The 55,094-nt window shown below is 70.3% G+C and carries 50 protein-coding genes and 7 tRNA genes (2 of these 57 cut by a window edge); 31 read left to right on the top strand and 26 right to left on the bottom strand.

Annotated features, from left to right (window positions below; translation table 11 throughout):
• From ACQYVW_RS04090 to ACQYVW_RS04065, 6 genes are all read right to left on the bottom strand, one after another.
• Positions 1-538, bottom strand: partial view of a M15 family metallopeptidase gene (locus ACQYVW_RS04090; RefSeq protein ID WP_434934329.1) — the 5' portion only. It extends 260 nt beyond the left edge of the window; 538 of the gene's 798 nt are visible here — the first part of the coding sequence; the start codon lies at positions 536-538; the stop codon falls past the left edge of the window.
• Between the two features lie 9 nt (positions 539-547).
• Positions 548-1,057, bottom strand: coding sequence for a hypothetical protein (locus ACQYVW_RS04085; RefSeq protein WP_434946119.1), 510 nt, complete (start codon positions 1,055-1,057; stop codon positions 548-550).
• A gap of 140 nt (positions 1,058-1,197) precedes the next feature.
• Positions 1,198-1,377 carry a DUF4177 domain-containing protein gene (locus ACQYVW_RS04080; RefSeq protein ID WP_434934327.1) on the bottom strand — a complete coding sequence of 60 codons (180 nt, stop codon included), beginning with the start codon at positions 1,375-1,377 and terminating at the stop codon, positions 1,198-1,200.
• Entirely contained in the window at positions 1,374-1,559 is a 186-nt protein-coding gene (locus ACQYVW_RS04075) for a type II toxin-antitoxin system antitoxin (protein WP_434934326.1), read from the bottom strand. Before ACQYVW_RS04075 ends, ACQYVW_RS04080 begins: the two co-directional genes overlap by 4 nt.
• Positions 1,559-1,837 (bottom strand): hypothetical protein, encoded by a 279-nt coding sequence (locus ACQYVW_RS04070; RefSeq protein ID WP_434934325.1) that lies wholly within the window; start codon positions 1,835-1,837, stop codon positions 1,559-1,561. The genes ACQYVW_RS04075 and ACQYVW_RS04070 overlap by 1 nt, the downstream gene beginning before the upstream one ends.
• Positions 1,838-1,842: 5 nt before the next feature.
• Positions 1,843-2,697, bottom strand: coding sequence for an SPFH domain-containing protein (locus ACQYVW_RS04065; protein ID WP_434934324.1), 855 nt, complete (start codon positions 2,695-2,697; stop codon positions 1,843-1,845).
• 118 nt (positions 2,698-2,815) lie between these two features.
• Between ACQYVW_RS04065 and purT the strand changes: the two genes are divergently transcribed.
• Positions 2,816-4,015, top strand: coding sequence for a formate-dependent phosphoribosylglycinamide formyltransferase (purT, locus tag ACQYVW_RS04060; RefSeq protein WP_434946118.1), 1,200 nt, complete (start codon positions 2,816-2,818; stop codon positions 4,013-4,015).
• A gap of 35 nt (positions 4,016-4,050) precedes the next feature.
• Positions 4,051-4,398, top strand: coding sequence for a hypothetical protein (locus tag ACQYVW_RS04055; RefSeq protein ID WP_434946117.1), 348 nt, complete (start codon positions 4,051-4,053; stop codon positions 4,396-4,398).
• A 90-nt stretch (positions 4,399-4,488) separates the two neighbouring features.
• Here the strand turns inward: ACQYVW_RS04055 and ACQYVW_RS04050 are convergent, their stop codons facing one another.
• A complete protein-coding gene (locus tag ACQYVW_RS04050; protein WP_434946116.1) occupies positions 4,489-5,727 on the bottom strand; it encodes an endonuclease/exonuclease/phosphatase family protein in 1,239 nt (412 codons plus the stop codon).
• Positions 5,724-6,446: an arginyltransferase gene (locus ACQYVW_RS04045; protein ID WP_434934320.1), complete on the bottom strand. Its 723-nt coding sequence runs from the start codon at positions 6,444-6,446 to the stop codon at positions 5,724-5,726. The genes ACQYVW_RS04050 and ACQYVW_RS04045 overlap by 4 nt, the downstream gene beginning before the upstream one ends.
• Positions 6,447-6,598: 152 nt before the next feature.
• Between ACQYVW_RS04045 and ACQYVW_RS04040 the strand changes: the two genes are divergently transcribed.
• Positions 6,599-7,252 carry an EF-hand domain-containing protein gene (locus tag ACQYVW_RS04040; RefSeq protein WP_434946115.1) on the top strand — a complete coding sequence of 218 codons (654 nt, stop codon included), beginning with the start codon at positions 6,599-6,601 and terminating at the stop codon, positions 7,250-7,252.
• A 90-nt stretch (positions 7,253-7,342) separates the two neighbouring features.
• On the opposite strand, the gene ACQYVW_RS04035 is transcribed toward ACQYVW_RS04040, so the two are convergent.
• The 4 genes from ACQYVW_RS04035 to ACQYVW_RS04020 are packed head-to-tail and all read right to left on the bottom strand — an operon-like array spanning position 7,343 to position 10,919.
• On the bottom strand, positions 7,343-8,488 hold the full coding sequence (locus tag ACQYVW_RS04035) for an RNA polymerase sigma factor (protein ID WP_434934318.1): 1,146 nt from the start codon (positions 8,486-8,488) through the stop codon (positions 7,343-7,345).
• Between the two features lie 56 nt (positions 8,489-8,544).
• A complete protein-coding gene (locus ACQYVW_RS04030; RefSeq protein WP_434934316.1) occupies positions 8,545-9,363 on the bottom strand; it encodes a putative signal transducing protein in 819 nt (272 codons plus the stop codon).
• Positions 9,364-9,411: 48 nt separating this feature from the next.
• Entirely contained in the window at positions 9,412-10,311 is a 900-nt protein-coding gene (gene tesB / locus ACQYVW_RS04025) for an acyl-CoA thioesterase II (protein ID WP_434934315.1), read from the bottom strand.
• Positions 10,312-10,349: 38 nt separating this feature from the next.
• On the bottom strand, positions 10,350-10,919 hold the full coding sequence (locus ACQYVW_RS04020) for an N-acetylmuramoyl-L-alanine amidase (protein WP_434934314.1): 570 nt from the start codon (positions 10,917-10,919) through the stop codon (positions 10,350-10,352).
• Positions 10,920-10,980: 61 nt separating this feature from the next.
• On the opposite strand from ACQYVW_RS04020, the gene ACQYVW_RS04015 reads away from it, so the two are divergent.
• The 6 genes from ACQYVW_RS04015 to ACQYVW_RS03990 all read left to right on the top strand — a co-directional run bounded on the left by ACQYVW_RS04015 (position 10,981) and on the right by ACQYVW_RS03990 (position 17,657).
• Complete coding sequence (locus ACQYVW_RS04015; protein ID WP_434934342.1) at positions 10,981-11,442, top strand: MOSC domain-containing protein; 462 nt, start codon at positions 10,981-10,983, stop codon at positions 11,440-11,442.
• Positions 11,439-11,969 (top strand): hypothetical protein, encoded by a 531-nt coding sequence (locus ACQYVW_RS04010; RefSeq protein WP_434934313.1) that lies wholly within the window; start codon positions 11,439-11,441, stop codon positions 11,967-11,969. The genes ACQYVW_RS04015 and ACQYVW_RS04010 overlap by 4 nt, the downstream gene beginning before the upstream one ends.
• A gap of 176 nt (positions 11,970-12,145) precedes the next feature.
• The gene (locus tag ACQYVW_RS04005; RefSeq protein ID WP_434946114.1) at positions 12,146-13,756 is read left to right on the top strand and encodes an ATP-binding cassette domain-containing protein; all 1,611 of its coding nucleotides are present in this window, start codon (positions 12,146-12,148) and stop codon (positions 13,754-13,756) included.
• An 85-nt stretch (positions 13,757-13,841) separates the two neighbouring features.
• Positions 13,842-15,980 (top strand): bifunctional 23S rRNA (guanine(2069)-N(7))-methyltransferase RlmK/23S rRNA (guanine(2445)-N(2))-methyltransferase RlmL, encoded by a 2,139-nt coding sequence (rlmKL, locus tag ACQYVW_RS04000; RefSeq protein WP_434946113.1) that lies wholly within the window; start codon positions 13,842-13,844, stop codon positions 15,978-15,980.
• 111 nt (positions 15,981-16,091) lie between these two features.
• A complete protein-coding gene (locus tag ACQYVW_RS03995; protein ID WP_434936221.1) occupies positions 16,092-16,952 on the top strand; it encodes a pirin family protein in 861 nt (286 codons plus the stop codon).
• Positions 16,953-17,210: 258 nt separating this feature from the next.
• Positions 17,211-17,657, top strand: a complete 447-nt coding sequence (locus ACQYVW_RS03990; RefSeq protein ID WP_434936219.1) for a hypothetical protein — start codon at positions 17,211-17,213, stop codon at positions 17,655-17,657.
• A 61-nt stretch (positions 17,658-17,718) separates the two neighbouring features.
• Here ACQYVW_RS03990 and ACQYVW_RS03985 read toward each other — a convergent pair whose 3' ends face one another.
• The 4 genes from ACQYVW_RS03985 to ACQYVW_RS03970 form a co-directional block, all read right to left on the bottom strand.
• Positions 17,719-18,153 (bottom strand): hypothetical protein, encoded by a 435-nt coding sequence (locus ACQYVW_RS03985; RefSeq protein WP_434946112.1) that lies wholly within the window; start codon positions 18,151-18,153, stop codon positions 17,719-17,721.
• Positions 18,154-18,298: 145 nt separating this feature from the next.
• Positions 18,299-18,862 carry a phosphoglycerate mutase family protein gene (locus tag ACQYVW_RS03980; RefSeq protein WP_434936215.1) on the bottom strand — a complete coding sequence of 188 codons (564 nt, stop codon included), beginning with the start codon at positions 18,860-18,862 and terminating at the stop codon, positions 18,299-18,301.
• 5 nt (positions 18,863-18,867) lie between these two features.
• Entirely contained in the window at positions 18,868-22,401 is a 3,534-nt protein-coding gene (mfd, locus tag ACQYVW_RS03975) for a transcription-repair coupling factor (RefSeq protein WP_434946111.1), read from the bottom strand.
• 371 nt (positions 22,402-22,772) lie between these two features.
• Positions 22,773-23,630: a 23S rRNA (adenine(2030)-N(6))-methyltransferase RlmJ gene (locus ACQYVW_RS03970; RefSeq protein WP_434946110.1), complete on the bottom strand. Its 858-nt coding sequence runs from the start codon at positions 23,628-23,630 to the stop codon at positions 22,773-22,775.
• 155 nt (positions 23,631-23,785) lie between these two features.
• On the opposite strand from ACQYVW_RS03970, the gene creB reads away from it, so the two are divergent.
• From creB to ACQYVW_RS03945, 5 genes are all read left to right on the top strand, one after another.
• Entirely contained in the window at positions 23,786-24,469 is a 684-nt protein-coding gene (gene creB / locus ACQYVW_RS03965) for a two-component system response regulator CreB (protein WP_434934284.1), read from the top strand.
• Positions 24,470-24,478: 9 nt separating this feature from the next.
• Positions 24,479-25,903 (top strand): two-component system sensor histidine kinase CreC, encoded by a 1,425-nt coding sequence (gene creC / locus ACQYVW_RS03960; protein ID WP_434934283.1) that lies wholly within the window; start codon positions 24,479-24,481, stop codon positions 25,901-25,903.
• A 155-nt stretch (positions 25,904-26,058) separates the two neighbouring features.
• Positions 26,059-27,420 carry a cell envelope integrity protein CreD gene (creD, locus tag ACQYVW_RS03955; protein ID WP_434946109.1) on the top strand — a complete coding sequence of 454 codons (1,362 nt, stop codon included), beginning with the start codon at positions 26,059-26,061 and terminating at the stop codon, positions 27,418-27,420.
• A gap of 22 nt (positions 27,421-27,442) precedes the next feature.
• The gene (locus ACQYVW_RS03950; protein ID WP_434946108.1) at positions 27,443-28,054 is read left to right on the top strand and encodes a GNAT family N-acetyltransferase; all 612 of its coding nucleotides are present in this window, start codon (positions 27,443-27,445) and stop codon (positions 28,052-28,054) included.
• A complete protein-coding gene (locus ACQYVW_RS03945) occupies positions 28,051-28,935 on the top strand; it encodes a carbon-nitrogen hydrolase family protein (RefSeq protein WP_434946107.1) in 885 nt (294 codons plus the stop codon). Before ACQYVW_RS03950 ends, ACQYVW_RS03945 begins: the two co-directional genes overlap by 4 nt.
• Positions 28,936-28,950: 15 nt before the next feature.
• Here ACQYVW_RS03945 and ACQYVW_RS03940 read toward each other — a convergent pair whose 3' ends face one another.
• The 7 genes from ACQYVW_RS03940 to ACQYVW_RS03910 all read right to left on the bottom strand — a co-directional run bounded on the left by ACQYVW_RS03940 (position 28,951) and on the right by ACQYVW_RS03910 (position 38,271).
• Positions 28,951-29,487 carry a phosphatase PAP2 family protein gene (locus tag ACQYVW_RS03940; protein WP_434946106.1) on the bottom strand — a complete coding sequence of 179 codons (537 nt, stop codon included), beginning with the start codon at positions 29,485-29,487 and terminating at the stop codon, positions 28,951-28,953.
• Positions 29,468-30,613, bottom strand: coding sequence for a glycosyltransferase family 4 protein (locus ACQYVW_RS03935; protein WP_434946105.1), 1,146 nt, complete (start codon positions 30,611-30,613; stop codon positions 29,468-29,470). Before ACQYVW_RS03935 ends, ACQYVW_RS03940 begins: the two co-directional genes overlap by 20 nt.
• A 101-nt stretch (positions 30,614-30,714) precedes the next feature.
• Positions 30,715-32,250 carry an exopolyphosphatase gene (gene ppx, locus ACQYVW_RS03930; RefSeq protein ID WP_434946104.1) on the bottom strand — a complete coding sequence of 512 codons (1,536 nt, stop codon included), beginning with the start codon at positions 32,248-32,250 and terminating at the stop codon, positions 30,715-30,717.
• Positions 32,250-34,265 (bottom strand): polyphosphate kinase 1, encoded by a 2,016-nt coding sequence (ppk1, locus tag ACQYVW_RS03925; RefSeq protein WP_434946259.1) that lies wholly within the window; start codon positions 34,263-34,265, stop codon positions 32,250-32,252. The genes ppx and ppk1 overlap by 1 nt, the downstream gene beginning before the upstream one ends.
• Before the next feature lie 122 nt (positions 34,266-34,387).
• On the bottom strand, positions 34,388-35,713 hold the full coding sequence (phoR, locus tag ACQYVW_RS03920; protein WP_434946103.1) for a phosphate regulon sensor histidine kinase PhoR: 1,326 nt from the start codon (positions 35,711-35,713) through the stop codon (positions 34,388-34,390).
• 112 nt (positions 35,714-35,825) lie between these two features.
• Positions 35,826-36,515, bottom strand: coding sequence for a phosphate regulon transcriptional regulator PhoB (gene phoB / locus ACQYVW_RS03915; RefSeq protein ID WP_434934276.1), 690 nt, complete (start codon positions 36,513-36,515; stop codon positions 35,826-35,828).
• A gap of 100 nt (positions 36,516-36,615) precedes the next feature.
• On the bottom strand, positions 36,616-38,271 hold the full coding sequence (locus ACQYVW_RS03910) for a M48 family metalloprotease (protein WP_434946102.1): 1,656 nt from the start codon (positions 38,269-38,271) through the stop codon (positions 36,616-36,618).
• 173 nt (positions 38,272-38,444) lie between these two features.
• Between ACQYVW_RS03910 and grxC the strand changes: the two genes are divergently transcribed.
• The 4 genes from grxC to ACQYVW_RS03890 all read left to right on the top strand — a co-directional run bounded on the left by grxC (position 38,445) and on the right by ACQYVW_RS03890 (position 41,902).
• Positions 38,445-38,729, top strand: a complete 285-nt coding sequence (grxC, locus tag ACQYVW_RS03905) for a glutaredoxin 3 (RefSeq protein ID WP_434934274.1) — start codon at positions 38,445-38,447, stop codon at positions 38,727-38,729.
• Positions 38,730-38,831: 102 nt separating this feature from the next.
• Positions 38,832-39,221, top strand: a complete 390-nt coding sequence (locus ACQYVW_RS03900) for a carboxymuconolactone decarboxylase family protein (RefSeq protein ID WP_434934273.1) — start codon at positions 38,832-38,834, stop codon at positions 39,219-39,221.
• Positions 39,222-39,342: 121 nt separating this feature from the next.
• Positions 39,343-40,350, top strand: coding sequence for an isocitrate dehydrogenase (locus ACQYVW_RS03895; protein ID WP_434934272.1), 1,008 nt, complete (start codon positions 39,343-39,345; stop codon positions 40,348-40,350).
• A 211-nt stretch (positions 40,351-40,561) separates the two neighbouring features.
• The gene (locus ACQYVW_RS03890) at positions 40,562-41,902 is read left to right on the top strand and encodes a Na+/H+ antiporter NhaC family protein (protein ID WP_434946101.1); all 1,341 of its coding nucleotides are present in this window, start codon (positions 40,562-40,564) and stop codon (positions 41,900-41,902) included.
• Between the two features lie 55 nt (positions 41,903-41,957).
• Here ACQYVW_RS03890 and ACQYVW_RS03885 read toward each other — a convergent pair whose 3' ends face one another.
• Positions 41,958-42,719 carry a Bax inhibitor-1/YccA family protein gene (locus tag ACQYVW_RS03885; RefSeq protein ID WP_434934270.1) on the bottom strand — a complete coding sequence of 254 codons (762 nt, stop codon included), beginning with the start codon at positions 42,717-42,719 and terminating at the stop codon, positions 41,958-41,960.
• A gap of 164 nt (positions 42,720-42,883) precedes the next feature.
• On the opposite strand from ACQYVW_RS03885, the gene ACQYVW_RS03880 reads away from it, so the two are divergent.
• The 13 genes from ACQYVW_RS03880 to ACQYVW_RS03820 all read left to right on the top strand — a co-directional run bounded on the left by ACQYVW_RS03880 (position 42,884) and on the right by ACQYVW_RS03820 (position 53,287).
• A tRNA-Pro gene (locus ACQYVW_RS03880) sits at positions 42,884-42,960 on the top strand.
• Between the two features lie 34 nt (positions 42,961-42,994).
• Positions 42,995-43,071, top strand: a tRNA-Arg gene (locus ACQYVW_RS03875).
• A 136-nt stretch (positions 43,072-43,207) separates the two neighbouring features.
• Positions 43,208-43,284 (top strand) — tRNA-His (locus tag ACQYVW_RS03870).
• A 67-nt stretch (positions 43,285-43,351) separates the two neighbouring features.
• Positions 43,352-43,427 (top strand) — tRNA-Lys (locus ACQYVW_RS03865).
• Between the two features lie 89 nt (positions 43,428-43,516).
• Positions 43,517-43,601: transfer RNA gene (locus ACQYVW_RS03860), tRNA-Leu, on the top strand.
• Positions 43,602-44,060: 459 nt separating this feature from the next.
• The gene (tig, locus tag ACQYVW_RS03855) at positions 44,061-45,365 is read left to right on the top strand and encodes a trigger factor (RefSeq protein WP_434946100.1); all 1,305 of its coding nucleotides are present in this window, start codon (positions 44,061-44,063) and stop codon (positions 45,363-45,365) included.
• Between the two features lie 89 nt (positions 45,366-45,454).
• Positions 45,455-46,084 carry an ATP-dependent Clp endopeptidase proteolytic subunit ClpP gene (gene clpP / locus ACQYVW_RS03850; protein ID WP_434946099.1) on the top strand — a complete coding sequence of 210 codons (630 nt, stop codon included), beginning with the start codon at positions 45,455-45,457 and terminating at the stop codon, positions 46,082-46,084.
• Between the two features lie 105 nt (positions 46,085-46,189).
• On the top strand, positions 46,190-47,476 hold the full coding sequence (clpX, locus tag ACQYVW_RS03845; RefSeq protein ID WP_434934267.1) for an ATP-dependent Clp protease ATP-binding subunit ClpX: 1,287 nt from the start codon (positions 46,190-46,192) through the stop codon (positions 47,474-47,476).
• A gap of 309 nt (positions 47,477-47,785) precedes the next feature.
• Positions 47,786-50,230 carry an endopeptidase La gene (lon, locus tag ACQYVW_RS03840; RefSeq protein WP_434936106.1) on the top strand — a complete coding sequence of 815 codons (2,445 nt, stop codon included), beginning with the start codon at positions 47,786-47,788 and terminating at the stop codon, positions 50,228-50,230.
• A gap of 294 nt (positions 50,231-50,524) precedes the next feature.
• Positions 50,525-50,797 (top strand): HU family DNA-binding protein, encoded by a 273-nt coding sequence (locus tag ACQYVW_RS03835; protein ID WP_492011943.1) that lies wholly within the window; start codon positions 50,525-50,527, stop codon positions 50,795-50,797.
• 36 nt (positions 50,798-50,833) lie between these two features.
• Positions 50,834-50,908, top strand: a tRNA-Val gene (locus tag ACQYVW_RS03830).
• A gap of 46 nt (positions 50,909-50,954) precedes the next feature.
• Positions 50,955-51,031, top strand: a tRNA-Asp gene (locus tag ACQYVW_RS03825).
• A 279-nt stretch (positions 51,032-51,310) separates the two neighbouring features.
• On the top strand, positions 51,311-53,287 hold the full coding sequence (locus tag ACQYVW_RS03820) for a SurA N-terminal domain-containing protein (RefSeq protein ID WP_434946098.1): 1,977 nt from the start codon (positions 51,311-51,313) through the stop codon (positions 53,285-53,287).
• 833 nt (positions 53,288-54,120) lie between these two features.
• Here ACQYVW_RS03820 and ACQYVW_RS03815 read toward each other — a convergent pair.
• Both ACQYVW_RS03815 and ACQYVW_RS03810 read right to left on the bottom strand, forming a co-directional pair.
• A complete protein-coding gene (locus ACQYVW_RS03815) occupies positions 54,121-54,918 on the bottom strand; it encodes an enoyl-ACP reductase FabI (RefSeq protein ID WP_434936109.1) in 798 nt (265 codons plus the stop codon).
• Between the two features lie 26 nt (positions 54,919-54,944).
• Positions 54,945-55,094: the 3' portion of a lytic transglycosylase domain-containing protein gene (locus ACQYVW_RS03810; protein ID WP_434946097.1), read on the bottom strand. It continues 1,149 nt past the right edge of the window; only the last 150 of its 1,299 coding nucleotides appear in the window; its start codon lies off the right edge, out of view — the gene reads right to left on this strand; its stop codon occupies positions 54,945-54,947.

The raw sequence follows: 55,094 nt of genomic DNA, 5'->3' as shown, positions 1-55,094 counted from the left end.
GCGCGCGCTTGCGTTCGAAGATGCCCAGCTGGTAGTCGTGGCTGCGGTAGCCCGAGATCGCATCCAGCGCGACCTGGTCGCGCCCGGCAGCCTCGCGCATGCGTTGCCAGGCGCGCGCGGCATCCGCCGACAGCCACAGCGCGCGGCGATAGCGGTCGAAGCCGGCCAGCGAGAGCATCACCGGCTCGGGCACCAGCTGCAGTCCGCATTCCCCTGCGTAGGCCTCCGCCTCGAGGCCGAGCGCGTCGAGTCGCTCGGCCATCCGGTGCAGCGGCAGACTGCCGGCGCCGCCGGTCGGCGGGTCGTCGAGCAGGTCCAGCGCCTCATCCACGCCGGGCTCGCGCGACCAGCGCGGCAGCAGCGGCATCAGCCCTTCGGGCAGCACGGCGGCCAGGTAGGCGCCGTCGCGCTTGCGCCGCAGCACGCGCGATGCGCGCGCGAGGATGCGCGCATCGCCGTTGGCGCGCGCGCGCAGCAGCCACGCGGGCCAGAGCTCGAGGTCGGCGGTGTTGAACAGGGTACGGGGCAGGACACGCATCGGCGCAGCTTATCGGTGCGATGGAAGTGTCGCCAGCTCGCGCAGCCGTTCCAGCAGTTCGAGCGGCCGGGCCGGACTGAGCAACAACACCCGGCCGTCGCGCTGCGGCAGCATCAGCACGCGGCCGGTCGCGGTCAGCAGGCAGAAGGCACGCTGTCGATTGCGCAGCAGGTAGTGGCCGGCGCGGAACCCGGGCAGGCCCAATCGGTTGATCCCCAGCATCGGGGCGTAGTCCGTGTGTTCGGCCAGGTCGATCACGCGCGCACGCTCGAGGTCCAGCACCTGGATGCCGACGCGGCGGGTGTAGAACGCGGCCGCCACGACCAGCTCCCATTCCTGGAGGGCAATCGACCTGCGACGCAACGCGAGCGATGGCGCGACGAGGATCAGCGCGATCGCGAATGGGGCCAGCAGCCAGGCCGGAGCCGGGGTCGGCTGCGCCTGCTGCGGCTGCAGCCAGGCAGCGACGAGCAGGGCCAGCGCCGGCGCCAGCAACCAGAACCAGGGTGCGCGCGACATGGGTACCAGCGGGACCTCCTGGCGGTTCACCGGTCGCTCCCCTGCGCCGCAAGCGCGGCCGTCCTCATGATGGCGATCCGCGGCATGAGCGAGTGCCGTCGCCGGTCCGGCGGCGCAGCGCGGTGAGCGCGCACGTCATGTCACACCGGTCGCTTCAGGTAGAGGCGCACCGAGTCCGCAACATTGGTGTGGCTGACCGCGACCAGCTCCCAGCCCTGGCGCGCGTGCCGGTCGAGTGCGCCCTGGAGATTTTCCGTCAGCTTGCGGTTGAACAGGGTGGCCCTCACTTCGACGACCTGGTGTTCCCAGCGCTGGCTCATGGCGCCTCCTCCTCGTCCGGTTGCGACGGCGTCTGCGGCAGCCGTCCCGCCTTGCGCAGCGCATCGCGCAGCACGTATTCGATCTGCGCGTTGAGGCTGCGCAACTCGTCGTCGGCCCATTTCTGCGCGGCCGCCAGCACGTCGGCGCTGATCCGCAGGGGATAGGCCTTGCGCTCGGCCATCAGCGCCGTCCCCGTCCGCGCAGGTGCAGCAGCATCGAGACCAGCAGCGCGTTCACCACGATCACCATCAGTACCGCCACCGTGGTCGCGATGCCGCGGTCGGCCCCTGCGAAGTACAGGCCGATCGCGCCGGCGAACATGGCCAGCGCGATCCCGGCCCAGCGCAGCGCCAGCCCGCGCGCCTTGGGATCGACCGCGGCCGCGCGCGCCTGCCAGGCGGCGATTCCCAGCGCGGGAAGCGCGGTGAGGGCGATCAGCAGTGGCGCCAGGGCGTGCATGACGCTCAGTACAGCGAGCCGGTGTTGACGATGGGCTGGGTACTGCGATCGCCGCACAGGACCACCAGCAGGTTGCTGACCATGGCCGCGCGCCGCTCCTCGTCGAGCTTCACCGTGCCGCTCTTCTCCAGCTCCGCCAGCGCCATCTCCACCATGCCGACCGCTCCGGCGACGATGCGCGTGCGCGCGGCGATCACCGCGTTGGCCTGCTGCCGCTGCAGCATCGCCTGGGCGATCTCCGGCGCATACGCCAGATGGCTGATGCGCGCCTCGAGCACGTCGACGCCGGCCGAAGCGAGGCGTTCGTCGAGCTGCTCCTTGAGCCGGTCGGAAATCTCCACCGGATGGCTGCGCAGCGAGATCTGGCCGTCCTCGTGCTGGTCGTAGGGATAGCTGGTCGCCATCGCCCGCAGCGCCGCCTCGGACTGGATGTGGACGAAGCTTTCGTAGTCGTCCACGTTGAACACCGCCTCGGCCGAGTCGACCACGCGCCAGACGATCACCGCGGCGATCTCGATCGGCGATCCGTCCAGTTCGTTGACCTTGAGCTTGCCGCTTTCGAAGTTGCGCACGCGCAGCGAGACCTTCTTCTTGCTGAAGAACGGGTTGTTCCAGCGCAGGCCTGCCTCCTTCACCGTGCCCACGTACTTGCCGAACAGGCTCAGCACCGCGGCCTGGTTGGGTTCGACCATGTACAGGCCCACCAGTCCGCCCAGCGCGGCCAGGGCGACGGCCGCCGCCATCAGCTGCTGCAGCGGCGCCTGCGCGGCGAGGAAGTACCACCCGGCCGCCAGCACGGCGGCCAGCAGCGCCAGAAGCATGGGAATGCCGGGCAGGGAGCGGATCGGGTTCTCTCTCATGGCCTGTCTCCAGGTCCCCGATTGGGACAGCTTGAAGATATCAAATTGATATCAGATGGCAAGAGGGTGGCATGGCCCATGGATAGAATGACCTCCCTTTCTTCGTCCCGGACCCGTCATGCCCCGCCTCGGAACCCCCCTGTCGCCCTCGGCGACCCGCGTACTGCTGCTTGGATCGGGGGAGCTGGGCAAGGAGGTGGCGATCGAGCTGCAGCGCCTGGGCGTGGAGGTGATCGCCGCCGACCGCTATCCGGACGCACCCGCGATGCAGGTCGCCCATCGCAGCCACGTGCTGGACATGCTCGATCCGGCCGCGCTCACCGCGCTGATCGAGCGCGAGCGACCGCATCTGGTGGTCCCCGAGATCGAGGCCATCCACACACCCACCCTGGTGGCGCTGGAGCGCGACCGCGGCCAGCGCGTGGTGCCGACCGCGCGCGCGGCGCGCCTGACGATGGACCGCGAAGGGATCCGTCGGCTGGCGGCCGAGACCCTGGGGCTGCCGACCTCGCCCTACCGCTTCGTCGATACCGAGGCCGAATACCGCGAGGCGGTCGCCGCCATCGGGCTGCCCTGCGTGGTCAAGCCGGTGATGTCGTCCTCGGGCAAGGGCCAGAGCACGCTGCGCGAGGCGGACGACATCGGGCCGGCCTGGGAGTACGCGCAGACCGGGGGCCGCACCGGCGCAGGGCGCTGCATCGTCGAGGGCTTCGTCGATTTCGATTACGAGATCACCCTGCTTACGGTGCGTCACGCGGGCGGCACCTCGTTCTGCGCTCCGGTCGGGCACCTGCAGCGCGATGGCGACTATCGCGAGAGCTGGCAGCCGCAGCCGATGTCGCCGCGCGCGCTGGAGCGTTCGATGCAGGTGGCGCGCGCCATCACCGACGATCTCGGCGGCTGGGGCGTGTTCGGGGTGGAACTGTTCGTGAAGGGCGACGAGGTCTGGTTCAGTGAAGTGTCGCCGCGGCCGCACGATACCGGACTGGTCACCCTGGTCTCGCAGGACCTGAGCCAGTTCGCGCTGCATGCGCGGGCGATCCTCGGCCTGCCGGTGGGCGCAGACGATGGCAGCTTCGTCCCGCAACGCGGGCCATCGGCCTCGAGCGCCATGCTCGCCGAAGGCGTGGGCGTGCCGGCATTCGGCAACCTCGATGCCGCCCTGCGCGCGCCCGACACCGCGCTGCGACTGTTCGGCAAGCCGCGGGTGGACGGGCAGCGACGCGTGGGCGTCACGCTCGCGCGCGCGGATTCGATCGAGGCCGCGCGTGCGGTCGCGCGCGATGCGACCGCGGCCATTACCATCGTTCTGGAGTAGCGCCGCGGCGTCCAGGTTCGAACACAGGAGCAGGCATGAAAGGCAGCAGCGGCTATGCCGTTTTCTTCTATCCGCAGGCGCTGGAAGCACTGGGCGATGCGATCAAGCCCTATCTGCAGGACGGCCAAGCCGGCCCGCATGTGGTCTGCCGCGAAATCGACACGGCCGGTGCCTTCGTCGAGATGACGATGTCGGCCCTGACCCAGGAGGGGCAGGAGGTCACGCTCGACCTGCTGGTGCCGTCCGGCATGGTGCGGATGGTGGTGTCCAGCCAGCAGGCTGGAAGCTTCGGGTTCCGGCCGCATGCGCAGACGGCAGGCGTCGGGTCTGCTTCGCCGGCCGGCGCCAAGACGGGCGACGAGGCGGGCGTGCCTGCCGCGTGATCCGGCAGCGCGGGTGATCCCGGCCTCGCGCGAGCGCTGGCGGCACGGGGCGAGGCGCAGGATGCCAGGGCAGGCCCCCGGCGCGCGGGTTCATTCCAGCAGATCCACCCAGACCAGGTGATGGTCGCTGGCGGTGGCGATGGCTTCGTCCGGATGTCCGGGCGGCGGCCAGAACACGCCCGACCCGCTCAGCCGGAAGCCGGTGGAGGGCAGGGCATAGTCCAGTCGCAGGTTGCCCACGCGCGGACCGAAGCGTCCCGTGTCGTGCGCGTGCACGCCGCGATGTCCCTCGTTGCCCGGCGCGCTGGCGGCGGCCAGCGCCGCGCCTTCGCTGGCCGGCGGCTCATGACGCAACAGGCGCGGGTGCCCGATCAGCGAACGGATCGCCGCGGGATCGCCATTGCCGTCGACCGGGTCGCTGTTGAGGTCGCCCAGGATCACGAAGCGCGCTCCTGCATCCAGCCCGCCGCAGCGGCCGGCGTCGTCGCACAGCCACGCGTCCTGTCCCGGCGCGGGCGTGATGTATTCGTGCCAGAGCCGGATCTCGTCGTGGTTGCGCGCCACGTTGCGCTTTTCCGGACCATCGAACGCGGGCGGCGTGGGGTGCGAGGCCAGGAGGTGGATTTCGCCGAGTGGCGTGTCGACCGGCACGTCCCAGTGCGACTTGGACGACAGGCGCAGCTGTTCCCACACCGCGTCGGGATGGAACGGGGCACCGGTTGCCGGATCCACCGGGCGACGCGCGCCGGGCATCGCACTCCATTGCAGGCGCTGGAAGCTGCGCACGCGGGCGACATCGATCGGATGCCGCGACAGCACCAGCATCCCGTACTGCCCCGGGTGCAGGCCGTAGCCCCAGGCGTCGTTGCCGCGCTCGCGACCGGTGCCGCCGACCTGGCCGTTGCCGTCCAGGTCCAGGCCGCTGGGCACGCCGGTGTTGACCGGCGCCAGGTAGCGGTAGGGGTAGCGCAGCGGCTCGCCTCCGCCGGCCTGCGGCCGTTCCAGGTACTCGCGTTGGAACAGGTCGGCGGCGCGGCCTTCGGCGTCGTAGTCGAACTCGTTGAGCAGCACGATGTCCGGCCGCACCTTCTGCAGCACGGCCGCGATGCGGCCCGCCTGGGCGTTGCCGAGTTCCAGGCGCCGGATCAGCCCGCCCGCATCCTCGTCATACAGCGAGACGTTGTAGCTGGCGACGCGGAGCGGGGCGGGATCGGGCATCTTGGAACCGGATTGCGGCGGAGTGCCATGCACGTTGACCCGCACGCAGGCGGCGAGCGCCAGCGCGGACAGGGCCAATGCGCACAGGGCGAGGAGCTTGCGTCGACTCATGCCGGCGCGATCGCGTCGAACGGACGCCACTGGCGCCCGTCGAAGCCTTCCAGCGGGTGGAACCTGCGTTTGTAGTCCATCTTCTCGTGTCCCGCGATCCAGTAGCCGAGGTAGAGGTGGCGGCGGCGTTCGCGCCGCGCCCAGTCGATCTGGCGCAGGATCGCCAGCGTGCCCAGGCCGCGCGCGGCCAGCGCCGGATCATAGAAGGTGTAGACGGCCGACATCGCCTGGGCATCGATGTCGGTCACCGCCACCGCCAGCAGGCGGCCGTGTTCGCGCAGTTCCATGAAGCGCGTGTTGGCCCAGCTGCCGACCAGGAACTGGTCGAACTCGTGGGCGCCATGCCCGTCCATGCCACCGCCGGGATGACGCGCGGCGAGGTAGCGTTGATAGAGCTCCAGGCGCTCGTCGCTGCGCTGCGCCGGCAGGATGCGGGCTTCGATGGCGGCATTGCGCGCCAGGCAGCGGCGCTGGCTGCGATCGGGCCGGAAATCCTCCAGCGGGATCCGCACCGCCACGCAGGCCCGGCAACCCACGCAATGGGGCCGGTAGACGATGTCGCCGGAGCGGCGGAATCCCCACTGCAGCGCCTGCGGATAGAACGCGGCCAGCCGGTCGTCGTGCGGATCGAACACCAAGTCGCGCGCGACCCGCTCCGGCCAGTAGCCGCAGGCGTGCTCGCCGGTGTGGAACAGCCGGAGGTTGTCGTTCTCGCCCATGGCGCCGGCAGCATACTGCGGCCGCGTCGCAACTGCCGCGAATCGGGCCTATCCGGCGGCTGAACCGTGCGGGATCACGGTCAACGGCCTGGCCGGCGGGTGCGTTGATGGATGCACGGCGGCACTGGCGCCGCATCCCGAGGAACCCGCACATGAAGCACAGGACCCTGTTCACCGCGCTGGCGCTGGTCGCGATGGCTGGCGGCACGGCCGCCGCCCAGCCTGCGGATGCCGCGCAGCGCGGCGCCAAGGCAACGCTCGACCGCAATGGCGACGGTGTCATCGACCGCGCCGAAGCGGCCGCATTTCCGCGCCTGGCCGAGCGCTTCGACCGGCTCGACCGCAACGGCGACGGCCGCCTGGACGCCAGCGAGCGACCGCAGCACCGGCATGGGCGGCGCGGCGGCAAGGGTGGGCCGCACCGCGGCCACCATGACCCCGCGCATCTGGATGGCGATGGCGACGGTCGCCTGAGTCGCGCCGAAGTGGACGCTGCCGGCGCCGGCCGCGGCCGCCGCGCCGGCAGGCTGGCCGAACACTTCGACGCGATCGACGGCAACCGCGACGGTTACCTGGTCCGCGGCGAGATCCGCGCCTGGCACGAGCGCCAGCGCCCGCAGCGCGAAGCGCAGATGCGCAAGCGCTTCGACGAGCGTTTCGTCGCCGCCGACCTCAATGGCGACGGCAGGCTCAGCCGCGTCGAAGTCGAGGAGAAGATGCCGCGACTGGCCAAGCGCTTCGCCTGGATGGACGACAACCGCGACGGTTTCCTGAGCCGCGACGAGCTGCAGCCCAAGCGCGGCTGACGGCGCCATCGCGCTGGGACCACAGGCCCGCGTCGAAAGACGCGGGCCTGTCTACATAAGCCCGGCACGCGGCCCGGCGGTCGGCCGCGCTCAGCCGATCGGCGAGAAATGCAGCTGGGCGATCACCAGCGAGCCGATCACGATGACGTTGCTCATCAGCACGCCGGTCCGGCCCCAGGTGAGCCGGTAGGCGAGCACGCGCTGGCGCGCGCCGACCGGATCGCGTCGCGCGTCGCGCGCCAGCAGCGGTGTCATCAGCCTGGGCAGAATGACCAGCAGCTGCCAGTTCATGGCGAGCAGGGCGATGGAGATGGCGATGAAGGTGTGGCCCACCTCGCGGAAGGCGAAATGGGTCGCGACGATCGCCGCGATCATCACCAGCGACAGCGCGATGTAGCGGCGCGAGAACCGCAGCAGCCGTGCGCGCTCGGCCTCGTCGTCGGCATAGTCGAGGATGATGCCGCGCGCGAACCAGGCCGCCACCAGGCCGCCGAGCAGGCCGCCCGCGGCGGCACCGGCGAAACCCAGGGCGAACCGGGCGAACAGGCTGCCGGCGATCGACTTGGTGGCGATGCCCAGCCCTGCGGCGGCAGCCGGCTTGCTGAGCCCGAGGGTGGCGGTGACGCCGACCGCGAACGCCGCCGAGGGCGCGCTGCTGCGGGCGAACTCGGCGAAGCGCGTGAGCAGGTCCTCGCGCACGCTCTGGCGGGCCCGCGACAGGCGCTTGCGCACGGCCGCGTCGGACAGGCCGAGCAGCATCGCCACCTGCTTCGAACTCTGTCCTTCGCGATAGTAGAGCAGCAGGGCCTCGCGACTCTCCGCAGGCAGTTCAGAGATCAGGTCGGCGGCCACCGCATCGCGTTCGGCGTCGAGCGCCTGCTGCATCGGGCAGCCGTCGGGATCGGCGGCATGCTGGATGGCCAGGTCGGCCGCTTCGCCGTCGAGCATGCGGTTGCGGCGGCCGCGCAGATGGTCGTGAGCGAGGTTGCGGGTGATCTGGCGCAGCCAAGGCAGGAAGCTGGACGGGTTCTTCAGCCGCGGCAGGTGGTGCCAGGCCGAGAGGAAGGCCTCCTGGGCGATGTCCTCGCTGGTGTGCACGTCGCGGGTGATGGCCAGGGCGACGGCCGTGACCGCGTTCTGGCTGGCCACGATGATACGGCCGTAGGCGTCGCGGTCGCCGCGAACGGCGGCAGGCAGTTCGCGCTTGATCAGCAGGTCGATGGCGTCGTTGGACATGCGGTTTCGTCGAATGGCGTCAGGAGGGGACGGCCGGGCGGCAACCGATGTGACCGTCAGCGTGGATCGGCGATCAGCCAGTCGTCGCCATCGCGGCGCACGTCCAGCCTGCGGCTGGTCGGCGTCGCATCGTCGCGGGAGGTGACCAGTTCCACCGTCCCCACCCCCGAGCCGTCGGTGCGGTAGTCGGACACCGCGACGCGCTGCGTGGGGCGGTCGGCGGGGCAGGTCGAAGCCGGGAACGGATCCAGGCCGGCCGCGCGCGCGATGGCGAGCACGGCGTCGTCTGGATCCTGCCCGTCCAGCGACAGGCACAGCACCGCGTCCGGCGCCTGCGCCCGGGCGGCCACGCCCAAGGCGACCGCAAGCGCGGGCGGGGTGGGGATGCGATGGACGGTGTCGGCGGTGCTGATTGCCTGCAGCGAGGGGTCAAGTGCCACGTCGGCCGCCGCGTTGGCCGGCGCGCGCGGCGCGGGCAGGTCCCAGCCCGGGTTGCGGAACTGGTTGAGCCACAGCGCCAGCGCGACCGCGGACACGATGATCAGGCCGAGGCCCAGCCGCGTGCGTCGCTTCGGTGCGGCCGCGCGTGCAGCGTGGCCGGTGGCCGGCAGGAAGCTCGAGGGATTGGCAGGCGTGGCTTCCAGCAGTCCAGCCGCGTGCAGCAACTGACGCGCGCGCGGCTGGTCGTCCGAGCGCACCACCCACACCGCGGCGCGCGAGGCGAGGTCGCCGCTTTCGCGGTAGCTGAAGCCGCCGCGGATCGAACGCCGGTAGCGCTGGCCGTCCTCGATGCGCACCTCGATGCCCTCGTCGGCGAGCAGCTTCGCCACCGCCTGCACGTTCTCGATACGCGCGCTGCTGAAGACCTGGCGCATGTCAGCAGGCGCCCCGGCTGCAGATGCGCGGCTGCGCTGTCCAGGTGCTCACCGGCTGCTCCCGGTCGCGGCGGGATCGGAGGCCGCCTGGGCCACCACGCGGATCATGCCTTCCTGCGCGGTGCTGGCGACCAGGCGCCCGTCGCGCGAGAAGATCTGCCCGCGCGCCAGTCCGCGCGCGCCCTGCGCGCTGGGGCTGTCGATCGCGTACAGCAGCCAGTCGTCGGCGCGGAAGGGGCGATGGAACCACAGCGCGTGGTCGAGCGAGGCCATCTGCACGTTGGGCTGGTAGTAGCTGATGCCGTGCGGGAAGGTCGCGGTGCCGAGCAGGTGGAAATCCGAGGCGTAGGCGAGCAGGGCGCGATGCAGCTCGGCGCCGTCGCCGACCCGCTCCGACAGCCGGAACCAGACATGGTTGAACGGCGGTTGCCGCGCCGGCTCCAGGTCGTTGCGCGGATGCACCTGGCGGAACTCGAACGGGCCGGCGCGGTCGAGCCAGCGCCGCACCTTGCTCGGCAGCGTGGCCAGCACTTCGGGCGGCGGCGGATCGGGCGGGCGGATGTCCTCCGGCGCCGGCACCTGCGGCATCGGCGGCTGGTGTTCGGCGCCGTCCTCGGCTTCCTGGAACGAGGCCGCGCAGAAGAAGATCACCTTGCCGTGCTGGATCGCGGTGACCCGGCGCACCGAGAAACTGCCGCCGTCGCGGGTGCGGTCGACGTGGTAGACGATCGGGTGCTCGACGTTGCCTGCGCGCAGGAAATAGGCGTGCAGCGAATGCGCCGGCCGGGGCTCGGGCATGGTCGCCTGCGCCGCGGACAGCGCCTGGCCCAGCACCTGGCCGCCGAACACGTACTTGGTGCCGATGTCGCGGCTCTGGCCGCGGAACAGGTCGTCCTCCAGGCGTTCGAGCGAAAGCAGTTCGATCAGTTCGGACACGGAGGAGTTCATGCGGTCGATTATACGGGCCGCCACCGTGGCGCCGTGGCCTACGGGATGCGGCGCAGCCCGCAGGACTCCAGGACCCGCGGCCAGGGAAACAGCGGCCCCGGATCGCGCTTGCGCGGGACCAGCACGGAAGGATCGTCGCTGGCCGGAACGCGCGCGGTGTCCAGATCTTCGTGCCCGGCAATGCGGGCCAGGGCCGGCAGCGTGGCGCGCAGCTGCGCGAGCAGCGCCAGCAGCGCTTCGATCTGCGCGTCGGGATAGGGTTCGTCCATGGCCTGGTGACCAGCGTCGAGCCAGCGTGGCCAGCGACCGCGGTTGACCAGTTCGATGCCCACCGACTCGGCGTTGCGCCCGCGTACGTGATGGGCGATGCGGGTGGGCGGCACGTACTCGACGATGCGTCCGCCGCGGTCGATGTACCAGTGGCCGCTGTTGCCGGTGCCGCTGTCGTAGAGCGCGCGCTCGCCGTACTCGCGCGCGGTGGCCAGGTCGGGCAGTTCGGTGCAGTGGATCACCACCAGTTCGACGACCGCCACGGCCCGTGCCTCCAGGCGCTCGACATAGGGCAGATGCTGGCGTTCGATGCCGGGGCCGGCGGGCGAGAGAGGCATCGGCCGATGCTAGCATTGCGCGATGAAACTGCCGCCGCCCGGAACCGAGTTGCACCGCCTGATGACGCAGTTTCCGCGCGCTGGCGCGGTCGACTGGATCGGGCTGCGGCCCGCCCGCGACGTGGCCATGCACGCGGTGGAAGCGGCCGAGGCGGTGGCGGGTGCGGGCCTGGTCGGCGACCGCTATCGTGGCGGCAGCGGCAAGCGTGGCGTCACCCTGATCCAGGCCGAGCATCTGCCGGCGATCGCGGCGCTGGCCGGGCACGCTTCGATTCCGGCGGCCACGCTGCGCCGGAATCTGGTGGTGTCCGGCATCGCACTGGCGGCGCTCAAGGGCAACCGCTTCCGCATCGGCGAGGTGCTGCTCGAAGGCACCGACAGTTGCGATCCCTGTTCGCGCATGGAGGCCGCGCTGGGACCCGGCGGGTACAACGCGCTGCGCGGCATGGGCGGACTGTGCGCGCGCATCCTCGAAGGCGGCAGCCTGCGCCTCGGCGACCGGGTGGAGTGGGTCGAGGCATGAGCCTGCGCGGACACTGCATCCTCTCGCATGGCTTCGAGAGCGGTCCCGACGCGACCAAGGTGACCGCACTGGCCGAGGTGGCCGAGCGCCTGGGCTGGAGCCACGAGCGGCCCGACTACACCGATCTCGACGCGCGGCTGGAGGTCAGCCGGGTCGGCGACGTGCTGGCGCGCGTGGAGCGCCTGGCGCAGCGCGCGGCCGCCGCTGCCGCGCGCGGCCCGCTGGTGTTGGCGGGATCGAGCCTCGGCGCGTGGATCTCCGGCCAGGTCTCGCTGCGCGTGCCGGTGCGCGCGCTGTTCCTGATGGCCCCGCCGGTGCGGATGGGCGAGGCGCCGCCGCTGCAGGGCGCCGACGTGCCGACCAGCATCGTCCACGGCTGGCACGACGAGCTGATCGCTGCCGACGAAGTCGTGCGCTGGGCCGGCGCGCGCAATGCCACCCTGCTGCTGGTCGACGATGCGCACCGCCTCGCCGGCAGCGTGCAGGCCACGGCGGACGCCTTCCACGCGCTGCTGTCCCGCGTCTGACCGGCGGCGCGGGAAGGCGTCCCCGCGCGGCCCGCAGGTCCGTTTCCTGCGCTAGTCTGTACGCCAGACCCGCCAGGAGTTCCACGCCCATGCGCCACTGAGTGCCGCCGTCGCCAGACGGCCAGGCTCCCGCCGTCCCAGGACGCGGGCCCCAGGCATTCGATGTGGAGGTGCGCATGGCCGGTCCCCGGCTTGCATTGAACGCGGTGTCGTTCGTCCTGCCCGACGGCAGGTCCCTGTTCCAGTCCCTAGATCTCGTACTCGATGACGTGTCCACCGGCCTGGTGGGGCGCAACGGCGTGGGCAAGAGCGTGCTGGCCCGCATCGTCGCCGGAGAGCTGGCGCCCGCCAGCGGACGGCGCGAGGGCGATGCGCGCGTGTACTACCTGCCGCAGCAGGTGCAGGTCGCGCCCGGGCAGAGCGTGGCCGGCCTGATGGGCTGCGGGTCGGCGCTGGCGGCGCTGGCGCGCATCGAGGGCGGCAGCGTCGATGCACGCGACTTCGAGCTGCTGGGCGACCGCTGGACCCTGCGTGAGCAGGTCGGCGAGGCGCTGGCGCAGGCAGGGCTGGGCGGCCTGGATCCATCGCGTCCGGCGGCCACGCTCAGTGGCGGCGAGGCCATGCGCGCGGCGCTGGCGGGCGCGTGGCTGTCGGACGCCGACCTGCTGGTACTCGACGAACCGGGCAACCACCTCGACCTCGGTCAGCGCGCCGCGCTCGACGCGCGCCTGCGCGGGTGGCGCCGGGGCCTGCTGCTGGTCAGCCATGACCGCGACCTGCTCGATGGCATGCAGCGCATCGTGGAACTCTCGTCCGCGGGGCTGCGCAGCTATGGCGGCAACCACGCATTCTACCTGCGCCAGCGCGCCGCCGAGCAGGTTGCGGCCGCCGCTTCCCTCGATCAGGCCCGGCTCGAGCACCGGCGACTGCAGGCGCGGCAGCGCGAGCAGCGCGAGCGCGCGCAGCGCCGGCAGGCGCGCGCCGGCCGGGCGGCCAGGCAGGCCAACCAGGCCCCGATCCTGCTGGGCCTGGCGAAGTCGCGCAGCGAGGCCAGCAGCGGGCGGCTCGAGGCGCAGCACTCGCAGCAGCAGGCGCAGTCGCTGGCGAGGATGCGCGAGGCGTCGGCGGCGCTGGAGGCGGCGCCCGTGCTGGCGCTGCGCGTCGACGCGGCGGGAGCGGACGCACGCGTGGTCGTGCGCTGCGAGCAGGCGGTGCTGGCGCACGTCGCGGCCACGCGGGTGGGCCTGGACCTGGTGCTGACCGCACGCCACCGGGTCGGTGTGGTCGGCCCGAACGGCAGCGGCAAGTCGAGCCTGCTGCGGGCGCTGGCCGGACGCCAGAGGGCCGTGTCCGGCCGCATCGTCGCGAACGGGCGGGTGGCGCTGTTCGACCAGCGGCTCGACGGACTGGACGCCGCGCGTTCACCACTGCAGAACCTGCAGGCCGCCAACCCCTCGCTGCCCGAGGCGGAGGCGCGCGGTCGCCTTGCCCTGCTGGGGCTGGATGCGGACCTGGCCCGCGCGCCCTGCGGGCGGCTGAGCGGCGGCGAACGGGTGAAGGCCGCGCTGGCCTGCGTGGTCTACGCACGGACGCCGCCGGACCTGCTCCTGCTCGATGAGCCGGGCAACCACCTGGACCTCGATGCGCTGGAGACGCTGGAGCGGATGCTGCAGCAGTATCGCGGCGGCCTGGTGCTGGTCTCGCACGATCGGAACCTGCTCGAGAACGCCGGGCTGGAGCACCGGATCGACACCGGCGCCGCGCCGTGGCGGCTTGCACCGTGGTGATCGCGCCGCGCCGGATGTGGCGACACGGCCCTTGCGGCAGAATGTCGCCTCGACGGCGCCCACGCCGGTCCGGCAGGAAAACCCCTTGAAATTCTTCGTTTCGTGCGCCAAAGGCCTCGAGTACCTGCTCGTGGACGAGCTGCTCGCGCTCGGTTGCGCACAGGCCACGGCCGCCGTGGCCGGCGCCAATGTGGAAGGCACGCTGCGCGATGCGCAGCGGACCGTGCTGTTCTCGCGCCTGGCCAGCCGCGTGCTGTGGCCGCTGGCCGACTACGACTGCGCCGACGAGCACGCGCTGTATGCCGGCGCCCGCGCGCTGGACTGGACCGCGCAGCTGGACGCCGGCATGACCCTGGCGGTGGACGCGCACGTCTCCGGCAGCGCGATCACCCATGCGCGCTATGCGGCGCAGCGGCTCAAGGACGCGGTGGTCGATACGCTGCGCGAGACCACCGGCGCCCGTCCGGACGTGGACGTGGAGTCGCCGGACCTGCGCCTGAGCCTGGTGGTGCGCAAGGGCCGCGCGATCGTGTCGGTGGACCTGTCCGGCGGGCCGATGCACCGGCGCGGCTGGCGCCAGGCGCAGGGCGATGCGCCGCTGAAGGAAAACCTGGCCGCGGCCGTGCTGCTGCGCGGCGGCTGGCCCGCGCTGTATGCCCAGGGCGGCGGCCTGCTCGACCCGATGTGCGGCAGCGGCACCCTGCTGATCGAGGGTGCGCTGATGGCGGCCGACGTGGCCCCTGGACTGTTGCGCCATGGCGAGCGCGCGCCGAGCCGCTGGCGCGGTTTCGACATGGCCGCGTGGAGCGAACTGGTGGCCGAGGCCAGCACCCGCGAACGTGCTGGTCGCGCGGCGCTGCGTCCGGTGTTCGAGGGGCGCGATCTCGATCCGCAGGCGATCCGCAACGCGCGCGAGAACGCCACCGCGGCGGGCCTGCGCGATGCGATCGGCTTCGAGGTCGGCGATATCGCGACGCTGCCGGCGCAGTCGAGCGGGCGCGGCCTGGTGGTCTGCAACCCCCCCTACGACGCGCGCCTGGCGGCCGATCCCGGGCTGTACCGCAGCCTGGGCAATGCCCTGTCGCAGGCCGTGCCGGACTGGCGCGCCAGCCTGCTGTGCGGCGACCGCGAACTGGCCTTCGCCAGCGGCCTGCGCGCGAAGAAGAGCTACCAGCTGTTCAACGGCGCGCTCGAATGCACCCTGATCGTCTGCGACCCGGTGCGGCCGCCGGCACGCGCGCAGGCCGAGCCGCGCGAGCTGGGGGAAGGCGCGCGCATGGTCGCCAACCGCCTGCGCAAGACGCTCAAAGCTTCGAAGTCCTGGCGTGCGCGCGAGCGCGTGGACTGTTTCCGCGCCTACGATGCCGACATTCCCGAGTATGCCGCCGCGATCGACGTCTACACCGAACTGGGCAGCGGCACGCGCTGGCTGCACGTGCAGGAGTACGCCGCGCCGGCCGAGATTCCCGAGGCGGTGACGCACAAGCGCTTCGGCGAGCTGCTGGCCGGTGCCGCGGACGCGCTCGAAGTGCCGCGCGAGCGCATCGCGGTCAAGACGCGCGCCAGAGGCAAGGGCGGCAGCAAGTACGGGCACTTCGCCCATCGGGGCGAGTTCCTGACCGTGCGCGAGGGCGAGGCGCGCCTGCGGGTGAACCTGTTCGACTACCTCGATACCGGCCTGTTCCTCGACCACCGCCCGCTGCGCCTGGACCTGGCCGCCGAGGCCCGGGACAAGCGCTTCCTCAACCTGTTCTGCTACACCGGGGCGGCGACCGTGCAGGCGGCGGTAGGTGGCGCGGCGCAGACCACCAGCGTCGATCTGTCGGCCACCTATCTCGAGTGGCTGGCCGACAACCTGCGTGAGAACGCCATTGGCGGCACCCGCCACCGTATCGCCCAGGCCGATGCCATGGCCTGGCTGCGTGCCGACCGCAGCGAGTACGACCTGGTGTTCTGCGACCCGCCCACCTTCTCCAACTCCGCGCGCGCCGAAGATTTCGACGTGCAGCGTTCGCACGTGGAACTGCTGCAGCTGGCGGTGGCGCGGCTGTCGTACGGCGGTGTCTTGTACTTCTCCAACAACTTCCGGCGCTTCCGCCTCGACACCGACGCGGTGTCGGGCTTCGCCGAGATCGAGGAGATCAGCGCGGCGACCATTCCGCCCGACTTCGCGCGCAACCCGCGGATCCATCGAACCTGGCGGCTGCGCGCGCGCCCGCGATGACGGCGTGGATGGGACAATGATCCATTATTGGGCGTCATGGTTCTATTTGCGTAAGCAATAGACGACCTGAACCGGCGCATAGTGGCGCCAGTCCACGAGAGGGCGCAGCCCATGAGCAGCATCGACCCCATCCGTTATGCCCGCATCGCCCGCAAGGTCCGCGGCACGCCCGCGTCCGACGGGGCGGGCGTGAAGCTGACCCGCGTCATCGGCGGCGCCGAGCTGCCCGACCTCGATCCGTTCCTGCTGCTCGACGAGTTCGGCACCGACCGGCCCGAGGACTATCTGGCCGGTTTCCCCAGCCATCCGCACCGCGGGTTCGAGACGGTCACCTACATGCTCGACGGCCGCATGCGCCACAAGGACAATCACGGCAACGAGGGCCTGCTGGTGCCCGGCAGCGTGCAGTGGATGACCGCAGGCCGTGGCCTGGTGCATTCGGAGATGCCCGAGCAGGAGGAGGGCCGCATGCGCGGCTTCCAGCTCTGGGTGAACCTGCCTGCCAGGGAGAAGATGGCTGCGCCTCGCTACCAGGAATTCCCGCCGGCCGAACTGCCGGTGGTGGCGCCCGCGCCGGGCGTGTCGGTCAAGCTGATCGCCGGCGAGGTGGATGGCGTGCATGGACCGATCTCGCAGCCCGCCACCGAACCGCTCTACCTCGACATTGCGCTCGAGGCGGGCGCTGGGTGGCTGTATGCCCTGCCGGCCGGACACAACGTCTTCGCCTACGCCTTCGAAGGAGAGGTGCTGCTGGGCCACGAAGAGGATGCGCGCGCGCTCGCCGCGCAGGAGATGGCGGTGCTGGGCGGTGGCGATGTGCTGGGCCTGAGCGCGGGGGAGCAGGGCGCGCGGCTGATCCTGGTCGGTGGGCGGCCGCTGCGTGAGCCGGTCGTGCGCCATGGTCCGTTCGTGATGAACACCCGGCAGGAGATCATGCAGGCCTTCGTCGACTACCAGGAAGGGCGCTTCTGAGCGATCGGACCGCTGCAACGACAGAAGCCGGGCATGCCCGGCTTCTTCGTGTCCTGGCGGTGGGCGTGCCGCCTGCCGCAAGGCAGCTCATGCGGCAATGCAGCAGGCGTCGCCGGACGGCGTGGGTATAGTGGGTTCCGGAAACGGATTTCCATTCCCCCAGCAGGCTGTTACCTCCCACGGTACGGTTGCGGTGCGGCACTTCCCCCATGCACGACTGTGACCTCGTGTCCCTTCGCTTCATGGAGTCCATTCCCGATGAGAACGACGTCCCTGCTGCTGGCCGGCCTGCTCTGGTCGAGCCATGCGACCGCGCAGGCGGCCGAAGAGAACTGCCCCGAACTGCCCGCAGGTGCGGCCCTGGCCTGGGAAGTGGCGCATGGCCCCGACTTCGTGTTCTGCAAGGCCATCAGCCAGGCCGATGGCAGCCAGGCGTTCTCGGTGATGCTCGGGCCTGACCCGCTGTTCCGCGCCGATCGCGCGCTGCGCGAGAACGATGCGGTGATCGACGGGCACAAGGTGCGCTGGTATCGCGGGGATATCGCAACCCGCCGGGAAGTGCAGGTGCGCGAGACGCTGGTGGAACTGGGCCGGCGCAGCAATGCGCACATCGTCGTGCGCGCCGACAGCGAAGAGCGCCTGGCGCACAACCTGCAACTGGCCCAGGCCCTGCGCTTCCGGGACATCGCCGTCGGCGGCGATTGACCTGCGCCGTCGGTGGCGCGCGCGGGCGCGGACCCGAGCGGCGACGTACTGCCGTCAGGAACTAGTGGCTGCCGAGCCGGGTGTCGCCGAAGCGCAGCGCTTCGGCGATGCGCCGGCTTTCGGCCAGCTGTTCATCGTTCTCCGCCCGCAGCACGATGTGGGCGAACAGGTCGTCGTCGAGCTCGACCGCGGTTTCGCGCACGATCGTGTTGCTGGCCGCCACCTCGCCGCGATACCAGCGCACTTCGTGGCCATCGATCTCTCCGCGCTCTTCGCGCAGCGACATGCGTTCGCGCATGGGCGATTCGTCGCGCAGCATCACCGAAAACGCCTGGCTGCCGTCGGCCTCGCGCATGGCGCGGCAATACAGGAACCCCGCGCCTTCGGACACTTCCCAGGCCAGCCCGCTGGCGGGCGGCAGCTCCGGGCAGGGGCCCGACTGGGCGACGGCCTGCAGCGGCAACAGCAGGGCGGCAAACGGAATCCAGCGCATCATGTCGGGCGGTCCATGCAAGGGGGACCGTCCGACCATGCCATGACCGTCGCGATGATGCAATGCACCAAAAGCGACCGGCGTCGCTGTTCGTGCGGCGCGGACCCCAGGCCGGCGCGGAAGCGGCCCCATCCGCCCGGCCAGGCGCTCAGTAGCGGTCGGTATCCAGCCGCGCGCTGCCATCGGCACCGATGCGCACGGTGCTGATCCGGTCGTACTCGGCCTCCGACATCGCGTCGGCCTCGCAGGAACACAGGGCCGCGACGATCGGCGGAACCGTATTGCTGTGCCCTGCGACCAGCACCGTGCCTCCACGGTGAGCGTCGAGTAGACGAGCGGCGAATGCGCTGGCCGGTTCGCGCGGGTCGTAGAGCCGCGGGGCGAGGCCATGCATCGCCGCCGTCGGCGCCACGGTCTGCCGGGTGCGGCGCAGGTCGGTGCTGTAGATCGCCAGCACCTGCTCGCCGGCCAGGCGCTGCGCCAGCGCTTCGGCCCGCTGCCGGCCGGCCGCGCTCAGCTCCGGATCGGGATCGTCCGCCGATGCCTTTTCCGCATGCCGCACGATCACCAAGCGCAGCTCATCGGCCGGGCGGGGAGCCGGCGGCATGCCCGCGCAGCCGGCCAGCACCAGCGCGATCAGGGGCAGCGACAGCCAGCGGCTGCCCAGGGTGCGACGGGCGCTGTCGCGACCTGCCGCGATGGCGGAACGCATGCGGTTCACTGGCGGCCTCCGGCGGCCGCGCCCGAAGGCGCCAGCGCGAGCAGCAGCCCGCGTGCGGCCTTCGACCGCGTGTCGAAATCCGGCAGTTCCAGGGTGATGCGCAACTTGTCCGGCCCGTCCATCCGGTAGTGCTTCGGCTGGCCCTGGATCAGGCGGATCACGCCCATCGGGTCGACCGCGGGCTGGTCGGTGAACTGCAGGCGGCCACCGGCTTCGCCGAGGTCGAGCTTGCGCACGCCCAGGCGGGTGGCCTGCTGCTTGAGTTCGGCGATCGCGAACAGGTGCCTGGCCGGATCCGGCAGCAGGCCGAAGCGGTCGATCATCTCCACCTGCAGCTCCCGCAGTTCCTCGGTATCGCGCGCCGAACTGATGCGCTTGTACAGGGTCAGGCGCGTGTGCACGTCGGGCAGGTAATCCTCGGGGATCAGCGCCGGCACGTGCAATTCGACCTCGGCGCCGCGGTAGGCCGGCTCGTCCACGTCGGGCAGCTTGCCCTGGCGGATGCTGCGTACCGCGCGCTCCAGCAGCTCGGTGTACAGGCTGAAGCCGACCTCCGCCATCTGCCCGCTCTGGTCCTCGCCCAGCAGTTCGCCGGCGCCGCGGATCTCCAGGTCGTGCGTGGCCAAGGTGAAGCCAGCGCCCAACTCGTCCATCGAGGCGATGGCCTCGAGCCGCTTCTGCGCATCGCTGGTGATCGAGCGCTGGTCGGGCACCACCAGGTAGGCGTAGGCGCGGTGGTGCGAGCGGCCGACGCGGCCGCGCAGCTGGTGCAGCTGGGCCAGGCCGAACTTGTCGGCGCGGTTGATGATGATGGTGTTGGCGTTGGGGATGTCGATGCCGGACTCGATGATGGTCGAGCACAGCAGCACGTTGAAGCGCTGCTTGTGGAAATCGAGCATCACCCGCTCCAGCTCGCGCTCGGGCATCTGGCCATGGGCGATGCCGATGCGCGCGTCCGGAACCAGTTCCTGCAGCTGGCGCTGCATGCGGCCGATGCTCTCCACGTCGTTGTGCAGGAAATAGACCTGTCCGCCGCGCGCCAGCTCGCGCTGGAAGGCCTCGCGCAGCATGGCGTCGTCCCAGGCGTGGACGAAGGTCTGCACCGCCAGGCGGTGCGCCGGCGGGGTGGCGATGATCGACAGGTCGCGCAGCCCGGCCATGGCCATGTTGAGCGTGCGCGGGATCGGGGTGGCGGTGAGGGTAAGCAGGTGCACGTTGGCGCGCAGCGCCTTGAGCGCCTCCTTCTGGCGCACGCCGAAGCGCTGCTCCTCGTCGACGATCACCAGGCCGAGGTCCTTGAAGCGCACGTCCTTCTGCAGCAGGCGATGGGTGCCGACGATCACGTCGATCGTGCCCTCGGCCAGCTTGTCGATCTCGGCCTTGATCTCCTTGGTGCTCTTGAAGCGCGACAGCACCTCGACCTTGAGCGGCCAGTCGGCGAAGCGGTCACGGAAGTTGCGGTAGTGCTGCTCGGCCAGCAGGGTGGTCGGCACCAGTACCGCCACCTGCTTGCCCGCGGCCGCGGCGACGAAGGCCGCGCGCACCGCGACTTCGGTCTTGCCGAAGCCGACATCGCCGCAGACCACGCGGTCCATCGGCTGGCTGGAGCCGAGGTCCCGGATCACCGCTTCGATCGCGGCGTGCTGGTCGGGCGTCTCCTCGAACGGGAAGGCCGCGGCGAAAGGCTCGTACATGGCGCGGTCGACCTGCAGCGCGAGGCCGGCGCGGGCCTGGCGCTTGGCCTGGATCTCGAGCAGTTCGGCGGCGACGTCGCGCACCTTCTCCTGCGCCTTGCGCTTGGCCTTCGTCCACTGCTCGCCGCCGAGGTTGTGCAGCGGCGCGGTCTCGGGCGAGGCGCCGGAGTAGCGGCTGACCAGGTGCAGCTGCGCCACCGGCACGTACAGGCGGTCGCCCTTGGCGTATTCGATGTCGAGGTATTCGCCGGGCTGGCCGCCGGCCTCCAGGGTCACCAGGCCGCGGTAGCGGCCGACGCCGTGGTCCTCGTGCACGATCGGCGCGCCCTCGCTGAGTTCGCCGAGGTCGCGGATGATCGCCTCGGGCTCGCGGCCGGCGCGCTTGCGGCGGCGCGGCTGCGCGGCGCGCTCGGGGAACAGCTGGCGTTCGGTGAGGACGGCGATCGCGCCGTCGCCCGCCGCCGCGTCCGCATCGAGTGCGAAGCCGTCCTCGAGCGGCGCGACCGCGATCGCAAAGCGGCCTTCGGGGCCGCGGCCGCCGGCATTGGAGCCGCCCTTCAGGAAGTCCGCGAATCCCGTCAGAACGGCAGGCTTGAGGCCGGCCGCGTCGAGCATCTCGAGCAGGGCTTCGCGCCGGCCGGCCGAGTCGGCGGCCACCAGCACGCGGCCGGGGTAGCTGGCCAGGAAGGCCTTGAGCGCGGCGCCCGGTTCGCTGTGGCGCAGGGCCAGCGGGAGCGACGGCGCGGGCTGGTCGCCGGGTGCCATCGCCTGCGCATGGCGCGCGTGCGAGTCCGGGCACAGTTCGATGCGGTGGCCGGCGTTGAGCTGCTCGCGCAGCGCCTCGGGCGACATCCACAGTTCCTGCGGCGGCAGGATCGGGCGCTCGATGTCGTGGCGCAGTTGCTCGTAACGCTCGCCGGCCTGCTTCCAGAAATGGTCGGCCGCTTCCAGCGCTCCCTCGTCGACCAGCGGCAGGAAGCCGGGGGCCAGATAATCGAACAGGGTGGCGGTGGCGTCGAAGAACAGCGGGAGGTAGTACTCGATGCCGGCCGGTGCGATGCCGGCGCGCAGGTCCTGCATCAGCGCGCTGCGCCGCGCATCGACGTCGAAACGGTCGCGCAGCGCGTCGAGCGCGTCGCCCAGTGCGTCGGCGTCGGTGGGAACTTCGCGGCCCGGCAGCATGCGCACGGCGTCGACCTTGTCCAGCGAACGCTGGGTCTCCGGGTCGAAGGCGCGGATGGTTTCGATGCTGTCGTCGAGCAGCTCGATGCGGTAGGGCTCGGACGCGCCCATCGGGTAGACGTCCAGCAGCCCGCCACGCACGGCGAACTCGCCCGGATCGAACACCTGCGGCACGTTGCGGTAGCCGGCGCCGTCGAGGCGGCGCTTCTCCGCGTCCAGGTCGAGGGTCTGGCCCACGCGCACGTCGAACGCGCTGCCGACCGCGTAGCGCAACGGCGGCAGGCGCTGCAGCAGGGTCTGCACCGGCACGATCACGATCGCCCGCTTCCGCAACGAGGGCAGGCGCAGCAGCGTGGACAGGCGCTGGGAGATGATGTCCGGGTGCGGGCTGAAGCGGTCCCAGGGCAGCGTTTCCCAGTCGGGGAACGGGATCACCGGCAGGTCGGGATCCGCGCCGAGCAGGGTGTGGAGGTCGGACTCGAGCTGGTGGGCGGCGTGGTTGTCGCGCGCGATCAGCAGCAGCGGGGCGGCATGGGCGCGCGCCGCACGCGCGGCATGCCAGGCCAGGGCGCTGCGGCTGGCCGGCACGCGCCACCAGGCGCGCGGCTGGCCGGCGCGCGGCAGGAGGGCGGAAAGAGTGTCCTTTGGGGGCATTGCACCTGGATCCGGAAAAGCACGACCGCGCCGGCAACGGCGTTGCCAGCGTGCGAAAGACGCGATTTTACCCCGCGTGCCCGGAAGCCAGGCGCGGCGGGGGCGTGGACGGGGCCACGTCCAGCCGCCGCTAGCAGCCGATCGCCTGAACAGTCTGGCCGGTCGGTCCTGCAACAGGGTGCGAGAGGGCCTGCGCGGTGCGCGAGGACGGTGTGGGCGCGCCGCAGGCCTGCTCGGCCGACCCAGGGTGGCGCCCAGGCGGGCCGTTAGGGGCGCCTGCGATCAGGCCTGGCGCCGCGCCGGCCGTGGGCGCCGCACGCCGCGTGGCGGGGGCGCTTTCCGCGGTGCGGCCGCGGGCCGCCGCCGTCCGTTCAGGCCGCCTCCTCGCGCAGCCACTGCAGGCGGTGCGAGCCGCCATCGGGCGCCAGCACGGTCTGCAGCGCCGGCAGGAGGCGCTGCAGCACATGCTCGAATCGCCAGGGTGGATTGCACAGCAGCAGGCCGCTGCCATTCATGCGCAGCGCCGATTCCTCCGGGCGGACCGTCAGTTCGGCCACCAGCACCGATTTCGCGGGCAGGTGCGCGGCGCGACGCAGGAACGGCTGCAGGGTCGCCCGCTGCTTGACCGGGTACCAGAGCACGAACATGCCCTGCGGCCAGCGCTGCAACCCCGAGCGCAGGGCCGCCAGGATCGGTTCGAACTCCGCGCGCTGCGCCTCGTAGGGCGGATCGATGAGGACCAGTCCCCGCCCGATGCGGGCCTCGCCCGCGCGCGGCGGCAGCAGGGCCTCGACGGCGGCGTAGCCGTCGCGCTGGTGCACGCCCACGCGCGGGTCCCCGGCCAGGCTGCGCCGCAGGGCCACGGCTTCCTCGGGCTGCAACTCGCAGCAGGCGATGCGGTCCTGTTCGCGCAGCGCATGCGCCAGCAGCCAGGGCGAGCCCGGGTAAGCGCCGGCGCCGTGGGCGGCGCGGCAGGCTTCGACTGCGCGGCGGTAGGCGGCCAGGGCCGGATCCGGGGCGCCCGCCAGCACGGCTTCCACGCCTGCCTCGGCCTCGCCGGTACGGCGCGCTGCCTCGCCGTCCAGCCGATACAGGCCGCGCCCGGCATGGGTGTCGAGTGCGAAGCAGGGCGCAGGCTTGGCCGCCAGCGCCTCGCACAGCGCGAGCAGCACGGTGTGCTTGAGCACGTCGGCGTGGTTGCCGGCGTGGAAGGCGTGACGGTAGTTCATGGGCGGATGCCGGGCGCGGGACCGGACAGCCTAAATGTTTGCCGGGCCGCGCGCAGCGGAGGCGGACGTGCGGCTGCTGCGCCGCGGACGACAAATCGCTACGCTTCGACCCGATTCCATCCCGATGCCCGGTTCGCGATCCGCGGCGCCTGCCCATGTCCCGCATCCTCCTGGTCGAAGACGAAGCGCCCATCGCCGGCACGGTGCTGTACGCGCTGCGCGAGGAAGGCCACGAGGCGACGCACTGCCTGACCGCAGGCGACGCGCTGCAGCAGGCGGCTGCGCAGGCCTTCGACCTGGCGATCCTCGATGTCGGGCTGCCGGACCTGGGCGGGTTCGCGCTTTGCCGACGCCTGCGCGAGCAGCGCGACCTGCCGGTGATCTTCCTGACCGCGCGCCACGACGAGGCAGACCGCATCCTGGGCTTCGAGCTCGGCGCCGACGACTACGTGTCCAAGCCGTTCTCGCCGCGCGAGCTGGTGGCGCGGGTGCGCGCGGTGCTGCGACGTGCGCAGCCGGCGGCGCCGGGCGCGTCCACGTCTGCGGAAGAGGCGGGTTTCGGCCACGATGCCGAAGGCATGCGGATCCGTTACCGCGGACGCCTGCTCGACCTGACGCGCTACGAGTACGGTCTGCTGGCCGCGCTGCTGGCGCGGCCCGGGGCTGTGCTCAGCCGCGCACAGTTGATGGATCGGGTCTGGGGCGATGCGCTCGAGAGCGGGGACCGCACCATCGATACCCACGTCAAGACCCTGCGCGCCAAGCTGCACGCGATCGCGCCCGATGCCGATCCCATCCGCACCCATCGGGGCCTGGGCTACTCGCTGGCGGTGGACTGAGCCGCGACCATGAAGATCGGCCTGCGCATCCTGCTGGGCTATTTCGTGATCGTCGCGATCGCGGGCTTCCTGCTGATGCGCGTGTTCGTGCAGGAGGTCAAGCCCGGGGTGCGCCAGGCGATGGAGGACACGCTGGCCGATACCGCCAACGTGCTGGCGGAACTGGCCACCGACGACATGCTGGCCGGACGCATGGCCGACGGCCGTTTCGCCGCGCGCATCGCCAGGCTGCGCGAGCGCGAACTGGACGCGAGGATCTGGGATTTCGACAAGGCCGACGTGAGCTACCGCATCACCGTCACCGACGCGGCCGGCATCGTGGTGTTCGATTCCGCCGGCCGCGAACTGGGACGCGACAACTCGCGCTGGAACGATGTCTACCGCACCCTGCGCGGCGAATACGGGGCACGCTCCACCCGCAGCGATCCGGCCGACGAATCGTCCTCGGTGATGTACGTGGCCGCGCCGATCCGCGACGGCGAGCGCGTGATCGGGGTGCTCACCGTGTCCAAGCCCAACCGGACGATCGAACCGGTGATCCGCCGCAGCGAGCGCATCGTGCAGCGCTGGGGCCTGGTCCTGCTGGGCGCAGCGCTGAGCATCGGCCTGTCGATGGCCTGGTGGCTGTCGCGACAGCTGGGCGGGCTACAGCGCTATGCGCGCGCGGTGACCGAGGGCGAGCGCGCCACGCTGCCGCGTTCGGCGGGCGAATTCCGCGACCTCGGCCTGGCGCTGGAGACGATGCGCGACCGGCTGGAGGGCAAGCAGTACGTGGAGAACTACGTCCACAGCCTGACCCACGAGCTGAAATCGCCGCTGACCGCGATCCGTGGGGCGGCCGAACTGCTGGAGCGCCCGCTGCCCGCATCCGACCGGGTGCACTTCGCCGGCACGATCCGCGAGCAGGGCGAACGCATGACGCGGACCATCGACATGCTGCTGGCACTGGCCGCGGTCGAGCACCGGCAGCGGATCGAGGCCCCGGAACCGGTGGACGTGGCCGCCCTGCTGGACGAGGCGACCGCCGATGCGTCGGTGCGCGCCGCCGAGGCGGGCGTGCGTATCGGTGTGCAGGCAGCGGCGCCGCTGCCGCCGCTGCAGGGCGACCGTTTCCTGCTGCGGCAGATGCTCGGCAACCTGCTCGACAACGCCATCGACTTCTCGCCCCGCGACGGCGTGGTCGCCCTGGTCGCGCGCGTGGACGGAGGGCGCCTGCTGCTGGAAGTGCGCGACCAGGGTCCCGGCGTCCCCGACTATGCGGCCGGCCGCGTGTTCGAACGCTTCTACTCGCTGCCGCGTCCCGGCAGCGGCGCGCGCAGCAGCGGCCTGGGCCTGGGCTTCGTGCGTGAGGTCGCGGCGCTGCACGGCGGCGACGCGGACCTGCGCAACGGCGCCGACGGCGCGGTCGCCAGCGTGAGCCTGCCGATCGGCTGATCGGCAAGCCGGCGACGGGCGGCGTTCCCGGGGTCGCCCGGTCCGTCGCGGAAAGACGCGGGCTGTCCGCTTCACCGTCGCTTCACCATCGCGCCATCGTCGCCCCGCACCCGCGGCGCATCGTGCCGACCGATCCCCGAGACGGAGGCTGTGCGATGCGACTGTGGCTGAAGATCCTGATGGTGGCGGGCATGACCCTGGCGATCCTGGTGCCGCTGGTACTGATCCGCGGCACGATCCAGGAACGACAGGCCTACCGGCAGGAGGCGGTGCGCGACATCGCGGCCAACTTCGGAGGGCAGCAGGTCTTCGGCGGGCCGGTGCTGGTGGTGCCCTACACGGAGACCGTGGAAGAGGATGTGGTGCAGGACGATGGCCAGGTGCGCCGCGTGGTCCAGCGCAAGGCCGGCAGTTGGACCTTCTTCCCCGAAACCCTGTCGGTCGAAGGCGACCTGCAGCCCGATACGCGGCGGCGCGGGCTGCACGAAGTGCGTGTCTACCAGTGGGATGGCGTGGCCCTGGCCGGCTTCGACCTGCGCCTGCCCGCCCCGGAAGGCGGCAGCGCACGTCGCGAGCTCGGGCGTCCCTGGCTGAGCTATGGCATCGCGGACGTGCGCGGCCTGCGCGGCACGCCGCGGTTGCTGGTGGGCGGCGTGGCCATGACGCCGCTGCAGGGCATCGGCCACGCGGACGGCCCGGGCCTGCACGTGCGCCTGGAGGCGCCCGGCGATGATGGCCGCATCCGGCTCGACACGCGCATCGAACTGCAACTGCGCGGAACCGAGACCTTCGCGATGATGCCCTACGGCCGCAGCAACGACCTGCGCCTGGCCTCGTCGTGGCGACATCCGAAGTTCGAGGGCGTGTCGCCCCAGCACGATGTCGACGACAGCGGTTTCCGCGCGCGCTGGCAGGTAGCGGCGGTCGCGAGCAACGCGCAGCGCCGCTACCTGCAGTCGCCCGCGCTGGCCCTGCCCGAGATCCCCGGCGGAGCGGCGGCGAACCTGCCCTGGTCGCCGCAGCCGGATGCCGTGAGCGTCTCGCTGGTCGATCCGGTCAATCCCTACCTGCAGGCCGAGCGTGCCACCAAGTACGGCCTGCTGTTCGTGCTGCTGACCTTCGTCGGCTTCTTCATGTTCGAACTACTCAAGCGCCTGCCCATCCATCCGATCCAGTACGCGCTGGTGGGGCTGGCGATCGCGATCTTCTTCCTGCTGCTGGTCAGCCTGAGCGAGCACCTGGCGTTCGGCGTGGCCTATCTGTGCGCGGCGGTGGCCTGTATCGGGCTGATCGGCTTCTACCTGGCCTCGGTACTGCGCAGCGCCGCGCGCGGCTTCGGCTTCGCGACGATGCTGGGGGCGCTGTACGCCGCGCTCTACGGTCTGCTGGTGTCGGAGGACAACGCGCTGGTGCTTGGCGCCGGGCTGCTGTTCCTCATCCTGGCGGCGATCATGGTGGCGACGCGCAAGGTCGACTGGTACCAGTTGTCCTCGCGCACGGGCGCGGGGCAGGGCTGAGGCCGGGCGCTAGAATCGGCGGATGACCGGGCAACCATCCCTCGCCATCCGCAGCCTGACCGGCGACGACGCGCGGCGACATCTGGACGATGTCGCCGCGCTGCGCATCGCGGTGTTCCGCGAATGGCCCTATCTCTACGCCGGCGACATGGGCTACGAGCGCGACTACCTGGCGGCCTATGCCGCATCGCCGCGCAGTGTGTTCGTGCTGGCTTTCGACGGCGCAAGCGTGGTGGGCGCGTCCACCGGCCTGCCGTTGGCCGACGATGCATCGGCGTTCCAGGCGCCCTTCCTGGCGCGGGGAGAAGACGTGTCGCGGGTGTTCTATTTCGGCGAGTCGGTGCTGCTGCCGGCCTACCGTGGACGCGGCATCGGGCAGGCCTTCTTCGACCGGCGCGAGGCGCATGCGCGGCGGCTCGGCGGCTTCGACTGGACGGCGTTCGCCGCGGTCGACCGCGCCGCGGACGATCCGCGACGGCCGCCGGGCCACCGTGGTCACGAATCGCTGTGGGTCCGCCGCGGCTATGTCCGGCGGCCGGAGCTTTCGATGCAGCTGCGCTGGACCGAGACCGGCGCGGGAGAGTGCGCGCATTCGCTGACGTTCTGGACGCGGGTGCTGGAGCCGGCGGCATGAAGGTGGCGGCCGCGAAATACACGATCCAGGCGCCGGAAAGCTTCGAGGCGTTCGCCGCGCGCCTGCGGCAGATGCTCGGGGACGTCGCGGCCCGGGGCGTCGGGATCGCCGTGCTCCCCGAGTACCTGTCGCTGGAGCTGGCCGCGACCTTCGGGCCGGAGGTCCGTGGCGACCTGGCGACCTCGCTCGCCGCGATCCAGCGCTATCGCGCGCCCTGGCTGGCGCTGTTCGCCGACCTGGCCCGCGACACCGGCACGGCCATCGCTGCCGGCACCTTCCTGCTGGACGACGGCGGGGGGCGCTACCGCAACCGCGCGGACCTGCTGCTGCCCGGCGGAGCGCATGTGTGGCAGGACAAGCTGCAACTGACCGGATTCGAGAAGGCCACCGGCCTGATCGACGGCGGCGATGCGCTCAAGGTGTTCGACACCGGTACGGCGCGGCTGGCGCTCTCGGTCTGCTACGACATCGAGTTCCCGCTGCCGGTGCGCGCGCAGTACGAAGCGGGCGCGCGGCTGCTGCTGGTGCCCAGCTGCACCGACACCGCCGCCGGCGCCACCCGCGTGCGCGTGGGCTGCCAGGCACGCGCGCTGGAGAACCGCTGCTTCGTGGCGCAGGCGGTGACCGCCGGCGAGGCGCCCTGGAGCCCGGCACTCGACGTCAACACCGGCGAAGCGGCGATCCACGCGCCCATGGACGTCGGCTTTCCCGCCGACGGCGTGCTCGCATGCACGCATGGCGAGGCCGGGTGGGCGATCGCCGAGGTCGACCTCGCGGCGCTCGAGGCCTCGCGCGCGCAGGCGCAGGTGGCCAATGATCGCGACTGGCGCGGCCAGGCGGCGCCAGCGCTCGCCACCGCGCGCGTCGAACCGGCGCGCTGAGGCGGGGTTCCGCGCTCAGGCCGGCCCGCCGATCCCGAGCGACAAGGCTGCCAGGCCGGCGCCGATGGCCGTGGCCGCGAGCACATCGCTCGGATAGTGCAGGCCCAGCACCACGCGCGAGGCGGCCACCGCCGCGGTAAACGGCAACAGCAGCCAGGCCAGCCCGGGGTAGTAGGCCAGCGCCACCACGCTGAACGCCACCGCATGCAGGGTGTGGCCGGAGGGGAAGCTGAATTCGTCCAGCGGCGCGACCCAGGCGCGGATGCGCCGATCGGCGGCGAACGGCCGCGGCCGGCGCGTCCAGCGCTTGAGCCCCTTGTACAGCACCAGCGACACCGCGCCGGTCGCCGCGAGATGCGCGCTGGCGGCCAGGCCATCCAGCCCGTCGACCACGACCATGGCGGCCATCAGCAGGTACCAGAACAGCCCGTCGCCGAGGCGGCTCACCACCGCGAAAACCCGGCGGATGCGGCGTCGCGCGCCAGCCCGGTTCGCCCGCAGGCACCAGCCCGAGTCGCCCTGCGACCACCAGCTAGGCGGCGTGGTCGACATGCCGGTCCCCCATGGCGCCGAGCCCGGCCAGGATGTGGTCGAAGTCCTCGGCCACCCGCCGTGGCGACAGGCTCGCCACCGCGGCACGCGCCGCCGCGCCCATCTCGCGCAGCCGATCCATGTCGCGGACGAGGGCGACGCTTGCGGCCACGAAGGCGGACTCATCGCCGCAGGCGATGGCGGCGCCATGCACCCCGTCGCGCAGGTGCTCGCGCGCCGCACCGTAGTCGTAGGCCACCACCGGCACGCCGCTGGCCATCGATTCCAGGGTGACGTTGCCGAAGGTTTCGCTGAGGCTGGGAAACAGGAACAGGTCGGCGCTGGCGAACAGGCTCGCCAGCGCCGTACCGCGCAGGCTGCCGGCGAACACGCAGGTGGGGTTGTCCCGCTGCAGCCGCGCGCGCAGCGGCCCGTCTCCGACGAACACCATGCGCGCATCGGGCCGGTGGGCTGCCAGCTTGTCGAAAGCGGTCAGCGCGAGCGTCAGGTTCTTCTCCGCGGCAAGCCGACCGACATGGATCGCCAGCGGCGCGTGCCGCGCCACGCCCAGGCGCGCGCGCAAGGCATCGCAGCGCCGCGCCGGATCGAACAGCCGGGTGTCCACGGCCCGCGCCAGGACGCGCACGCGCTGGAAGCCGCGTGCGCGCAGGTCGTGCTGCAGTGCGTGCGTCGGGACGAGGGTCGCGTCGGCCTGATTGTGGAAGCGGCGCATCCAGGCCCACGCCACCGGCGCCATCCATGGCAGGCGATAGTCGCGCATGTAGCTGTCGAACCGGGTGTGGAATCCGGTGGCGACCCGGATCCCCAGGCTGCGCGCCGCACGCAGGGCGGCCCAGCCCAGTGGGCCTTCGGTGGCGATGTAGATCGCATCCGGCGGCGTTCTGCGCCAGAGGCGCGCGAGCCGGCCGCCGGCCGGCAGCCCCGCCCGCAGCCCGGGATATCCGGGCAGGCCGATGCCCTGGACCAGCGTCTGTCCGGTGTCGGCCCAGGCTTCCCGATCCTGCCGCGGCCGAACCAGCGAAACCCGGTGCCCGCGCGCACGAAGCCCTTGTTCCAGCGACTGCACGGTCAATGCCACGCCGTTGATTTCCGGCGGATAGGTCTCGGTGACAATGGCGTAATGCATGCTGCCTCCGTTTGCAGCATGCTCGCGCAGCGCCATGACTTTCCGGTGGCCCGCGCATGACGGCGCGATGACCGGCAGGGTGGGCGGCGCGTGCGGCGATCTCAGTCGGCCACGATCTCGAGCCGGACCCCGAGCGCCGCGATGTCGGCCGGTTCGCCCTCCAGGTCCGCGCGCAGCAGGGGCCGCATCTCCAGCCAGCGGCGATCCATGCGCAGGACCAAGCGCGACCCGTCCACTTCCACGTCGAGGCGCGGAATCTCGTCGGCATCGCGTCCGCGGTGCAGCAGGGCGGCGATGCGCAGCAGGGCGGCGCTGCGGCGTGCCGCATCGAGCAGGCGGTCGGGCAGGGCGTCGAACGCCGACTTCGGAACCCGGCGGCGGTGCGTGCGTACCAGCGCAGCGAGGAACTGCTGCTCCTGGCGCGAGAAGCCGGCGATGTCCGAGTGTTCGATCACGTAGGCGCCGTGCACCTGGTACTGGCTGTGGGCGATGACCAGGCCCACCTCGTGCAGCCGGGCCGCCCAGGCCAGCATCAGCAGGTCGTCCGAATCCAGCTTCCAGGCGGGCGCGGCCTGTTCGAACAGCCTGATCGCGGTGGTTTCCACGCGCGCGGCCTGGGCCACGTCGATCCCGTAGCGCTGGGTGAGGGCGAGGATCGAGGCCTCGCGCGGATCGTGTTCGCCGCCGCGGCCGAGCATGTCGTACAGCACGCCCTCGCGCATCGCCGCCTTGCTCACCGCCATGCGGGCCAGCCCGAACGCCGCGAAGGCCGCCTCCAGCACCACCACGCCGCCGGCGATGATCGGCCGGCGGTCGGCGGACAATCCGGGCAGGTCGATCGCGTCGATGTGCGTGGCCTGCAGCAGGCGTTCGCGCACGCGCGGCAGCGCCTCGGCGGTGACGGCGCCCTTGGTCAGCTTCATCGCCGCGCAGATCTCGCCGATCGCCTTGTTCGTGCCCGAGGCGCCGATCACCTCGTTCCAGCCCAGCGCGCGATAGGTATTGGCGAACTGCTGGAACTCGGCGCCCACCTCGATCACCGCCTCCCGCCACTTCTTCGCCGTGAGCTTGCCGTTGCCGAAGAAGCGGCGCGTGGTCGCGATGCAGCCGACCTGCAGGCTTTCGCGTTCGACCGCCTGGAAGCCCCGGCCGATGATGCACTCGGTCGAGCCGCCACCGATGTCGATCACCAGCCGCAGGCTGCCAGGCCGCGGCCGCTGCGCGTGGGCGACGCCGAGATAGATCAGGCGCGCTTCCTCACGGCCCGAGATCACCTCGATCCCGTGGCCCAGGGCGGTCTCGGCGGGCACCAGAAAGGACTGCGGCGCGGCCAGCAGTCTCACGGTATTGGTCGCCAGGGCGCGCACGCGCTGCGGCGGAATCTCGCGGATGCGCTGTCCGAAACGCGCCAGACAGGACAGGGCGCGCTGGCGCACGTCCACCGCCAGTCCGCCCTTGCTGTCCAGGCCCTCGGCCAGGCGCACGGTCTCGCGCAGCCGGTCGACGATGCGCAGCTGGCCCAGCGTATAGGTGGCCACCACCATGTGGAAGCTGTTGGAGCCGAGGTCGATCGCGGCCAGCATGTCGCCATCGCGCAGGGGCGAGGTCAACGATCCGGCACGGGCAAGCGCATCCATCATCCGCAGAGTCTGGCAAGAAGAAAGGTCTGCGCCGAATGCGGCAGGGAGTTCGCGTCGGGCGCAAGCTTGCGGTAAATGCCGTCCTCGTGCAATTCCCATGCGTTGACGTTGTCGGCCAGGTAGTTGTCCAGCGCCTCCTCCTTGACACGCGCGGCAAGCGCGGGGTCGAGGATCGGGAAGCAGGTTTCCACGCGCCGCAGCAGGTTGCGCTCCAGCCAGTCCGCGCTCGAGCACAGCAGTTCGGGTTCCCCGTCATTGCCGAACCAGTACACCCGGTGATGCTCCAGGAAGCGGCCGACGATCGAGCGCACGCGGATGTTGTCCGACACCCCCGGGACCCCCGGGCGCAGTGAGCAGGCGCCGCGTACGATCAGGTCGATCGACACCCCGGCCTGCGACGCCGCATAGAGTGCGCGCATCACCTGCGGTTCGTTGAGCGCGTTCATCTTGGCGATGATCCGCGCCGGCCGGCCGGCCTGCGCATGTGCAGCCTCGCGCGCGATGCGCTCGAGGATGCCCGCATGCAGGGTGAAGGGCGACTGCAGCAGGCGCTTGAGGGAGATGGCCGGAGCCAGCCCCGACAGTTGCTGGAAGATCAGGTGCACGTCGTTGCCGATGTCCGGATCGGCGCTGATCAGGCCGATGTCGGTGTACACGCGGGCGGTGCCGGAATGGTAGTTGCCGGTCCCCAGGTGCACGTAGCGGCGCAGCTTGCGTCCTTCGCGGCGTACCACCAGCAGCATCTTGGCGTGGGTCTTGTAGCCGACCACGCCGTAGACCACCTGCACGCCAGCCTCCTGCAGCCGGTCGGCCAGGCCGAGATTGGCCTCCTCGTCGAAACGCGCGCGCAGTTCGACCACCACGGTCACGTCCTTGCCGTTGCGCGCGGCCTGCACCAGGTGCTCGACGATCGGCGAATCGGCGCCGGTGCGGTACAGGGTCTGCTTGATCGCCAGCACGTTGGGATCTTCCGCCGCCTGCTTGATCAGTTCGAGGACCGGCGAGAACGCATCGAAGGGATGGTGCAGCAGCACGTCGCCGCTCGCGACGAGGTCGAACATCGCATCGACATGCTTGGGCACGCGCGGCTGGAACGGCGGAAACTTCAGGTCCGGGCGCTGCACCAGATCGTAGACCTGGATCACGCGGTTGAGGTTGACGGGCCCGTCGATCCGGTAGACCGCGTTCTCGGGCAGCTCGAAGTTGTGCAGCAGGGTGCGCACGATCGGCTGCGGGCAGTTGGCCGCGATTTCCAGCCGCATCGCGCGCAGGTAACCGCGGCCGCGCAGCTCGTCGCGCAGCGCCAGGGCCAGGTTCTCGACCTCTTCCTCGTCGACGATCAGCTCGGAATTGCGGGTGACGCGGAACTGGTAGGCGCCCTTGATCTCCATCCCCGGGAACAGCTCGTGCACGAACTCCGAGAGCACGGCCGACAGGAACACGAAGTCGTTTTCGCCCCCGGAGACCCTTTCCGGCAGCTGGATGATGCGCGGCAGCGAGCGCGGCGCGCGCACGATGGCCAGATTGCCCACGCGGCCGAATGCGTCCCGGCCCTCGAGCACGACGACGATGTTGAGCGACTTGTTGAGGATCTTGGGGAACGGGTGCGCGGGGTCCAGGCCCAGCGGCGACAGCACCGGCATGATTTCGTCGCGGAAGTAGGCGCGCAGCCAGCGGGTCTGGCGCTGGTTCCACTGGCCGCGCCCCAGCACGCGCACCCCGTCCTCGGCCAGCGCCGGCCGCAGCACCTCGTTCCAGCAGCTGTATTGCGCCTGGACCAGTTCGGCGGCACGTTCGTGGATGCGCTTGAGCACCGTCGCCGGGGCCAGGCCGTCGGGCGGCACCGGCACCGTGCCGAAGTCCTGGGCGTGTCGCACGGTGGCGGCGCGGATCTCGAAGAACTCGTCCAGGTTGGTGCAGGAGATGCACAGGTACCGCAGCCGCTCGAGCAGGGGCACCGATTCGTCCAGCGCCTGGGCCAGCACCCGGAAGTTGAAGTCCAGCTGCGACATCTCGCGGTTGAAATAGAGCGAGGGATCGCGCAACGGATCGGGCGTCGCCGCTTCGATCGGCAGCGGCGCCGCGCCGGCGGCGGGCTTGCGGGGCCTGGATGGCGTCGCCTTGTCGGATCGGTTCACGCAACGACTCCTGGATGGTGGCTTTCGCGCGCGAGGACGCGATCGGGGCCGAAGTGGCAGGAGAACACGCTGCCGCGTCCGACTTCGCTGGCGATCTCCAGCCGCGCCTGGTGCAGGTTGAGCACGTGCTTGACGATGGCCAGGCCGAGGCCAGTGCCGCCGGAACCGCGCGAGCGGCTGGTCGACACCCGGTAGAAGCGCTCGGTGAGGCGCGGCAGGTGCGACGCGGGTATGCCGTAGCCGCTGTCGCGCACCGACAGCACCGCGCCGTCGCCCTCGCGCGCGAACTCGATGGCGATCGTGCCGCCGGCCGGGGTGTAGCGCACCGCGTTGCTCACCAGGTTGGAGAACGCACTGTGCAGTTCGCGGATGGAGCCGTCCAGATCCACGCCCGCGCGGTCCTCGACGGTCACCACGTGGCGCCCCTGGCTGAGGGCCATGGCTTCGCGGTGCAGCGTGCCGAGCACCGAGGCCATCGCCACCGGCTCGTTCTCGATGCCGTCCTGCGCCTCCAGCCGCGACAGAGTGAGCAGGTCCTCGACCAACTGGGTCATGCGCTGCGACTGCTGCTGCATCTCGCCCAGCACCGGCGCCCATTCCGGATGCTCCTGCGGGTCGAGCATGTCCAGGTAGCCGTGCACCACGGTCAGTGGTGTGCGCAGCTCGTGCGAGACATTGGCGACGAAGTCGCGGCGCACCTGCTCGAGCCGCATCATCTTGGTCACGTCGCGTGCGACCACCAGCCACAGGTCGTCCGAGTAGGGAATCAGGCGCAGGGTCAGGCGGACCTCGGATGCGACCGGGGACTGGACGTCGAGCAGGGGTTCGGCATTGCGCCCGGATGCCAGCCAGTGCGAGATCCGCAGCGGCTGCAGCCGTTCGCCCAGCGGCTGGCCGATGTCGGCCGGGTAGCGCAGGCCGAGCAGGCGGGTGGCGGCGTCGTTGAACCAGTGCACGCGCTGGCTGTTGCGTTCGACCACGACCACGGCGTCGGGCAGCGCGGTGGCGACCGCGCGATAGGCGCGCAGCATCGCGACCAGGCGGCGCTTGCGCGCGCGCATGCCCTGCTGGCTGGCGTGGAGCTGCCGATCCAGTTCGTTCCAGACGCCACTGCCGGAGGCTTCCGGCTGGCGCTGCCGGGAGCCCAGCCGTTCCAGCAGCCGCCACAGCCTCCAGTAGTGCCAGCACAGCACCGCCAGCATCGCGATCGCGAGCGCCAGCCCGGTGCGCCCCGACAGCAGCCCGACCACGAGCGCGGCCGCCAGCACCAGGCCGAGCTGGGCGAGTGTGCGGATCCACGCGGTACGGGCGCTGGGGAGCATGCGGGTCTGGAGGTCCGGGGTGGGGGCGGGGGGCTGCGCGCTCAGAGCATGGACGGCCAGTGTGCCGGTTCCGGACGCGGCCGTCCGGTGCCGGTGCGCCTGCACGTGCCGCTCAGACCGCGGCGGAGAACCTGTAGCCCGCGCCACGCACGGTCTGCACCATGCCGTCGAAGCCCGAGGGCTCCAGCGTCTTGCGCAGGCGGCGGATATGCACGTCGACGGTGCGTTCTTCGACGTACACGCTGCCGCCCCAGACATGGTCCAGCAGCTGGGCACGGCTGTAGACGCGTTCGGGGTGTGTCATGAAGAAATGCAGCAGGCGGTACTCGGTGGGACCGATGCTGACCGGGGCGTCATTGGCGAACACGCGGTGCGCAGCACCGTCGATGCGCAGCCCGCCGACCTGGACGCTGCCGTCCTCGTCGTCCTCGCGCGAGCGGCGCATCACCGCGCGGATCCGCGCTAGCAGTTCGCGCGCCGAAAACGGCTTGACCACGTAGTCGTCCACGCCGGCCTCGAGGCCGCCGACGCGGTCGTTCTCCTCGCCGCGGGCGGTGAGCATGATGATCGGCACCTCGCGGGTCAGCGCCTCCTTGCGCCAGCGTCGGGCCAGGTCCAGGCCGCTGGTGCCGGGCAGCATCCAGTCGAGCAGGATCAGGTCGGGCACCCGGTCGGCGATGGCCGACTGCGCTTCGCGCGCGTCGCCGGCATGGGCCGGCTCGAAATCGCCCTTGCGCAGGGCGAAGGCGACCATTTCGCGGATCGCGGGTTCATCGTCGACGATCAGGATGCGTTTCTGCACGTCCGGTCCTGCCAGGCCAGCCACAATGGCCGATGCGTGGCATTAGACGACAGTTTTATGACGCAATCATGACTGCGTCCGGCGCGGGCTGCGGCGTTTCTCAGTTCCGCCGCAGGTCGGGGTCGCGCAGGCCCTGGCGCCGCAGTTCCAGCACCACCGGCGTGATCCGCGCGATCCGGGCGTCGATCCGCGCCCGCGCGTAGTAATCCAGGTCGTCGCGCCGGCGCAGCGTGGTCAGCTGGATCAGGGCCTGCTCCTCGCGGCCGCTGAGGAAGGCCGCCTCGGCCCAGGATTCGCCGGCGCGAACCGGGTCGCCGGCGATTTCGCTGGCGCGGGCGAAGGTGCGCTGGAAGGCCGGGTCGTCGCTGCTGGCGTTGAGCAACGGACGCAGCACGGCCTGGGCCCGCCGCCCGGCCTCGGGCGTATTGCGCGCCACCAGCACGTCGGCATAGGTCAGCGCCACCGCGGGGTTTCGCGGCATCCGCTCCAGCAGCCCCTCGAAACGCCGGTCGGCGTCGGCGGCGCGCCCGGCGTGGGCCTCGGCTTCGGCCAGGGCCAGGGTGAGCCACAGGTCCCCGGGGTGGCGCTCGAGCAGTTCCGCCAGTCCCGCGGCCGCCTGACTGCCACGGCCGGCGCGCAACTGCGCCACCGCCAGGCCGTAGCGCTGCGCATCGTCGAGCGGGGTGGCGCGGGCCATCTGTTCGTATTCGCGCACCGCCGCATCGGGGGTGTTGGCGCTGAGCACGCGCAGGCGTTCGCGCACCCAGCCGAACTCGCGGCTGTCCCCGGCATCGAATCCACCGGTCAGGGCGAGGGTCGAGGGCAGCAAGGGGTTGTCGCTCACGCGCAGGCTGTCCGGCACGGTCACGTCGTCGATCCGCACCCGCTCCGTGCGCGTCGCGTCCGGCGTCGACACCGAGCCGGTCACGGTCCGCGTGCCCAGCCGTTCGGCCCGGTCCTTGGCCTCGCTGATGCGGGTGGTCGTGACTGGGTGGGTCTTGAGGTAGTCGGGCAGGCGCTCGCGTTCGCCGCCCTGGTTGGTGCGCGACACCGCCTGCATGCGCTCGAACATGCTGGCCATGGCTGCGGGTTCGTAGCCGCCGCGCGCCAGGGTGCGGATGCCGATGCGGTCGGCTTCCGATTCGTTGGAGCGGGTGTAGTTGATCTGGCGCTGGGCGGCCAGGCCCTGCGCGCTGGCGATCGCCGCCATCGCCGCGTCGTCGGACGAATTGCCGCCGGCCGACTGCGCGACCGCGATCGCGCCCAGCATGGCCAGCAGGATCGGGATGCTGTCGCGCTGCGCCCGCTCCACGCTGCGCAGCACGTGCGCCTGGGTGACGTGGGCGATCTCGTGGCCCAGCACCGCGGCCACCTCGTCTTCCTGCTCGGCCGCCAGCACAAGGCCGGCGTTCATCCCGATGTAGCCGCCCAGCGTGGCGAAGGCGTTGATGCTGCGGTCCTTCATCATGAAGAAGGTGAAGCGCTGCTCGGGATCGTCGCTGACCGCGCCCAGCCGGTTGCCGGTGGACTGCAGCCAGGCCTCGGTGAGCGGATCCTCCAGCACGTAACCGTAGTGGCGGAGCTGGGCCAGCATCATCCGGCCGTACTCGGCCTGCTGCACCGGGCCGAGCACGCTGCCGGCGGATGAGCCGATGTCGGGCAGGCGATTTTCCTGCGCCTGCGCGCCGGCGCCCGCCACCAGTACCAGGAGTGCGGTGATCAGCAGCGTGTGGAGGCGGGCAAGGCGGTGGCGCATGGCGGTCCGGGGCGACAGGGCGGGGCGGGCGGCGCCCGCCCAAGCATGCCGGGGCCGCGCGCGCGGGGAGTGAATCCGATGTTAATCGTTCGGTGCGTTCTGCCGGCGAGGGTGGAAAAGCGTCGCGCCGACGCCCACCATTCGACCCATCCCCGCAAGACAGGTTCCCTGCCATGGCTGACGATTCCGCGCCGGCACCCGCTCATCCGCCGATCACGATGTACACCAGTGCGATCTGCGGCTATTGCGTTGCCGCCAAGAACTTCCTGCGCAGCCGTGGCCTGCAGTGGGAAGAGGTGCGCATCGATCTCGATCCTGCCGAGCGCGAGCGCATGGTCGCGCGCACGCGCCGGACCTCGGTGCCGCAGATCTTCATCGGCGAGGTCCATGTGGGCGGTTACGACGACATGATGGCGCTGCACCGCGCAGGCCGCCTCGATCCCCTGCTCGGCAACTGAGCCGGGCTCCACGCGAGGCCGTTCCGGCCGCCGCGGGCTGCGCCCGCCCGCGCGGACCCGGCCGCACAGCACTTCCATTTGGCGAACATCGGGAACAGGGCAATGAGCGAGTCAGACCGGATCGGGGAGTTCACCGCGTTCCGCCAGCGCATGAACGAACGCATTCTCGCCGAGCCCAACCAGGTGATCCGCCGCTTCTTCGCGCTGGATACCCAGACCTACCAGGCCGGCGCGCTCGACGTGAAGACCAAGGAGTTGCTGGGGCTGGTCGCCTCGCTGGTGCTGCGTTGCGACGACTGCATCAGCTACCACGTGGCCCAGTGCCGGGAAGCCGGCGCCACCCGGGACGAACTGTTCGAAACCTTTTCGGTCGGCCTGGTGGTGGGTGGCAGCATCGTCATCCCACACCTGCGCCGGGCGGTGGATTTTCTCGACCGTCTGGAACAGGGCGGGGCAGACGCGCCGGCCCCGCACGACCATCGCCAGGAGTGACGACCGGGCCGCGCGACTTTGGTCGAGTTGGGTCGGGGCCCGGCTTTCGGGCATAATTTCATATTGAACCATTTTCCACGCTGCGCCTTCCGCGCGGCGTCTTTCGCATGGATATCCCCACATGACCCAGACAATCACGGTCATCCGCGGCGACGGCATCGGCCCGGAGATCATGGACGCCACCCTGCACGTGCTCGACGCCATGAACGTCGGCCTGCGCTACGAGGACGCCGACGCCGGCCTGGTGGCGCTGGAGAAGCACGGGGAACTGCTGCCGCAGGCGACGATGGACTCGATCCGCCGCAACCGGATCGCGCTCAAGAGCCCGCTGACCACGCCGGTCGGCGAGGGCTTTTCCTCGATCAACGTCGAGCTGCGCAAGCGATTCGACCTCTACGCCAACGTGCGCCCGGCCAAGTCGTTCCCGAACACGAAATCGCGGTTCCCGACCGGCGTGGACCTGATCACCGTTCGCGAGAACACCGAGGGCGCCTACATCGGCGAAGGCCAGTCGATCACCGAGGATGGCGAGACCGCGACGTTGATGCAGAAGATCACCCGCAAGGGCTCCGAACGCATCGTCCGCTACGCCTTCGAGCTGGCCCAGAACACCGGCCGCAAGAAGGTCACCGTGGTGCACAAGGCCAATATCCTCAAGAGCACCTCGGGCCTGTTCCTGAAGGTGGCGCGCGAGATCGCGGCGCAGTATCCGCAGATCGAATGCAACGAGATGATCGTCGACAACACCTGCATGCAGCTGGTGATGCGCCCCGAGCAGTTCGACATCATCGTCACCACCAACCTGTTCGGCGACATCATCTCCGACCTCTGCGCCGGCCTGGTGGGCGGCCTGGGCCTGGCCCCGGGCGCGAACATCGGCAAGGACGCGGCGATCTTCGAGGCCGTGCACGGCACCGCGCCCGACATCGCCGGCCAGGGCAAGGCCAATCCCTGCGCCCTGCTGCTGGGCGCGGCGCAGATGCTCGACCACCTCGGCAAGCCGGACGACGCCACCCGCCTGCGCAACGCCGTGGTCGCCACGCTGGAAGCGAAGGACAACCTCACGCCCGACCTGGGTGGCAGCGGCAACACCATGTCGTTCGCCAAGGCGATCGCGACCCGGATCTGAACGGGCAAGCGCGTGCAGCAGGGAAGGGGCGCCGCGGCGCCCCTTTCCGTTTCTACGGGCGCGCGTGGCGCAGGACGGGGTCCGGCTGCGCCGACGCGCCGGCAGGTCGCTCCCAGGATCCCTGGCGCAGGCGGATGCAGTGTCCTGCGGTGGCGGGTCACGCAGGTCCCCCGAAACATCGCACAATCGGCGTTTTCCGCCGGCTGCCGCGATGACCACCCGCCCCAGCGCGCTCGCGCTGACTCCCCTAATGCTGTTCCTGGCGATCTTCTTCGGCGCGGGCCTGTACTACTCGCTGCAGGGCGAACCGATGGGTTTCTACCAGCTGCGCGCACCGGTGGCGATCCTGCCCGCATTGGCGCTGGCGGCGCTGATCGCCTGGCGCCGCGGCATCCGCCCGGGCGAGACCCTGCTGCAGGGCATGGGCGATCCCAACATCGTGCTGATGTGCCTGATCTTCCTGCTCGCCGGTGCATTCGCCTATGTGTCCAAGGCGATCGGCGCGGTGGATGCGGTGGTGTCGCTGGGCATCGGTGCGCTGCATCCGGCGCTGCTGCTGCCGGGCCTGTTCCTGATCGCCTGCGCGGTGTCGCTGGCCATCGGCACCTCGATGGGCACCATCGCCGCGGTGGTGCCGATCGCGGTCGGCGTGGCCGATGCGTCCGGGCTGGACCGCGTGCTGGTGGCCGGTGCGGTGGTCGGCGGCGCGATGTTCGGCGACAACCTCTCGGTGATTTCCGATACCACCATCGCGGCGACCCGCACCCAGGGCGCGCAGATGCGCGACAAGTTCCGCGAGAACTTCAAGATCGCCCTGCCGGCCGCGCTTCTGACGATGGCGCTGCTCGGGTTTGCCGGCGACTCCGCGCCCGTCCAGGCTGACGAATCCGCACCCGCCTGGCTGGCGTTGCCCTACCTGCTGGTGCTGGTGCTGGCGCTGGCCGGGCTGGACGTACTGCTGGTGCTGGGGTTCGGACTCGCGCTGGCCGGCGGCTTCGGCCTGCTGCTGGTCGACGGCTACGACCTGCAGCAATACGCCAGCGACATCTGGACCGGGTTCGAGGGCATGGTGGAGATCCTGCTGCTGTCGCTGCTGATCGGTGGGCTGGCGGGCCTGATGAAGGCGAGCGGTGGGCTGGCCTGGCTGGCGCAGGTGATCTCGCGCTTCGCGCGCGGCCATCGCGGTCGCCGCACCGGCGAGTTCAGCATCGCGGCTCTCGCGACCACGGCGGATGTTTTCACCGCCAACAACACGGTCGCGATCCTGGTCGGCGGCAGCGTCGCGCGCGACATCGCCGAGCAACATGGGATCAGCCCGCGGCGGGCCGCCAGCGTGCTCGACATCTTCGCCTGCGTGCCGCAGGGGCTGCTGCCTTACGGCGCGCAACTGCTGCTGGCGGCGTCGCTGGCGGCGGTTTCGCCGTTCGCCCTGGCAGGCAGCGTCTGGTACTGCTGGCTGCTGGCGCTGGTGGCGATCGGCTTCATGGCCTGGCCGGGGCGCTCCGACGGGGAGCGCGGCGCGCATCCCGCCGATGCCCCGCCCGCCCGGTAGGCAGGAGATACGAAAAAGGCGCCCGGGGGCGCCTTTTCCATCCGCCGTCGCCGCGTCAGTCGCGCGACTGCAGCTTGGCCAGCAGGCGCAGGAACTCGACGTACAGCCACACCAGGGTGACCATCAGGCCGAACGCGCCGTACCACTCCATGTACTTGGGCGCACCCTGCTCGACGCCGCTTTCGATGAAATCGAAATCGAGCACCAGGTTCAGCGCCGCGATCACGATCACGAACAGGCTGAAACCGATGCCGACGATGCCGCTCTCGTGGATCATCGGGATGTCCTTGCCGAACATCCGCAGCACGATCGTCGCCAGGTACACCAGGGCGATGCCGCCGGTGGCGGCGACTACGCCCAGCTTGAAGTTTTCGGTGGCGCGGATCAGGCCGCTGCGGTAGGCGAACAGCAGCGCGAACAGCGTGCCGAAGGTCAGCATCACCGCCTGCATGACGATGCCTTCGTACATGTGGTTGTAGAGCGCGGAAATGGCGCCTAGGAAGAAGCCCTCCACCAGCGCGTACAGCGGCGCGGTGACCGGCGACCATTCCTTCTTGAACGCGGTGACGACCGCGATCACCAGGCCGCCGATGGCGCCGCCCCAGACGTAGACGCCGAAGCCCGGCGCCGGGGTGCCGTCCGGACCCAGTGCCTGGTTCCAGGCGAAGGCGGCGGTCAGCACGGTCAGCAGCAGCAGGAAGCCGGTCTTGTTGACCGTGCCGTTGAGGCTCATCGCGCCGCTGTCGCGCGACACGACGGTGCCGCTGCCGAGGTCGAGGAAGGTCGAGTCTTTGAGTACCGGATTGCCGCTGCGCATGGATGCGATGTCCGCTGTCTGGAGCCGGCGTTCAGGATACACGTAGCGGCCGTGTACGCACCGCGCAGGGAGGGGCTGCGTTGACACCGGCAGGCGCGCTCCGGACAATGGCCGGCTCCTCCGGGTTCGCCCGGTGGGGATCGGATCGACCGCCCGTCACCGGCCGGGGTATAGCGCAGTCTGGTAGCGCGCCTGCTTTGGGAGCAGGATGTCGGGGGTTCGAATCCCTCTACCCCGACCAACCGGACCGCCCGGGGCCGCTATCATGCGCACATGCGCCCGTAGCTCAACCGGATAGAGCACCGGCCTTCTAAGCCGGTGGTTGCAGGTTCGAGTCCTGCCGGGCGCGCCATACGGACCTCGGGTCCGATGTCGGGTATCCGGTTGTTGAGGCAGGGCGGGGCGGGGATGTCGGCAGTTGCTGCGATCTGTCCGCTACGCAATAGGGAATCCGGGTCGTGCTCGGGTATCCTGTACAGGTTCCAGTGGTGGCTGTAGCTCAGTTGGTTAGAGTCCTGGATTGTGATTCCAGATGTCGGGGGTTCGAGTCCCCTCAGCCACCCCAATTCTCGTGATCGCGGCAGAGGGATTGCCGCACGGCGCGCATCTGCTACACTATGCGCCCGCTTTCGGGGCCGTTAGCTCAGTTGGTAGAGCAGTTGACTCTTAATCAATAGGTCCAAGGTTCGAATCCTTGACGGCCCACCATTCGACGGATCGCCCGGCTTCGGCCGGGCGTTTTCGTTTCTGTCGCCGGTGCGCAGGCCGGCGAGAAGCGGCTTTAGAATGCGTCCAGCGCGAAAGTGGCGGAATTGGTAGACGCCCTGGATTTAGGTTCCAGTGCCGCAAGGCGTGGGGGTTCGAGTCCCCCCTTTCGCACCAGCCCGCCGGCCGCGAACGGCAGCATCGACGTGTCGCGAGCGCTTGCGAGGGGAATGCCCGCCGCCTCTCCGGCTTCTTGCGGCGGGTGCCTGGTCGTTGCGCTCCCGCTGCGAGCGCAATCGGGCCGATGGCCGGGTATCGGGAGACGCTCGACGCCACGGCTGCGGGCAGCTGCCGGTCCGCCGGCCTGGCAGCAGGAAAATGCCCTGCGGCGGCGGTGTCCGTCGGTCGAGCCCCGCCGGTCGCAATGGACCCGCTTCTCTTCGCCGGCGAAGGGGCGGGGGGTGACGGCCGGGCGCGGGCTGATCAATTGAACGCAGACTCTGGCGGCGAACCCGCGATTCCGCCAAAATATCCCGTTCCGCCGGCCGCCGCCGGCCTGCCCCGGCAGGCCAGGGCTCCCGGCCCCTTATCCGATCCAAACAGCGGCGGCGATGGCCGCGCGGCAGGAGTGAGTCAATGCAAGTGTCGGTCGAAACCCTGGGCAGCCTCGAGCGCCGCCTGACCTTCCGCCTGCCGTCCGAGCGGCTGGAAACCCAGGTCGGCGGACGCCTGCGCGAGATCGCGCGCACGGCCCGCATCAAGGGCTTCCGTCCGGGCAAGGTGCCGGCGAAGGTGATCGAGCAGCGCTATGGCGAGCAGGTGCGTGCCGAGGTGCTCGACGGGCTGCTGCGCGAGGGCTTCGACGAGGCCGTGCGCGACAACGAGCTGCGACTGGCCGGCCAGCCCAAGATCGAACCCAGCCAGGACACCGCCGAAGGCGAACTGGCCTATGTCGCCACGTTCGAGGTGGTGCCGGATTTCGGCGAGATCGACGTCTCCAAGCTCAGCGTCGTGCGCCACACCGCGGAGGTGACCGAAGAGGACATCGACCGCATGATCGAGAACCTGCGCCAGCAGCGCCGCAGCTGGAGCGTGGTCACGCGTCCGGCGCAGGCGGGCGACGCGGTGGAGGTCGAGACCTGGTCGCAGGCGGGCGAGGAGCGCCTCCCCCCCGAAGGCGTGGAACGCGGGGTCACCGTCATCGGCTCCGGCGGCATGTTCAAGGACGTCGAGGATGCGCTTGCAGGCATGGCCGCGGGCGAGGAGAAGACGGTCGACGTGGCCTTCCCCGCCGACTGGCGCGTCCCCGCGCTGGCGGGCAGGTCCGGCAGCGTCTACCTCAAGACGATCCAGGTGTCCGAACAGCAGCTGCCCGAGGTGGATGGCGCCTTCATCAAGAGCTTCGGCGTGAAGAGCGGCCAGCTGGAGCAGTTCCGTAGCGATATCCGCACCAATCTGGAGCGCGAACTCAAGGGCGCGCTGATGAACCGGCTGCGCCGCGAGGTAGGCGAGCAGCTGGTCACCGCCTACGCGCAGGTCGAACTCCCCCCGCGGCTGGTCGAGGCGGAGGCCCGCTCGATGCTGGCGCAGCAGGTGGAGCAGGTGCGTCGCAGCGGCCGCGACCCGGGCCAGGTGCCGGCGGACGCGCACGAGGGTTTCATGGACGCGGCGCGCAAGCGCGTGCTGGTCGGGCTGCTGGTGGGCGAAGTCGCGCGTCGCAATACGCTGCGTCTGGACCCCAAGCGCCTGAACGAGCACCTGCGCCTGATCGCCTCGACCTACGAGGAGCCGCAGCAGGTCATTGACTTGTACCGCAACGATCCCCAGTTGATGTCGGGACTGCAGAACCGGGTGATGGAGGAGCAGGTGATCGACTGGATCGCCGAGCGCGCCCAGCACACCGAGCAGCAGTTGACGTTCCAGGAAGCCATCACGCCGTAAGCCGGGTTCCGCCCGGCGCAGGCCGCGGCGAAACTCCCGGGCCCGGGCCGCAGGCCCGGCCCACGACCCCGCAAGCGAGAACACGATCCATGAGCAGCTACGAGACCAAGGCCCTGAACCTCGTTCCGATGGTGGTCGAGCAGACCAGTCGCGGCGAGCGCGCCTACGACATCTACTCGCGGCTGCTGAAGGAGCGGGTGATCTTCCTGGTGGGGCCGATCGACGACTACATGGCGAACGTGATCGTCGCCCAGTTGCTGTTCCTCGAGGCCGAGAACCCCGAGAAGGACATCAACCTCTACATCAACTCTCCGGGCGGCATCGTCACCGCGGGCATGGCGATCTACGACACCATGCAGTTCATCAAGCCGGACGTGAGCACGATCTGCGTCGGCCAGGCGGCCAGCATGGGCGCCCTGCTGCTCGCTTCCGGCGCGGCCGGCAAGCGCTATGCGCTGCCCAATTCGCGGGTGATGATCCACCAGCCGCTGGGCGGCTTCCAGGGCCAGGCGACCGACATCGATATCCACGCCCGCGAGATCCTGTCGATGAAGCAGCGGCTGAACGAGATCCTGGCCCGCCACACCGGCCAGTCGATCGAGACCATCGCCAGCGACACCGAGCGCGACAACTTCAAGAGCGCCGAGTCCGCCCGCGAATACGGACTGGTCGACCAGGTGCTCGAACGGCGCCCGGAAGAGTCGATTCAGCCGGCCTAAGTAATTGACTGAAAACGAAAACGGTGTTCCGGTGGCGCTGTCCTTGCGCCGCCGGGCGCTGTGCTATTCTCGAACCGTGACCGCACCAGCAAGACAGATCCATTCATGACCGAAGACCGTCAGGGCCGCTCCGGCGACAGCAGCAAGATCCTCTACTGCTCCTTCTGTGGAAAGAGCCAGCATGAGGTGCGCAAGCTGATCGCGGGTCCGAGCGTGTACATCTGCGACGAATGCGTCGAGCTGTGCAACGACATCATCCGCGAGGAGCTCGAGGAGAAGGCCCAGTCGGCGCGCAGCTCGCTGCCCAAGCCGAAGGAAATCCTCGAGGTTCTCGACCAGTACGTGATCGGGCAGAACCGCGCCAAGCGCACGCTCGCCGTCGCGGTCTACAACCATTACAAGCGCATCGAGAGCCGGCAGAAGAACGACGACGTCGAACTGGCGAAGTCGAACATCCTGCTGGTCGGGCCGACCGGTTCGGGTAAGACCCTGCTGGCCGAGACCCTGGCGCGCCTGCTCAACGTGCCGTTCACGATCGCCGATGCCACCACGCTGACCGAAGCCGGTTACGTGGGCGAGGATGTCGAGAACATCATCCAGAAGCTGCTGCAGAAGTGCGATTACGACGTCGAGAAGGCGCAGCAGGGCATCGTCTACATCGACGAGATCGACAAGATCTCGCGCAAGAGCGAGAACCCGTCGATCACCCGCGACGTGTCCGGCGAGGGCGTGCAGCAGGCGCTGCTCAAGCTGATCGAAGGCACCACCGCCAGCGTGCCGCCCCAGGGCGGGCGCAAGCATCCGCAGCAGGAATTCCTGCAGGTCGAGACCAAGAACATCCTGTTCATCGTCGGCGGCGCGTTCGCAGGCCTGGACAAGATCATCCAGCAGCGCAGCACCGAGGCCGGCGGCATCGGCTTCGGCGCCAAGCTCAAGAGTTCCGAGCGCAAGACCGACACCGGCAAGGTGCTGGCCGACGTCGAGCCCGAGGACCTGATCAAGTTCGGCCTGATCCCCGAGTTCGTCGGCCGCCTGCCGGTGGTCGCCACGCTCGAGGAACTCGACGAGGCGGCGCTGATCAAGATCCTCACCGAGCCGAAGAACGCGATCAGCAAGCAGTTCCGCAAGCTGTTCGAGATGGAAGGCGTGGAGCTGGAATTCCGCCAGGATGCCCTGAGCGCGATCGCGAAGAAGGCGATCAAGCGCAAGACCGGCGCGCGCGGCCTGCGCACCATCGTCGAGTCGGTGCTGCTCGATACGATGTACGAGCTGCCTTCGCTGGAGAACGTCAGCAAGGTGGTGGTCGACGAGTCGGTGATCGAGCACAAGTCCGAGCCCTATCTGATCTACCAGACCCCGCCGGCCCCGCAGAAGGTCGCCTCGGCCGAGTAGGTTCCAGGCCTGGGCCGGCGCCGCCGCGCACGGCCCGCCCAGGCGCCGTCAACCGCCGGCGCTCGTTGGCGGCGGATGCCAGCCCGGGCCCCGGGCCCGCCCGAGGCCGCGGCCGCTCGCCCGCCGCTTTCGACAGGCCTCCCGGCCCCGATCGTCCAACGCCGCCGAGATGCAGGGGCGCCTGCCTGCGCGCGGGACGCATCGTTTGCGCGCGGTGCTTGCATCGCTCCCCGCGGAGCCCCATAAACCCACGATGGGCGCACGCCGCGCCCGGCGTCCGCCGTCCCGTCGTCTCCTCTGGAACCCGCAATGACCGATCGACCCCGTAGCGAATCGCTGGAACTGCCCGTCCTGCCCCTGCGCGACGTGGTGGTCTTCCCGCACATGGTGATCCCGCTGTTCGTCGGCCGCGACAAGTCGATCCGGGCGCTCGACATCGCGATGGAAGGCGACAAGCGCATCCTGCTGGTCGCGCAGAAGTCGGCCGAAACCGACGATCCGGAAGCCGATGACCTGCATTCGATCGGAACCCTGGCCCAGGTGCTGCAGTTGCTCAAGCTGCCCGATGGCACGATCAAGGTGCTGGTCGAGGGCGTCTCGCGCGTGTCGGTGGGCCAAGTGCGCGAAGTCGACGGCACGCTGGCCGGCGTGGGCAAGGTGATCGAGCCGATCGAGAGCCGCGACGCGCGCGAGGTCGAGGCGATCGCGCGGTCGCTGGTCTCGCTGTTCGAGCAGTACGTCAAGACCAACCGCAAGCTGCCGCCGGAACTGATGCAGACCCTGGCCGGCATCGACGAACCGGGGCGTCTGGCCGACATCGTCGCCGCGCACCTGGGCGTTCGCCTGGCGGAGAAGCAGCGGCTGCTGGAGAGCGTCGACACCGCCGAACGCCTGGAGCTGCTGGTGGGCCTGGTCGACGGCGAGATCGACGTGCAGCAGATGGAAAAGCGCATCCGCGGCCGGGTGAAGTCGCAGATGGAGAAGTCGCAGCGCGAGTACTACCTCAACGAACAGATGAAGGCGATCCAGAAGGAGCTGGGCGAGATCGACGACGCGCCCAACGACCTGGACGAGATCGCGCGCAAGATCGCCGCGGCAGGCATGCCCAAGGCGGTCGAAACCAAGGCCAGGAACGAGTTCAACAAGCTCAAGCAGATGTCGCCGATGTCGGCCGAGGCGGCGGTGGTGCGCAACTACCTCGACTGGTTGCTGGGCGTGCCCTGGAAGAAGCGCAGCAAGGTGCGCAAGGACCTCAAGGCCGCGCAGGATACGCTGGACGCCGACCACTACGGCCTGGAGAAGGTCAAGGAACGGATCCTCGAATACCTGGCGGTGCAGGGGCGGGTGCAGAAGATGAAGGGCCCGATCCTGTGCCTGGTCGGCCCGCCCGGCGTGGGCAAGACCTCGCTCGGACAGTCCATCGCCAAGGCGACGAACCGCAAGTTCGTGCGCATGGCGCTGGGCGGCGTGCGCGACGAGGCGGAGATCCGGGGCCACCGCCGCACCTATGTGGGCTCGATGCCGGGCCGCATCGTGCAGAACCTCAACAAGGCCGGGGCGAAGAACCCGCTGTTCGTGCTCGACGAGATCGACAAGATGTCGATGGACTTCCGCGGCGATCCGTCTTCGGCCCTGCTCGAGGTGCTCGATCCCGAGCAGAACCACACGTTCAACGACCACTACCTGGAGGTCGACCTCGACCTGTCGGAGGTGATGTTCATCGCCACCTCCAACTCGCTCAACATCCCCGGGCCGCTGCTGGACCGCATGGAGGTGATCCGCATCCCCGGCTACACCGAGGAAGAGAAGATCAGCATCGCCACGCGCTACCTCGTGCCCAAGCAGATGAAGGCCAATGGCCTCAAGCCCGAGGAGATCGCGATCGCGACGGATGCCATCCAGGACATCGTGCGCTATTACACGCGCGAATCTGGCGTGCGCAACCTCGAGCGCGAGATCGCCAAGATCTGCCGCAAGGTGGTCAAGCAGATCGCGCTGGCCGGCCCGAAGAAGGGCAAGGTCAAGGCGGTCAAGGTCGCTGCCGACAATCTCGACGGCTACCTCGGCGTGCGCCGCTTCGACTTCGGCCGCGCCGAGCAGGACAACGAGATCGGCATGGTGACGGGCCTGGCCTGGACTGAAGTCGGTGGCGACCTGTTGCAGATCGAATCCACCCTGGTGCCGGGCAAGGGCAACCTGATCCTCACCGGGCAGCTGGGCGACGTGATGAAAGAGTCCGCCTCTGCTGCGCTGAGCGTGGTGCGTGCGCGCACCGAGCGCCTCGGGATCGACGTGGATTTCCTGCAGAAGCAGGACGTGCACGTGCACGTGCCCGACGGCGCGACCCCGAAGGACGGGCCGAGTGCCGGCATCGCGATGACGACCGCGCTGGTGTCGACGCTGACCCGGATTCCGGTGCGTGCCGAAGTGGCGATGACCGGCGAGATCACCCTGCGCGGCAAGGTGACGGCGATCGGCGGGCTCAAGGAAAAGCTGCTCGCGGCATTGCGCGGCGGCATCACGACCGTGGTGATCCCCGAGGAAAACCGCAAGGACCTGGCCGACATCCCGGCCAACGTGACCGACCATTTGAAGATCGTGCCGGTGAAGTGGATCGACGAGGTGCTGGACCTGGCGCTCGAGCGCCCGCTGGCCGGAGCGCAAGCGCAGCTCGCAAGCACGCCTGCGCCCGCGCGCAGCGCGGTCGTGAGGCGCCGCAAGGAAAAGCCGTCGCGCGCGAGCGTGAAGCACTGACGAAACGCTTCGCGCATCGGGCCTGATGGAGGGAGTGAGGTCTTCGTGGCTGGAACGCACTGGATGTCCGCGGCAGCACGCCGTGGACTTCACGCGGGGTTCACGAACTTCGATCCGGACATGCGCGGTCTACTCCGGTCAGGCTCCGCTGTCGTATTCGGCAGCGCCACCGCGTAAAATGCGGCGGATTCGTCAAACATCCTCATGGCCAGGCGGCGTCGCGGGATCCCCCGTCGACAGACCTGGTCCCCAGCAAGGCGGGCTGCGGTCCGCAACGGAGTGTCCAACATGCCAGTGAACAAGAGTGAATTGATCGACCAGGTCGCCGACAAGGCGGGGCTGTCCAAGGCCGACGCGGGGCGCGCGCTCGACGCGGTGCTCGAAGCGGTGACCGCGGCGCTCAAGCGCGGCGATGCCGTCAACCTGGTTGGCTTCGGTTCCTTCTCGGTCAAGGCCCGGGCGGCGCGTACCGGTCTGAATCCGCGTACCAAGGAGCCGATCGAAATCCCGGCTTCCAACAATCCTGCATTCAAGGCTGGCAAAGCGCTGAAGGATGCCGTAAACTGAGCGGCTCCTGAGTTCCCCGGGTCACGCTAGTCCCAAGGGTGCTTAGCTCAGCGGTAGAGCGTCTCCTTTACACGGAGAGGGTCGGGGGTTCGAAACCCTCAGCACCCACCAGGCAACGGGGCGCTGACCGCGGGGAAGGTTTCAAGGATCAAAGCGCGGAGCGGTAGTTCAGCTGGTTAGAATGCTGGCCTGTCACGCCGGAGGTCGCGGGTTCGAGTCCCGTCCGCTCCGCCATTCGATACGAAAAACCCCGCAGAAATGCGGGGTTTTTTTTGGCCCGCGATCGGTCCGCCAGCAGGCCCGGCGGCAGTGCGGTCCTTGCTATGCCCGGACGAGGCGCGGGACCCATGACCGGGTTGCCGATGCGGCTGGCGATCGCGGCCGCCACCACGGCAGGCGCGGTCGCATATGCGACGTAGGAGCGGGCACATCGATCCGCAGGGGCGGCCCCGGGCGCTCATCCCCGTCAGCAAGCGGTTAGACTGTGCGGCTACGTCCCGGCCTTGCTTGCCCATGCTGCAGACTCTCAGAGACAAGATGTCCGGCTGGATCGCGATCGTCATCGTCGCGATCCTGGCCATCCCGTTCGCGTTCTTCGGCATGGAGCAGTACCTGTTCCAGAGCGGCGCGAACTACGCCGCCAAGGTCGAGGTGCAGCCGTCCTGGTGGCGCGGCGCGCCGGACTGGTGGCTGGTGCGACGGCTTGCCTGGGAGTCCGAGGAGATCAGCCCCGAGGAATTCCGCGAAGCCTTCGAGTCGGAGCGGCAGCGCCGGCGCGAAGCCGAAGGCGAGGCTTTCGACGCGCGGGCGTTCGAGTCGCCCGAGACCAAGCGCGAGGTGCTCGAAGCGCTGATCGATCGAAGGGTGCTCAAGCTCGCCGCGGTGCGCGACGGCATGGTGGTGGGCGATTCGCGCGTGCGCGAGGCCATCGAGGGCATCCAGGCCTTCCAGGTGGACGGCCGCTTCGATGAGCAGCGCTATCTGCTGACCCTGCAGGCGCAGGGCTACTCGCCGCGTGGGTTCCAGGAAATGGTGCGCGAGGACCTGCAGGCCGGACTGCTGGCCGGCCAGGTCGCGCGTTCGGCGTTTACCACCCCGTCGGAGACCGATCGCATCATGACTCTGCTCGGCGAGCGCCGAGACGTGGCCTTCGTGGTGTTGCCGGCACCTGCCCCGGATACGGGCGCGGTCGCGGCCGCGGACATCCAGGCCTGGTACGACGCCCATCGCGACGAGTACCGCGCGCCCGAGCAGGTGACGCTGGAATACGTCGAGCTCGATGCGGGGGCGCTGTCGCCGCCGCCTGCGCCCGATGAGGCGACCTTGCGTCAGCGCTACGAACAGGAGAAGTCGCGCTTCGTCGAACCCGAGCAGCGGCTGGTGTCGCACATCCTGGTACCGGTGGAAGAAGGCGCCGACGAGTCCGCGCAACAGGCGGCCCAGGCGAAGGCCCGGCAGATCGCGGAGCAGGCGCGCGCGCCCGATGCCGACTTCGCCGAGCTGGCCCGCGCCAATCCGGGCGATCCCGGGTCCGCGGCCAACGGTGGCAACCTCGGCTGGCTCAGCCAGGATGGCGGTATGGTCAAGCCTTTCGAGGATGCGGTGTTCGCGGCGGAGGCGGGCAGCATCAGCGATCCGGTCCGCAGCCAGTTCGGCTGGCACGTGATCCAGCTGCGCGAGGTGCGCACGGGACACCAGGTGCCCTTCGAGCAGGTGCGTGATGCCCTGGCGCAGGAACAGGCGCAGGCCGATCGCGAACGCGCGTTCAACGATCTGGTCGGCGGTTTCGTCGACGAGGTCTATCGCAATCCCACCGAACTCACGACGGCGGCGAAGCAGGCCGGACTGGAAGTGCGGACGGCGGGACCGATCGCGCGCGGCCAGGGCGAGGGCGTACTTGCGGTGCCGGCGGTGCAGCGGGCGGCGTTCTCCGAGGGTCTGGTGCAGGACAACACCGCCAGCGATCCGATCGAGGTGGGCCCCGACCGCAGCGTGATCATCCGCGTGACCAAACACGAGCCCGAGCGTGCGCTGACCGTGGGCGAGGCGCGCGAGCGGATCGTCGCGGCCATCCGCGCGGACCGTGCGGCCAAGCAGGTGCAGGCGCAGGCCGACGCGATGGTGGAGCAGCTGAACGCGGGCGAGCCCCTGCAGTTGCTGGCTGACGCGGCCTCGCTGCAGCTGCAGGACATCAAGGGCATGCCGCGCGGTACGCCGGTACCGGATGCCGCGGCCGCGGAGGCCTACTTCCGGGCGCCGGTCCCCGCCGAGGGCAAGGTATCGGCCGGCCGCGTCGGCTTGGCCGACGGCAGCATGGTGGTGTTCACGGTGTCGAAGGTGACGCCGGGCGACGCTTCCGAGGCCACCGATGTGGAGCGCGACATGTTCCGCCAGCAGATGGCGGCCGTGATCGGCAGCGAGGATGCGCAGACCCTGCAGCGCGCGCTGCGGCAGCAGATGAAGGTGACGGTGGTGGAATCGCGGCTCTAGCGCGCCACGTGTTCGGAAAAAGCCCGGCCCCTGGCCGGGCTTTTTTTGGAGTCTTCCAGCGGCGCAGGAGAGATCCTCGGATGGATGTCAGGGTCACCCGCGACGCCAGAGGACGCCGCGCCGTGTTGCCAAGGGGTCTTACTCCGCTGGGTCGGCGCGCTGCGCGGGGTGGACCGAGCGGGGGCTTGCCGGGCAGGCCTGACCCGGCGGGCGGGCGCAGAGCCTGAGTTAGCCAAAGTGACTCTTGCGCCAGCGCGCGGCCTGCTTTAGCCGCAGGAACAGACTGTCTTCTGAGTGCCACCCCTTACCTTGGACGACCATCGTCGTTCCTGTAGATCCGAGATACGTCCGGGGATTGTCTAGTCACCGTATCGGCGCGTCGGCGCTGCCGTGCGTGACGCGGGATCCGGTTCGCGCGGCGGACACAGTGCAGCAGCCATTCCGCGCATCCGACCTCGAGACCGGACGCGGCGTCTGCTCGTGAAGTGCGTGCACCCCGTGAGGCGAGCACATCGGGTCACGTGTGGGCCCGAGCGGGATGTGCGGAATGCGTCCGGCTCGCGCGCCGGCCGGGCTGGTCGTCCGGACCCGGATCCTCACGCTGGCACGGCGTTGGCGCAATCGACGCTGCGCCATCCGCTGCTTCTGCGACATCCAGCCCGATCCGACATGTGCGGATCCAGGCCGGAGGGCCGAACCGGCGACAGGAATCGCCAGCTGGCGCGTTCGGGGCGTGCTTCGTTGTCGCAGCCGCCGGGAAGCAGCGGCGCGACGCGCCGCGTACGCCGAAACGATCGATGGGGTCGGTGCCCGGCGGGTGCCGGGCCACCGGTTTACTCGCCCGCGTCCAGCCCGGTCATGCCGACGATGCTGTAGCCGCCGTCGACATAGGTGACCTCGCCCGTGATGCCCGAGGCCAGGTCCGAACACAGGAACGCGGCGGCGTTGCCGACGTCCTCGATGGTCACCGTGCGGCGGATCGGTGCATTGGCCTCGACATGGCCGAGGATCTTGCGGAAACCGCCGATGCCGGCCGCCGCCAGGGTCTTGATCGGCCCGGCGGAGATCGCATTGACGCGGATGCCTTCCGGCCCGAGGTTGAGCGCCAGGTAGCGGACGCTCGCTTCCAGCGCGGCCTTGGCCACGCCCATGACGTTGTAGCTCGGTAGCGTGCGCACCGCGCCCAGGTAGCTCAGGGTGAGGATCGCGCCCTGCCGCCCCTGCATCAGCGGCCGTGCACCCTTGGCCAGCGCCGACAGCGAGTAGGCCGAGATGTCGTGCGCCATTGCGAAGTTCTCGCGGGTCAGTCCGTCCAGGAATTCGCCGGCGATCGCCTCGCGAGGGGCGTAGGCGATGGCGTGGACCAGCACGTCGAAACCGTCGCTCCAGTGCTTGCCCAGGCCCTCGAACAGCGCCGCGATCTGGGCGTCGTCGGTGACGTCCAGGGGGAACACCGGACCACCGCCAAGCTTGGCGGCCGCATCTTCCACCCGCGACTTCAGCTTCTCGTTCTGGTAGGTGAAGGCCAGTTCGGCGCCTTCGCGATGCATCGCCTCGGCAATGCCGTTGGCGATCGAGCGCTGGCTGGCGATGCCGGTGATGAGTGCGCGCTTGCCCTGCAGGAAACCCATGGATGACTCGCGATGTGGACCGGCGGCTATTCTGCCATGACCGTCGGATCTGTCCCGGCCGGGTCGATCGCCAGGCGCATGCCGGGTTTCAGCACGCTCCTCGCATCCAGGCCGTTGCGCGACTGGAGTTCGGCCAGGCTCAGGCCGTAGCGGCGGGCGATGCGCCATGCCGAGTC

This window comes from Luteimonas campi, assembly GCF_051162505.1.
Taxonomy (GTDB): domain Bacteria; phylum Pseudomonadota; class Gammaproteobacteria; order Xanthomonadales; family Xanthomonadaceae; genus Luteimonas.
The sequence above is the reverse complement of the archived record's forward strand: the minus strand, read 5'-3'. Positions and strand labels throughout refer to the sequence as shown.

Coding starts and splice junctions, on each gene's coding strand:
- ACQYVW_RS04085 (WP_434946119.1), bottom strand. CDS start 1,057: ATGTCGCGCGCACCCTGGTTCTGGTTGCTGGCGCCGGCGCTGGCCCTG.
- ACQYVW_RS04080 (WP_434934327.1), bottom strand. CDS start 1,377: ATGAGCCAGCGCTGGGAACACCAGGTCGTCGAAGTGAGGGCCACCCTG.
- ACQYVW_RS04075 (WP_434934326.1), bottom strand. CDS start 1,559: ATGGCCGAGCGCAAGGCCTATCCCCTGCGGATCAGCGCCGACGTGCTG.
- ACQYVW_RS04070 (WP_434934325.1), bottom strand. CDS start 1,837: ATGCACGCCCTGGCGCCACTGCTGATCGCCCTCACCGCGCTTCCCGCG.
- ACQYVW_RS04065 (WP_434934324.1), bottom strand. CDS start 2,697: ATGAGAGAGAACCCGATCCGCTCCCTGCCCGGCATTCCCATGCTTCTG.
- purT (WP_434946118.1), top strand. CDS start 2,816: ATGCCCCGCCTCGGAACCCCCCTGTCGCCCTCGGCGACCCGCGTACTG.
- ACQYVW_RS04055 (WP_434946117.1), top strand. CDS start 4,051: ATGAAAGGCAGCAGCGGCTATGCCGTTTTCTTCTATCCGCAGGCGCTG.
- ACQYVW_RS04050 (WP_434946116.1), bottom strand. CDS start 5,727: ATGAGTCGACGCAAGCTCCTCGCCCTGTGCGCATTGGCCCTGTCCGCG.
- ACQYVW_RS04045 (WP_434934320.1), bottom strand. CDS start 6,446: ATGGGCGAGAACGACAACCTCCGGCTGTTCCACACCGGCGAGCACGCC.
- ACQYVW_RS04040 (WP_434946115.1), top strand. CDS start 6,599: ATGAAGCACAGGACCCTGTTCACCGCGCTGGCGCTGGTCGCGATGGCT.
- ACQYVW_RS04035 (WP_434934318.1), bottom strand. CDS start 8,488: ATGTCCAACGACGCCATCGACCTGCTGATCAAGCGCGAACTGCCTGCC.
- ACQYVW_RS04030 (WP_434934316.1), bottom strand. CDS start 9,363: ATGCGCCAGGTCTTCAGCAGCGCGCGTATCGAGAACGTGCAGGCGGTG.
- tesB (WP_434934315.1), bottom strand. CDS start 10,311: ATGAACTCCTCCGTGTCCGAACTGATCGAACTGCTTTCGCTCGAACGC.
- ACQYVW_RS04020 (WP_434934314.1), bottom strand. CDS start 10,919: ATGCCTCTCTCGCCCGCCGGCCCCGGCATCGAACGCCAGCATCTGCCC.
- ACQYVW_RS04015 (WP_434934342.1), top strand. CDS start 10,981: ATGACGCAGTTTCCGCGCGCTGGCGCGGTCGACTGGATCGGGCTGCGG.
- ACQYVW_RS04010 (WP_434934313.1), top strand. CDS start 11,439: ATGAGCCTGCGCGGACACTGCATCCTCTCGCATGGCTTCGAGAGCGGT.
- ACQYVW_RS04005 (WP_434946114.1), top strand. CDS start 12,146: ATGGCCGGTCCCCGGCTTGCATTGAACGCGGTGTCGTTCGTCCTGCCC.
- ACQYVW_RS03995 (WP_434936221.1), top strand. CDS start 16,092: ATGAGCAGCATCGACCCCATCCGTTATGCCCGCATCGCCCGCAAGGTC.
- ACQYVW_RS03990 (WP_434936219.1), top strand. CDS start 17,211: ATGAGAACGACGTCCCTGCTGCTGGCCGGCCTGCTCTGGTCGAGCCAT.
- ACQYVW_RS03985 (WP_434946112.1), bottom strand. CDS start 18,153: ATGATGCGCTGGATTCCGTTTGCCGCCCTGCTGTTGCCGCTGCAGGCC.
- ACQYVW_RS03980 (WP_434936215.1), bottom strand. CDS start 18,862: ATGCGTTCCGCCATCGCGGCAGGTCGCGACAGCGCCCGTCGCACCCTG.
- mfd (WP_434946111.1), bottom strand. CDS start 22,401: ATGCCCCCAAAGGACACTCTTTCCGCCCTCCTGCCGCGCGCCGGCCAG.
- ACQYVW_RS03970 (WP_434946110.1), bottom strand. CDS start 23,630: ATGAACTACCGTCACGCCTTCCACGCCGGCAACCACGCCGACGTGCTC.
- creB (WP_434934284.1), top strand. CDS start 23,786: ATGTCCCGCATCCTCCTGGTCGAAGACGAAGCGCCCATCGCCGGCACG.
- creC (WP_434934283.1), top strand. CDS start 24,479: ATGAAGATCGGCCTGCGCATCCTGCTGGGCTATTTCGTGATCGTCGCG.
- creD (WP_434946109.1), top strand. CDS start 26,059: ATGCGACTGTGGCTGAAGATCCTGATGGTGGCGGGCATGACCCTGGCG.
- ACQYVW_RS03950 (WP_434946108.1), top strand. CDS start 27,443: ATGACCGGGCAACCATCCCTCGCCATCCGCAGCCTGACCGGCGACGAC.
- ACQYVW_RS03945 (WP_434946107.1), top strand. CDS start 28,051: ATGAAGGTGGCGGCCGCGAAATACACGATCCAGGCGCCGGAAAGCTTC.
- ACQYVW_RS03940 (WP_434946106.1), bottom strand. CDS start 29,487: ATGTCGACCACGCCGCCTAGCTGGTGGTCGCAGGGCGACTCGGGCTGG.
- ACQYVW_RS03935 (WP_434946105.1), bottom strand. CDS start 30,613: ATGCATTACGCCATTGTCACCGAGACCTATCCGCCGGAAATCAACGGC.
- ppx (WP_434946104.1), bottom strand. CDS start 32,250: ATGGATGCGCTTGCCCGTGCCGGATCGTTGACCTCGCCCCTGCGCGAT.
- ppk1 (WP_434946259.1), bottom strand. CDS start 34,265: ATGTCGCAGCTGGACTTCAACTTCCGGGTGCTGGCCCAGGCGCTGGAC.
- phoR (WP_434946103.1), bottom strand. CDS start 35,713: ATGCTCCCCAGCGCCCGTACCGCGTGGATCCGCACACTCGCCCAGCTC.
- ACQYVW_RS03910 (WP_434946102.1), bottom strand. CDS start 38,271: ATGCGCCACCGCCTTGCCCGCCTCCACACGCTGCTGATCACCGCACTC.
- grxC (WP_434934274.1), top strand. CDS start 38,445: ATGGCTGACGATTCCGCGCCGGCACCCGCTCATCCGCCGATCACGATG.
- ACQYVW_RS03900 (WP_434934273.1), top strand. CDS start 38,832: ATGAGCGAGTCAGACCGGATCGGGGAGTTCACCGCGTTCCGCCAGCGC.
- ACQYVW_RS03895 (WP_434934272.1), top strand. CDS start 39,343: ATGACCCAGACAATCACGGTCATCCGCGGCGACGGCATCGGCCCGGAG.
- ACQYVW_RS03890 (WP_434946101.1), top strand. CDS start 40,562: ATGACCACCCGCCCCAGCGCGCTCGCGCTGACTCCCCTAATGCTGTTC.
- ACQYVW_RS03885 (WP_434934270.1), bottom strand. CDS start 42,719: ATGCGCAGCGGCAATCCGGTACTCAAAGACTCGACCTTCCTCGACCTC.
- tig (WP_434946100.1), top strand. CDS start 44,061: ATGCAAGTGTCGGTCGAAACCCTGGGCAGCCTCGAGCGCCGCCTGACC.
- clpP (WP_434946099.1), top strand. CDS start 45,455: ATGAGCAGCTACGAGACCAAGGCCCTGAACCTCGTTCCGATGGTGGTC.
- clpX (WP_434934267.1), top strand. CDS start 46,190: ATGACCGAAGACCGTCAGGGCCGCTCCGGCGACAGCAGCAAGATCCTC.
- lon (WP_434936106.1), top strand. CDS start 47,786: ATGACCGATCGACCCCGTAGCGAATCGCTGGAACTGCCCGTCCTGCCC.
- ACQYVW_RS03820 (WP_434946098.1), top strand. CDS start 51,311: ATGCTGCAGACTCTCAGAGACAAGATGTCCGGCTGGATCGCGATCGTC.
- ACQYVW_RS03815 (WP_434936109.1), bottom strand. CDS start 54,918: ATGGGTTTCCTGCAGGGCAAGCGCGCACTCATCACCGGCATCGCCAGC.